Source organism: Dyadobacter chenwenxiniae, assembly GCF_022869785.1.
Taxonomy (GTDB): domain Bacteria; phylum Bacteroidota; class Bacteroidia; order Cytophagales; family Spirosomataceae; genus Dyadobacter; species Dyadobacter chenwenxiniae.
This window is the reverse complement of sequence record NZ_CP094997.1, coordinates 5,507,501-5,565,171: the sequence shown is the minus strand read 5'-3', so window position 1 is coordinate 5,565,171 and position 57,671 is coordinate 5,507,501. Positions and strand designations below refer to the sequence as shown.

General features: G+C 44.3%; 52 protein-coding genes (2 of these 52 running past the window's edge). 36 read left to right on the top strand and 16 right to left on the bottom strand.

What is annotated here, in order from left to right:
- A protein-coding gene (locus MUK70_RS23820) for a GDP-L-fucose synthase family protein (protein WP_256464057.1) crosses the window boundary here: on the bottom strand, nt 1–247 show its beginning. Its footprint begins 695 nt before the window's first position; the window shows 247 of its 942 coding nt (coding positions 1–247); it begins with the start codon at nt 245–247; the stop codon falls past the left edge of the window.
- A gap of 96 nt (nt 248–343) precedes the next feature.
- Here MUK70_RS23820 and MUK70_RS23815 point away from each other — a divergent pair, with 96 nt between their 5' ends.
- Entirely contained in the window at nt 344–1,384 is a 1,041-nt protein-coding gene (locus MUK70_RS23815) for a toxin-antitoxin system YwqK family antitoxin (RefSeq protein ID WP_234658718.1), read from the top strand.
- Nucleotides 1,385–1,458: 74 nt separating this feature from the next.
- Entirely contained in the window at nt 1,459–3,159 is a 1,701-nt protein-coding gene (locus MUK70_RS23810) for a hypothetical protein (RefSeq protein WP_234658720.1), read from the top strand.
- 2 nt (nt 3,160–3,161) lie between these two features.
- Here the strand turns inward: MUK70_RS23810 and dacB are convergent, their stop codons facing one another.
- Together dacB and MUK70_RS23800 are read right to left on the bottom strand one after the other, a co-directional pair.
- The gene (gene dacB, locus MUK70_RS23805; RefSeq protein ID WP_234658721.1) at nt 3,162–4,481 is read right to left on the bottom strand and encodes a D-alanyl-D-alanine carboxypeptidase/D-alanyl-D-alanine endopeptidase; all 1,320 of its coding nucleotides are present in this window, start codon (nt 4,479–4,481) and stop codon (nt 3,162–3,164) included.
- Between the two features lie 46 nt (nt 4,482–4,527).
- Entirely contained in the window at nt 4,528–6,030 is a 1,503-nt protein-coding gene (locus MUK70_RS23800) for an ArnT family glycosyltransferase (protein WP_234658722.1), read from the bottom strand.
- Nucleotides 6,031–6,152: 122 nt separating this feature from the next.
- Here MUK70_RS23800 and MUK70_RS23795 point away from each other — a divergent pair, with 122 nt between their 5' ends.
- From MUK70_RS23795 to MUK70_RS23785, 3 genes are read left to right on the top strand one after another with little or no spacing between them, the layout of a single operon-like run.
- A complete protein-coding gene (locus MUK70_RS23795) occupies nt 6,153–8,072 on the top strand; it encodes a RecQ family ATP-dependent DNA helicase (RefSeq protein WP_244784512.1) in 1,920 nt (639 codons plus the stop codon).
- Nucleotides 8,069–9,496, top strand: coding sequence for a DUF5723 family protein (locus MUK70_RS23790; protein ID WP_234608720.1), 1,428 nt, complete (start codon nt 8,069–8,071; stop codon nt 9,494–9,496). Before MUK70_RS23795 ends, MUK70_RS23790 begins: the two co-directional genes overlap by 4 nt.
- A 12-nt stretch (nt 9,497–9,508) precedes the next feature.
- Nucleotides 9,509–11,830 carry a CehA/McbA family metallohydrolase gene (locus MUK70_RS23785; protein ID WP_234658724.1) on the top strand — a complete coding sequence of 774 codons (2,322 nt, stop codon included), beginning with the start codon at nt 9,509–9,511 and terminating at the stop codon, nt 11,828–11,830.
- 426 nt (nt 11,831–12,256) lie between these two features.
- On the opposite strand, the gene MUK70_RS23780 is transcribed toward MUK70_RS23785, so the two are convergent.
- From MUK70_RS23780 to MUK70_RS23745, 8 genes are all read right to left on the bottom strand, one after another.
- A complete protein-coding gene (locus MUK70_RS23780; RefSeq protein ID WP_234658725.1) occupies nt 12,257–12,571 on the bottom strand; it encodes a DUF6787 family protein in 315 nt (104 codons plus the stop codon).
- Nucleotides 12,572–12,580: 9 nt separating this feature from the next.
- On the bottom strand, nt 12,581–13,312 hold the full coding sequence (locus tag MUK70_RS23775; RefSeq protein ID WP_234658726.1) for an RluA family pseudouridine synthase: 732 nt from the start codon (nt 13,310–13,312) through the stop codon (nt 12,581–12,583).
- 27 nt (nt 13,313–13,339) lie between these two features.
- Nucleotides 13,340–14,158 (bottom strand): 3-methyl-2-oxobutanoate hydroxymethyltransferase, encoded by an 819-nt coding sequence (gene panB, locus MUK70_RS23770; protein ID WP_234608725.1) that lies wholly within the window; start codon nt 14,156–14,158, stop codon nt 13,340–13,342.
- Nucleotides 14,159–14,203: 45 nt separating this feature from the next.
- A complete protein-coding gene (locus MUK70_RS23765) occupies nt 14,204–15,541 on the bottom strand; it encodes a murein hydrolase activator EnvC family protein (protein WP_234658727.1) in 1,338 nt (445 codons plus the stop codon).
- 98 nt (nt 15,542–15,639) lie between these two features.
- A complete protein-coding gene (gene lolB1, locus MUK70_RS23760) occupies nt 15,640–16,494 on the bottom strand; it encodes a lipoprotein insertase outer membrane protein LolB1 (RefSeq protein ID WP_234658728.1) in 855 nt (284 codons plus the stop codon).
- On the bottom strand, nt 16,484–18,235 hold the full coding sequence (locus tag MUK70_RS23755) for a tetratricopeptide repeat protein (protein WP_234658730.1): 1,752 nt from the start codon (nt 18,233–18,235) through the stop codon (nt 16,484–16,486). Before MUK70_RS23755 ends, lolB1 begins: the two co-directional genes overlap by 11 nt.
- Before the next feature lie 201 nt (nt 18,236–18,436).
- Nucleotides 18,437–20,869, bottom strand: coding sequence for a TonB-dependent receptor plug domain-containing protein (locus tag MUK70_RS23750; RefSeq protein ID WP_234658732.1), 2,433 nt, complete (start codon nt 20,867–20,869; stop codon nt 18,437–18,439).
- 25 nt (nt 20,870–20,894) lie between these two features.
- Nucleotides 20,895–22,229 (bottom strand): APC family permease, encoded by a 1,335-nt coding sequence (locus MUK70_RS23745; protein ID WP_234658734.1) that lies wholly within the window; start codon nt 22,227–22,229, stop codon nt 20,895–20,897.
- A gap of 269 nt (nt 22,230–22,498) precedes the next feature.
- On the opposite strand from MUK70_RS23745, the gene MUK70_RS23740 reads away from it, so the two are divergent.
- Complete coding sequence (locus MUK70_RS23740; protein WP_234658736.1) at nt 22,499–23,230, top strand: dioxygenase family protein; 732 nt, start codon at nt 22,499–22,501, stop codon at nt 23,228–23,230.
- Between the two features lie 14 nt (nt 23,231–23,244).
- Nucleotides 23,245–23,928, top strand: a complete 684-nt coding sequence (locus MUK70_RS23735) for a pirin family protein (RefSeq protein ID WP_234658737.1) — start codon at nt 23,245–23,247, stop codon at nt 23,926–23,928.
- Nucleotides 23,929–23,999: 71 nt separating this feature from the next.
- Here the strand turns inward: MUK70_RS23735 and atpC are convergent, their stop codons facing one another.
- Nucleotides 24,000–24,242 carry an ATP synthase F1 subunit epsilon gene (gene atpC / locus MUK70_RS23730; protein WP_234608733.1) on the bottom strand — a complete coding sequence of 81 codons (243 nt, stop codon included), beginning with the start codon at nt 24,240–24,242 and terminating at the stop codon, nt 24,000–24,002.
- A 100-nt stretch (nt 24,243–24,342) separates the two neighbouring features.
- Complete coding sequence (gene atpD / locus MUK70_RS23725) at nt 24,343–25,857, bottom strand: F0F1 ATP synthase subunit beta (protein WP_234608734.1); 1,515 nt, start codon at nt 25,855–25,857, stop codon at nt 24,343–24,345.
- 177 nt (nt 25,858–26,034) lie between these two features.
- Here atpD and MUK70_RS23720 point away from each other — a divergent pair, with 177 nt between their 5' ends.
- The 10 genes from MUK70_RS23720 (at nt 26,035) to MUK70_RS23675 (ending at nt 33,507) form a co-directional block, all read left to right on the top strand.
- Nucleotides 26,035–26,268 carry a DUF433 domain-containing protein gene (locus tag MUK70_RS23720; RefSeq protein WP_234658738.1) on the top strand — a complete coding sequence of 78 codons (234 nt, stop codon included), beginning with the start codon at nt 26,035–26,037 and terminating at the stop codon, nt 26,266–26,268.
- Nucleotides 26,268–26,579: a DUF5615 family PIN-like protein gene (locus MUK70_RS23715; protein ID WP_234658739.1), complete on the top strand. Its 312-nt coding sequence runs from the start codon at nt 26,268–26,270 to the stop codon at nt 26,577–26,579. Before MUK70_RS23720 ends, MUK70_RS23715 begins: the two co-directional genes overlap by 1 nt.
- A gap of 88 nt (nt 26,580–26,667) precedes the next feature.
- The gene (locus MUK70_RS23710; RefSeq protein WP_234658740.1) at nt 26,668–29,331 is read left to right on the top strand and encodes a tetratricopeptide repeat protein; all 2,664 of its coding nucleotides are present in this window, start codon (nt 26,668–26,670) and stop codon (nt 29,329–29,331) included.
- 36 nt (nt 29,332–29,367) lie between these two features.
- Complete coding sequence (locus tag MUK70_RS23705) at nt 29,368–29,820, top strand: hypothetical protein (RefSeq protein WP_234658741.1); 453 nt, start codon at nt 29,368–29,370, stop codon at nt 29,818–29,820.
- A gap of 37 nt (nt 29,821–29,857) precedes the next feature.
- Entirely contained in the window at nt 29,858–30,568 is a 711-nt protein-coding gene (locus tag MUK70_RS23700; protein WP_234608738.1) for an ABC transporter ATP-binding protein, read from the top strand.
- A gap of 33 nt (nt 30,569–30,601) precedes the next feature.
- Complete coding sequence (locus MUK70_RS23695; protein WP_234658742.1) at nt 30,602–30,799, top strand: hypothetical protein; 198 nt, start codon at nt 30,602–30,604, stop codon at nt 30,797–30,799.
- A 1-nt stretch (nt 30,800) separates the two neighbouring features.
- Complete coding sequence (locus tag MUK70_RS23690) at nt 30,801–31,058, top strand: type II toxin-antitoxin system RelE family toxin (RefSeq protein WP_234658744.1); 258 nt, start codon at nt 30,801–30,803, stop codon at nt 31,056–31,058.
- A gap of 79 nt (nt 31,059–31,137) precedes the next feature.
- Nucleotides 31,138–31,860, top strand: a complete 723-nt coding sequence (locus tag MUK70_RS23685) for an RluA family pseudouridine synthase (protein ID WP_234608740.1) — start codon at nt 31,138–31,140, stop codon at nt 31,858–31,860.
- A 74-nt stretch (nt 31,861–31,934) separates the two neighbouring features.
- On the top strand, nt 31,935–32,669 hold the full coding sequence (locus tag MUK70_RS23680) for a hypothetical protein (RefSeq protein WP_234658745.1): 735 nt from the start codon (nt 31,935–31,937) through the stop codon (nt 32,667–32,669).
- Nucleotides 32,670–32,727: 58 nt separating this feature from the next.
- Entirely contained in the window at nt 32,728–33,507 is a 780-nt protein-coding gene (locus tag MUK70_RS23675) for a hypothetical protein (protein ID WP_234658746.1), read from the top strand.
- 67 nt (nt 33,508–33,574) lie between these two features.
- Here MUK70_RS23675 and MUK70_RS23670 read toward each other — a convergent pair whose 3' ends face one another.
- Together MUK70_RS23670 and msrA are read right to left on the bottom strand one after the other, a co-directional pair.
- Nucleotides 33,575–34,099: a porin family protein gene (locus tag MUK70_RS23670; protein WP_234608743.1), complete on the bottom strand. Its 525-nt coding sequence runs from the start codon at nt 34,097–34,099 to the stop codon at nt 33,575–33,577.
- Between the two features lie 142 nt (nt 34,100–34,241).
- A complete protein-coding gene (gene msrA, locus MUK70_RS23665; protein WP_234658747.1) occupies nt 34,242–34,835 on the bottom strand; it encodes a peptide-methionine (S)-S-oxide reductase MsrA in 594 nt (197 codons plus the stop codon).
- A 238-nt stretch (nt 34,836–35,073) separates the two neighbouring features.
- On the opposite strand from msrA, the gene MUK70_RS23660 reads away from it, so the two are divergent.
- From MUK70_RS23660 to MUK70_RS23575, 18 genes are all read left to right on the top strand, one after another.
- Nucleotides 35,074–35,607, top strand: coding sequence for a CopD family protein (locus MUK70_RS23660; protein WP_234658767.1), 534 nt, complete (start codon nt 35,074–35,076; stop codon nt 35,605–35,607).
- A gap of 269 nt (nt 35,608–35,876) precedes the next feature.
- Nucleotides 35,877–37,292, top strand: a complete 1,416-nt coding sequence (locus MUK70_RS23655; protein ID WP_234658748.1) for an anthranilate synthase component I family protein — start codon at nt 35,877–35,879, stop codon at nt 37,290–37,292.
- A 5-nt stretch (nt 37,293–37,297) separates the two neighbouring features.
- A complete protein-coding gene (locus MUK70_RS23650; RefSeq protein ID WP_234658749.1) occupies nt 37,298–37,687 on the top strand; it encodes a tautomerase family protein in 390 nt (129 codons plus the stop codon).
- 24 nt (nt 37,688–37,711) lie between these two features.
- Nucleotides 37,712–38,278, top strand: a complete 567-nt coding sequence (locus MUK70_RS23645; RefSeq protein WP_234616433.1) for an anthranilate synthase component II — start codon at nt 37,712–37,714, stop codon at nt 38,276–38,278.
- Nucleotides 38,279–38,331: 53 nt separating this feature from the next.
- Nucleotides 38,332–39,321, top strand: a complete 990-nt coding sequence (gene trpD, locus MUK70_RS23640; protein WP_234658750.1) for an anthranilate phosphoribosyltransferase — start codon at nt 38,332–38,334, stop codon at nt 39,319–39,321.
- A gap of 6 nt (nt 39,322–39,327) precedes the next feature.
- A complete protein-coding gene (gene trpC, locus MUK70_RS23635) occupies nt 39,328–40,146 on the top strand; it encodes an indole-3-glycerol phosphate synthase TrpC (protein ID WP_234658751.1) in 819 nt (272 codons plus the stop codon).
- Nucleotides 40,143–40,796, top strand: a complete 654-nt coding sequence (locus MUK70_RS23630; protein ID WP_234658752.1) for a phosphoribosylanthranilate isomerase — start codon at nt 40,143–40,145, stop codon at nt 40,794–40,796. The genes trpC and MUK70_RS23630 overlap by 4 nt, the downstream gene beginning before the upstream one ends.
- Nucleotides 40,797–40,799: 3 nt before the next feature.
- The gene (trpB, locus tag MUK70_RS23625; protein WP_234658753.1) at nt 40,800–41,996 is read left to right on the top strand and encodes a tryptophan synthase subunit beta; all 1,197 of its coding nucleotides are present in this window, start codon (nt 40,800–40,802) and stop codon (nt 41,994–41,996) included.
- A 21-nt stretch (nt 41,997–42,017) separates the two neighbouring features.
- Nucleotides 42,018–42,218: a hypothetical protein gene (locus tag MUK70_RS23620; protein ID WP_234658754.1), complete on the top strand. Its 201-nt coding sequence runs from the start codon at nt 42,018–42,020 to the stop codon at nt 42,216–42,218.
- Nucleotides 42,219–42,282: 64 nt separating this feature from the next.
- Entirely contained in the window at nt 42,283–42,642 is a 360-nt protein-coding gene (locus MUK70_RS23615; RefSeq protein WP_234608763.1) for a Dabb family protein, read from the top strand.
- Entirely contained in the window at nt 42,639–43,445 is an 807-nt protein-coding gene (gene trpA / locus MUK70_RS23610; protein WP_234658755.1) for a tryptophan synthase subunit alpha, read from the top strand. The genes MUK70_RS23615 and trpA overlap by 4 nt, the downstream gene beginning before the upstream one ends.
- 95 nt (nt 43,446–43,540) lie before the next feature.
- On the top strand, nt 43,541–44,278 hold the full coding sequence (locus MUK70_RS23605; RefSeq protein ID WP_234658757.1) for a porin family protein: 738 nt from the start codon (nt 43,541–43,543) through the stop codon (nt 44,276–44,278).
- A 186-nt stretch (nt 44,279–44,464) separates the two neighbouring features.
- Entirely contained in the window at nt 44,465–47,785 is a 3,321-nt protein-coding gene (locus MUK70_RS23600) for a DUF4175 family protein (protein ID WP_234658768.1), read from the top strand.
- Between the two features lie 137 nt (nt 47,786–47,922).
- Complete coding sequence (gene ybeY / locus MUK70_RS23595) at nt 47,923–48,336, top strand: rRNA maturation RNase YbeY (protein ID WP_234658759.1); 414 nt, start codon at nt 47,923–47,925, stop codon at nt 48,334–48,336.
- A 54-nt stretch (nt 48,337–48,390) separates the two neighbouring features.
- Nucleotides 48,391–50,253 carry a tRNA uridine-5-carboxymethylaminomethyl(34) synthesis enzyme MnmG gene (gene mnmG / locus MUK70_RS23590; RefSeq protein WP_234658760.1) on the top strand — a complete coding sequence of 621 codons (1,863 nt, stop codon included), beginning with the start codon at nt 48,391–48,393 and terminating at the stop codon, nt 50,251–50,253.
- The gene (locus MUK70_RS23585; protein ID WP_234658761.1) at nt 50,253–51,158 is read left to right on the top strand and encodes a class I SAM-dependent methyltransferase; all 906 of its coding nucleotides are present in this window, start codon (nt 50,253–50,255) and stop codon (nt 51,156–51,158) included. The genes mnmG and MUK70_RS23585 overlap by 1 nt, the downstream gene beginning before the upstream one ends.
- A 77-nt stretch (nt 51,159–51,235) precedes the next feature.
- Nucleotides 51,236–52,843 carry an Ig-like domain-containing domain gene (locus tag MUK70_RS23580; protein ID WP_234658762.1) on the top strand — a complete coding sequence of 536 codons (1,608 nt, stop codon included), beginning with the start codon at nt 51,236–51,238 and terminating at the stop codon, nt 52,841–52,843.
- 438 nt (nt 52,844–53,281) lie between these two features.
- The gene (locus tag MUK70_RS23575; protein WP_234658763.1) at nt 53,282–55,090 is read left to right on the top strand and encodes a tetratricopeptide repeat protein; all 1,809 of its coding nucleotides are present in this window, start codon (nt 53,282–53,284) and stop codon (nt 55,088–55,090) included.
- Nucleotides 55,091–55,222: 132 nt separating this feature from the next.
- Here the strand turns inward: MUK70_RS23575 and thrC are convergent, their stop codons facing one another.
- The gene (gene thrC, locus MUK70_RS23570) at nt 55,223–56,530 is read right to left on the bottom strand and encodes a threonine synthase (RefSeq protein WP_234658764.1); all 1,308 of its coding nucleotides are present in this window, start codon (nt 56,528–56,530) and stop codon (nt 55,223–55,225) included.
- Nucleotides 56,531–56,682: 152 nt separating this feature from the next.
- Here thrC and pruA point away from each other — a divergent pair, with 152 nt between their 5' ends.
- Nucleotides 56,683–57,671, top strand: partial view of an L-glutamate gamma-semialdehyde dehydrogenase gene (pruA, locus tag MUK70_RS23565; RefSeq protein WP_234658765.1) — the 5' portion only. Its footprint extends 643 nt past the window's final position; 989 of the gene's 1,632 nt are visible here — the first part of the coding sequence; its start codon is at nt 56,683–56,685; its stop codon lies off the right edge, out of view.

Sequence of the window (57,671 nt, the reverse complement as noted above, 5' to 3'; positions counted from 1 at the left end):
CGTGCAAAAATTCGGCCCTGTAAATATTATTGGCCATAATGCCGCCCACTTTTGCCGCTGCTAGAAAAATATATTCAGGTCGTTCGGCTTCAAAAAAGTTTCTGACCGCACTTTGATCCCGCAAATCCAGCTCTGAGGAGGTCCTGAGCAGAAAATTATCAAAACCTTCTTTCACTAATTTACGATGAATGGCGGAGCCCACCATCCCTCGATGTCCGGCGATATAAATTTTTGCACTTTTTTCCACTGCGATTTTTTTAAATTTGTGCGTTGATAATCAATATAGAAATGATCAATTCGTTACAAAAGTAACAATCTTGCTCTGAAGAAAAATTCAATACACATGCAAAGAGTTATTCTTTTCTCGTGCCTTTTCGCACTTATTTACGCAGAAACGGCATTAGGGCAAACGGAACAAAGCAAAGAAACGCCTTCCTGGTTGCCAAAAGAAACCGTTAAGAAGGATACGGTCAATCGCTCCAAAGGACTTAAATCATTTGTATCCGGCCTGGATCCCGTCGTTGGCGCATCTTTTCCGGGCGTATCCACGCCGGGCGTATCCACGGGGGGGGCTGACGGTAAATCTACAAGCCTGTCTACATTGTTTGGCGAGACCATTCCGGACCTTGGTTTAAAAGTTAAAGAATTTAAAAGTCAAAAGAAGGAGCGCAAAAGCAAGAAGGAAAAGGCCAAGCTGGCAAAGGTGCAATATGAAGGCATTCCTATGCAAAGCATGTCCGTCAAATATGGAAGCGGCGACCGTGCTACGGTTGAATATTTCCATGTTTTGAAGGAATACAAGCCTTTGAACCAATACGTCCTGGGTGCAAATACGCGCTGGTACGATAGGAAAGGCAAAAAATTAAGCTCTGCACTCATCAAGGATAAGGAACAGGCATTGCCACTTCACGGCTCTTATAAAAAGTATAATGGAGAAAATCTGATCGAGGAAGGCTTCTACTATATGGGCGTAAAAGATGGCCGTTGGGTAAAATACGATACGAAATTCAACCTGATCGATAAATCTGTTTGGGATCATGGTTTCCCGGCTGAATCGCGCATAACTTATTATGATTCAGCGCATAGTCAAATCAAAGAGGTTTTGCCGGTCATGTTCGGGCAGGTTGAGGGCGAGTATATGCAGTTTTATAAAGAAGGCCAGCTTGCAGTAAGCGGTAAATATGACGGCGGTGCGAAAATCGGACGCTGGGTTGAATATTATCAATTCCGTCGCCAACGTAAAAAGGAAATTCAATATCCAAAATCAGGCTGGGACGAAGAATTTGAGCCATTTGTGCTGCGGGAATGGGATGAAAAAGGCAAACTTCTTTACGATTATACCAAAGATCCGCGTGCCTCAGCGGAAGAGGAAACCGAAAATTAAAGCCCCGAATGGTTGAAAATCCTCGATCACCTGCTTATTTGCGTGCTGGATTCCCGGCACGAATAAATTGAAATATGTTTTTGACCTTCTTAGGCTTCATCCGGAATAAGATCTGGCTGGCATTCTTGTTTTGTATCATTCCCATTATTCTCTATATCTGGGTTTTCAAGTCTATTGCACTGAATGTCAATTACGTAGCCTTCGACGACATCCTCGTCTTCGGCATCATCCCTGAGTTTGAAAACGCAACCTGGCCCGAGCGCTGGAAACTCCTTACCACATTGTTTCCCGAGCACCGCCTCGTTTTTTCCCGCTCTGTTATTCTGCTTTTCTACGATATTTTTGGCCGTGTTAACCTCGTCTGGTTAATGATCGTCGCCAACATTTGCTGGGGGTTGTGCGCATTTATTTTTTACAAAGTATTTCAAAAACTGCACCTTTCTATCTGGTATTTTGTGCCCGTTTTGTGGCTTTGGTTTAACATTCAATCTTACGAAAATATCTTTTGGGGCGTCAGCTCGCTTTGCAACTTCGGCGTTATCCTTTTTGTGCTTTCTGCTCTTTATTTTGCTGCCTACCATCCAAAACGGGTTTTTATCAGCTTGCTTTTCGCTGTGGCTGCCACATTTACATATGGAAATGGCTTAATGGTTTTGCCGGTGATTGCACTCATGTTCCTCATCACCGGCCGCCGGAACCAGTTTTTCACCACCGTACTTTTTACTGCATTCGTAGCACTCATTTATTTCCTCGATTTCACGCCCATCACGCAGAATCTCAGCTTTTCCAATCCGCTGCAAGTAAAAGAAGGCTTTTTCGGATTATTCGGCTTCATCGGTTCCATTGCCACATTAAGCGCTTACAGCGTTCCGCTTTCCACCATGTATATCGCCTCGGCGTTCGGGATGTTGCTGGTGATTGCGTTCGTTTTATTATATTCCAAACAAACAATGCCCCTTTGGAATGCTGCTTGGCTAAGGTCAAAATATGACAACCGGACGGCCATATTCGCGCTTTCTGTTATCATTTTCATTGGCATAACCACGCTTGCGCTGACCTATAAACGGATTCCGACGGACACATTTGCCGGCATGTTCAAAGGACGTTACCGGATGTATTCCACGATGTGCTGCATTGCTTTGTATTTTGCCTTTCTAAGTCTGAAAAACAAGCATTCCAGGGTCCGCCTGTCTCCTGTTTTGCTTGTGACGGTTGTGGTTTTGAACCTGGTTATTCTGCACAGCAATTTTGCAGAAGCTGTAAATTACCGCCGCTCCGCTATTTCCCAGGAATTTAATGCACGTTATAATGCAGATTGGCTTGGCATCAGAATGTTTTCCATGGACCAGAAACATTTTGAAAAAATAAGAGCTTATTACAACTCCGCTGATCCTCTGGCGGAAGGCTGGAATCCAAGGATGAATTCGAGCAAAGTAATCTGTGACAGTATATATAGCCCCGACCTGATTACTAAATCCGGTAATTTCCTTATAGTCAACTTTGAACAGGACTTTTTCAAGCCGGTGAAAGATTATTCGGACGGTGCATATGTGGTTTTGAAATCAAAAGATCACGTTTACACTTCTCCGCCCAATCAAGCCGCCGTGCCATTGAAGACGACGCTACGCCGGGGAATGTATTTCAATAAGGGAGCTTTCGCCAGTTTCCACCTCGCTACGATCGAGCCGGGAGCCTACTCCGTCTATCTACTAATCAGAAAAAATGGCAGGAATAGGATATTCTGCACCGGCACAACCTGGAATGAAACCAATTAGCCCTAAAATTTCTGGTGTAAGCCAGTTAGTATGCGCTCCACCTCTTTCCTGATTTCCCCGCTTGGCCGGATGAAGTTGTTATTCATAAAGCTAAAAACGAATGTTTTCCCTTTCTTCGTAATGATATAACCGCTCAGACAGTAATTATTGCTGAAACTTCCTGTTTTCGCAAAGACAAATGGCGATTCTGCTTTAAACTGGTTACTCAATGTGCCTGTTTTTCCGCCGGCAGGAAGAATTTGAAATAACTTTTCCTGCGGCACTTTCTGATAAATTTTTTGCAGTAACGCAGTAATCGTCCGGGGTGTAAACAGGTTATAACGACTCAGCCCGGAGCCATCTTTCCAAATCGGTTTATCGGGGAAATCACTCATATGATGCTCAATGGCGTGTGCTATGGCTTTCTCCGTGTTCAATGGCAGGCCGTTTGCGGAAGCGTAAAGCAACATTAACTGCTCTGCCAGCATGTTATCACTCACCTGCATCATGCGTTTGTAAAGGGAATCGGACGGAATGCTGTTGACTTTCCGGAGCTCAATTTCCAGTGGAATGTTGATCAGCTTGATCTCCTTTTTCAATGTGTCGCTCAGCAATTGAATGGTAACTGCATTCGTCATATGCACGGGAACGTCCTGCATAAGTCCTTGCGGCACACCGAGTTTGGAATGATGGAACAAGTTCTGCGATTCCTCCCGCTCAATGCCCGACGCCGTTGTATCTAAAACCATCGCCTTGCTCCAAAATGCAGGAGACACCTGGAACGGCTGAGCGGCTTTTCCGGGAGAAGCCTCTTCCGCAGCACTCTCAACTGGAGACTCGTTTCCCGAAAAGCGGGCAATGTTGCCGTAAACAGGCAACGGCGAAACTTCCGTCTGATAGTAATCATTATAGTCGTCCCACGCCCAACCCGGACCGAATCGCTTATTTTCAAAATTATGGGGAGTGAAAAAGATCGGCTCTTTTCTGTTTTTCAGGAATTCAAAAACCTTGCTGTCAGGCAAATCGGGATGTAAAAGTGATGGGTCACCGGTGCCGCGTATGATCAGCAATTCGCCCCATTCCAAATATTCCAAACCGGGAATTGAATCGCCCAGCGCACATAAGCCTGCATAATAACTGAATAACTTGGTGTTGGATGCAGGGTTGTAATATTTGTCGCTTTGATAAGCCGCCAGCTCTTTTTTCCCACTAAGGTTCTGAATGGAAACGCCCGAATGCTGCTGGCCAAGGACTGTGGAATTTTTTAATTCTCGTTTTAAATAATGGGATACCGAGCAACCTGAAAGCATTATAACACTAACAAAGAAGATAAGCGTGCGCATAGAGAATAGTTAGAATATAGTGGCAAAGGTAACATTTTTACCACATTCAATGATACACCGCATGGTGGTCACGGGCTCTTTGGTTCTTGATCACCAAAAAATAATGGTGTTCCAGTGGCACAACCTTATCTTTTGTCAAGTCAAAGGAAGACAGGCAGTTGGCATCGGCAAAAACATATTTCGCATTTTCTGTTTTTGTCGTTAATGATAAAGAATGGTAGCGTTGCAAATAAGTGTGAATGTCGGCATCATGATAAAGATTCTGGCAGATCCCGATCGTCGACGCGCGGGCCACATAGTGCTTGATTTCTTTGGCATTGGCGGCCATTTCATTATGCTCCAAGTTCCTCAATTTTATCACCGTAAAAGTCCAGCAACATACGGTTGCTATGGCGAAGCCAGCGACTGCCAATTTCGTTTTGATTAATGTTAGTGCATGTACTTTTTCCACAAAAAGCGCGGCAAAGAAGATCGCCACAAACGGCAGCGAAGGCAACAAGTAATGCGGATACTGTTTAATACTTACCAGCATGGGCAGGATCGCCGAGCCGGCAACAAGCAAGGTAAGCTGGCAAATCCTTGCAGTTTCCTTACTGATCGAAGTTTTAATGTTATAGGAAGCGCTTATAAAATACAACCCTGTCAGCATTGCAAGATGCGGGTAGACATTCCGGAGCAGCTCTTTGACCAAATAGAAATGTCCCATCAGTCCTTCCCCCGCTTTTTCTCTTTTTTGTAACAAAGCCTGCACAACCTGACCTTGAAAATAGGTTTTAAGAAAGACATAAGCGGGCTGATAAAGCAAAACCAAGCCGAAAACGGCTGCAAATGTGCCTAAGACAATGGCTGTGACTTTCACGCCCGCCTTAGCTATCGAGTGATCATAAACCACCACATAAATGATTGAAAATGCTAACGGATATAACCCTACGGGACCTTTGGTCAGGCAAGCCAGCACAATGCATATGCCCGCGAGAACAGGAAAAATGAAGCTTTTGGTTAGATCAAAGGTTTTACTTTTAAAGAAACTCAGCTGAAAATAGCACGATAACAAGCAAAAAATTGCCATGGTGCTATCCAGGAAATTGTTTGGAATACTATAATAAACCGTCACAATCGCATACCAGCAAAGAACGGGTAACCACGCATATTTCGCACGATCAGGCGTTTCCTGAAACAACTTCCGCCATATTTTCACGATCAGAAAAACGGAGATGATGAGCACAATGAGGTTATAAATGTTCTCCACGGCGATGGAATCGCCCATTATCCTAAAAAGGATGGACTGTAAACCAAATTGAAGCGGCGGATGGCCGAAGAAAAACGGCCCATTATCATAAGGCAACCAAAATGAATTTGCAAAGAATGGCTGCCAGAACGAGCCAATGCCCAGGGCCATATTTCGTGCAATGGATGCATAAGCCAGCCCATCCATAAACATTGTATCGTCGAGCGATCTGGGGAGAAAGGTGATCAGGATGAAGCTGATCGTAAAAAGCCACGGCAAATACCGAACATATCGCTCATGTGTTGAGTTACCTGAATTCATGGATGTTGCGGGAATTTTGGCGGAATTTACAATATTATCCAACGCAAATGCGCAATTCTTTACTTAACGAACATAATGGCCTTACTTTGTATCGCAATTTGCTACGCACTAGAATTTAACGAATGACCAACCTTCACGCTGTCCTGAAACAATATTGGGGTTACGACACCTTCCGCCCTTTTCAGGAGGATGCGATTAAAACAGTTCTTAATGGCATTGATACGCTGGTTTTGCTTCCCACCGGCGGCGGTAAGTCTGTGTGCTTCCAGGTGCCTGTACTGGCCATGGAGGGCGTTTGCATTGTGGTTACGCCGTTGATCGCATTGATGAAAGACCAGGTGGAACAGCTCAAACGCCGGTCCGTTTCCGCAGCTGCAATTCATTCCGGCATGAGCAAAAACGAGATTGATATTACGCTTGACAATTGCATACACGGCCACACAAAATTTTTGTACGTCTCTCCCGAAAGGTTAAGGACCGACATAATGATCGCCCGGGTTAAGCAAATGAATGTTTGCCTGCTCGCCATTGACGAGGCGCATTGTATTTCCGCCTGGGGCTATGACTTTCGTCCGGCTTATCTCCTGATTTCGGATTTTCGGAAGCTACTTCCAAAAGTTCCTGTCATGGCGCTTACCGCAACTGCCACTGAAGAAGTAAGGGCCGACATTCTCGAAAAATTGGAAATGCGCAACGCACGTGTTTTCAAACAATCTTTCGCGCGTGCCAACCTTTCCTACTCAGCATTTTCGGAGGAAAATAAAGAACGCAAATTGCTGCAAATCTTAAAGAATGTTTCCGGAACAGCCATCGTGTATGTGCGGACCCGAAAGCGCACAAAGGAGTTGGCCGACTGGCTTAGCAGGCAAGGCATCAGCGCACAAAATTATCATGCAGGACTGCCTTTCCGCGAGCGAAGCGACAGACAGACAGCGTGGATCAAAAACCAGGTCAGAGTTGTGGTTGCTACCAATGCTTTTGGAATGGGCATTGATAAACCGGATGTGCGCGCTGTAATCCATTTCGATCTCCCGGACAATCTGGAAGCTTACTATCAGGAAGCAGGCCGTGCCGGACGGGACGAACAAAAAGCTTACGCCGTCGCACTTTTTACCAATATAGATCTGGAAGAACTTTCTGCCAGCGTGGAGAGGAAATATCCGCCGATAGAAGTTTTAAAAAGGGTCTATCAAGCGCTCGCAAATTATTACAAACTGGCCGTAGGAGGCGGGGAATTCGTGAGTTTTGATTTTGATATACAAGAGTTTACAGGAATATTTGGTCTGGCAGTGAATGAAACCCATTATGCTTTGAAATTGCTCGAAGAAGAAGGATTTCTGCAACTGAGCGAAAGTTTCAATGATGCTTCCAAAATCCACTTTCTGGTTGATAATCGCCAATTATACGATTTTCAGATACGTTACCAGGAAATGGATTCGTTTATCAAGGTAATTCTGAGGATGTATGGCGGCGAGTTGTTTACGGAATACGTTCGGATTTCCGAAAATGAGCTGGGTCAAGTCTATTTCGCGCCGGAAAATGAAGTTGTGAAGAAACTGAAATTCATGCATGAGCGGGAAATCATCGATTACGAACCCAGAAAAAACAAACCGCAACTCACCTTCCTGACACCGCGATATGAGGCAGCATTGTTACCGTTAAACATTTTTGAAATAGAGAGAAAAAAGGACCGGGACATTAAAAAGGCGCGCGCTGTTGCACATTATGCTGCTCACACCCGCATTTGCCGGACCTTGCTTTTACTTGAATATTTCAATGAATTTGACGCAGAAGCTTGTGGAGTTTGGGACATTTGCATTCAAAACAAGAAGACTGAGCTAGCTCAAAACCCGGATCTGGAAACGGCCTTGGTCACATTTTTAGTTCAAAATGACCCGATAACACCCAACGATCTGGGAAAAGCTTTTGAGACAATTCCGGAAAAAGATTTTTTACAAACATTACAACATTTGATCAAAGAGGAAACGATCCGGTACGATACAACCGGGAAGTTATCCCTGACTAACAAAACTCAACATTGAAAAAAACAGTCCTTACTTTCGCACTATTCCTTGGCATTTTATCACAAGCTGCTTACGCTCAGCAGATTCCGGGGCTCGAACTAAGTAATTATGGAGGCCTTTACCGTGCCACGCGCAACCCGTCGGTCCTTGGCGGTCCGAAACATAAGTGGCAGATCAATATTGGAACATTGGGCGGAAGCATCAATTACAGGTATTTTAATTTTGTGGGTGAAAACTCCCTGCTATATCCCCTGCTGATCCCGCATTCCACCAAAGAACTATACGGCCGCTCCCGGACAACCGGCTCCTTGCTAAATGACGATCCGATTTACACCGTCAGTGAAATCCGCTGGCCGTCGGCAATGATCGCTATTGGCAAATATCAGGGGCTCGCTTTACAGTTCAGGACGAGGGGATTTGTGCAAGGTAAAAACCTCCCAGACCCTATTCAGACATTATATTTCCATAGACTGGACACAGGCAGCACGCCTCCGACTGACCAGCCATGGGGTAACTTCAACCTTGTGCAACAAAGCTTTTCGGATGTAAGTGTCTCTTATGGTGTGCAGTTACTGGATCTGGAAGCGCATAAATTACGGCTTGGAGTAACGGGTAAACGCGTTTTTGGAGCAAGAATTGGTTATTTGAATGGCTCAGCCGAGCGCTATAATATTCGTCCACTGGCTGGCGCCGATGAGACCAGCGAATTGGTGATCCGCAATTTCGCTTACGAAAGTGGTTACAGCAATCCCAACAAGAAAATGCGCATTTCGAATCTTTTTAACTCAGATCAATATGGCTCCGGCTGGGGTTACGACCTGGGTTTTTCTTATGAGCTCGGTGCTTATTGGGGTAAATCAAAAGAAGTTTTCGACGAAAGTCCTGAATATCTTGTGCGACTCTCAGGTTCATTAACCGACGTTGGTTCGATACGCTACAAAACGAAACGCAGTAAAGTAATTTCGGGGAGGGAAGCTGAGGCTGTTGTGGGGCAAAAAGAACTGGAAAATGTCAGTGATAAAGGTCCGGAAGGTTTCATGACGCTCTTTCCGTCCGAACGCGACACAACATTCCAAAAAAACGTCCAACTCCCGCAGGCGCTTCACTTGGAAGCTGATATCCAGTTGGTAAAAGGCTTTTTCCTCAATTTGTCTCAAACAAAACGCTACAAACCCAGAAACAGCGAATATCTGGACCTGAATCAGCTCGATGCTTTCACCATTACGCCAAGATTTGAGGACGAAGATTCTGATTTTTCATTTCCAATATCATTCATTAAGGGCAATAATCGCCCATCGATTGGTGCTGTGGGCCATTTCGGGCCGGTTTTCTTAGGTTTTAGTAATGTAAATGGTCTGTTGAAAAAAGGCGGCGCAAGAGGAAGCCTGGTTTATTTAGGCTTCACTGCCTGGAAATTAAACAGGAAAAAAGACGCGGATTGATCTTTCATATATATGAAAAAATCCACGCTCTTCATCATTCAACTTTTTTTCCCGTTTGTGCTGCTTGCACAGCATCACGAGCACACTGCGCAGACGCGGGCAACAGCCGTGGAGGCACAGCCTCTGCTGGCGCAGGCATTGCGGATACAGGAAGCGCTCACATTTTCCGGCAATGCGCTGGCACCGGACGATGCAAAGAAGCTGAATGCGTTGCGCAACAAGCCGCTGACACAGGAAACGGTTGTTGAAATACAAAAAATATTCGATCCCTATTGCCTTAATGTGGTGGATATCAACCCAGAAGGGCGTGTTAAGGTGTTGCGTGGGGCTGCCAAGCCAACATTAATACAAGGTGGCTGGACAAGTTATCTGGTCAAAATTCACAATGATGCAGGCATTACGGCTAAGATGCAAGCCGAAAGTCCGAATGCTGCAAAACCCTATCATTCTCCTTCTTTCGAGCCAAAGGTCAAGAAAGAACACGAACTGACACAGGGACAAACAGCGAACCGGTTTGCCGACATTCAAATGTATACCAGGCCGCCTTTGCAGGAAAATCTGACGGGCCTTAAACTGGAATATGCCATTGTGCAGCTCTATTCCAAAGACGCCGGCCAACGGGACATTGAGGTTGCTTATAATGTTGGCCAGGGCTCACAGGATCTTGGTTTCAGGAATTCTACCCACATTCTTTTTAATGTAAAACCCGCTGTAAAAGTGAAGTTTGATGTCAAAGATGTGGACGGTAAACCTGCTATGGCATCCTTCCTCATCACCGACGGACAGGCGCATGCTTCGGGAAAATTTTCCGGCATCTATCCGCTCCCATCGCGTCGCGTAGCGGCATTCGACACTTATCCTGACTTCTTCTTTCAGCCTCAGATTTACCGCGCCGACGGCGAGCATGTCATGCTTCCCGCTGGCAAATATCAGGTGACTTACACCCGCGGACCTGAGTATATTAAGCAAACCAAAGAAATTGTTGTCCCTGAAAATAAGGATTCCGTAACCGTTTCTTTTGAGCTGAAACGCTGGATACAAATGACCAAGCTCGGCTGGCACAGTGCCGACCATCACATTCACGCCGCCGGTTGCAGCCATTACGACAGCCCGACCGAGGGTGTTGACCCAAAAGATATGTGGCGCCAGGCATTGGGTGAAGACCTGAACCTGGCCGCTAACCTCGCCTGGGGGCCAAGCTGGTATCATCAAAAAACATTTTTTACTGGAAAAGACCATCCGCTGTCAGATAAAAAGAACATTATGCGCAATGATGTGGAGGTTTCCGGCTTTCCTTCGTCGCATTCAGGTCACATTGTGCTTTTGCGCATCAAAGAGGACGATTATCCGGGCACTACGCTTATTGAGCAATGGCCCAGCTGGACTGCGCCCGTGCTTTCCTGGGCCAAATCGCAAGGCGGCGTTGTAGGTTATGCGCATTCTGGCTGGGGTTTGCAGCCCTTGGAGCCAACCGATAAGTTGCCAAATTACATTGTCCCGAAAATGGACGGGATCGGTGCTAACGAGTACATTGTCACGGTTACGAACGACTTGGTAGACTTTTTCAGCGCCGGTGACACGCCTGCTCCGTGGGAACTGAACATGTATTACCACACGTTAAACTGCGGTTTCCGGCCCCGGCTAAGCGGCGAGACCGATTTTCCATGCATTACAGATGCGCGCGTTGGCCAGGCAAGGAGTTATTTCAAACCTGGCGGCCCTTATAATTATGACAATTATGTGGCTGCCATCAAATCGGGCAGAAGTTATGTTTCGGATGGAAAATCGCACATTATGGATTTTTCGGTCAATGGAAAAGAAGCTGGTGTGGGTGACAGCGAGGTTGGTGTGAAATCCAACGAAACGATCAGCATTTCGGCGAATGTTGCAGCCTATCTTCCTGAGAAACAAGATGCCACCGGTGAAACCATCGCAAAAACGTCTATTATTTTAATGCCTTACTGGGACATTGAACGTGCCAGGATCGAAAAATCCAGAACAGTCAGGGTTGAGTTGATTGTGAATGGAGAAGCTGTTGACACGACAGAAATTAATGCGGATGGCGCGGTGAATAATGTGAAATTCAGCTATAAGCCTGTTAAATCAGGCTGGGCGGCTATACGGGTTTATCCCAGCTCACATTCCAATCCGGTTTTTATAAAAGTCGATAATAAGCCGGTTATCGAGAAAAAAAGCGCGGAATGGTGTCTTGCGACATTGAATCAATGCTGGAAAATGAAAGAGCCAAACATCCGTGCAGCGGAAAAAAAGGCTGCGGAAGCGGCCTATGAAGAGGCCCGGAAGAAATATCAGGCGATTATTGCTCATCCGTAATTTCTGCGGAGCGCATTTACAAATGTCGTTACATGCCTGCGGCATTTCGCATTTTCCAATCCATTGACATTGCTACCAATATTACTCGCCTCTGGCATTGTGCGTTTTCCGATTTATTGACATTGCTACCAATATTGTATGCCTCCGGCATTAGCGCGGCAAAAAATATCACGTGCCTCCCGCAGCAACACAAGTCGCAGAGCGACGTAATATCGGTAGCAAAAAAAGGTAGGGCGATTTTTTGAATCCCGGCAGGGATGAAACAACATGAAAAATGCAGGTGACGCGAGCAAATGTTGTTACATGCCACCGGCATTTAGCATTCGCCGGCAGCGACGTAATACTGGTAGCACAAAAAGTTGGTGTGAATTATTAATCCCAGCAGGGATGAAAAAACTACATGAAAGATGCACGTGGCGTGAACAACTACTTCGCTGTATTCTTTCTTTTAAAAATGCTTCCAATCCTGGCAAACATTCGTTTTTCGAATTCCCAGAAGAAATCAAATTTTCCCCAAATCCAGCCCCATGCCAGCAAAATGACTTGGTATAATGGTAATATAATGAGGATATTAATCGTCCAGCGAAGCCAGGCTGGCGACTCTGGTGTTAAGCCAATCAAATAAAATAATCCGCGTTTTGCATATAAAACCGAAAACCCCGTACATGCGAAAACGATCAGAATGACTAACACATCCCAACCGTTTCGTACATTCCAGCGTTCTTTCAGTTTCTCGATCATCGGGCGGTTTTATTCATAAAGAAAATCCAGATGCTCGGGTTTGATTTCGTCATTATCCAATGATAAGAATTCTTCCCAGAATGGATCATTAGGGACTCCTGCCTTGCAAATGATCGGCTCTGTTTTCACAGGATGCTCAAAATACAGTCTGCGTGCATGCAGGTTAATGTTGTTATCACGATTTCCAACCGGGTAACCATATTTCACATCACCGCGGATCGGGCAATTCATCGATGCAAGCTGTACGCGGATCTGATGCGGACGGCCTGTAACCGGCGTTACTTCCAGCAAATGAAATTTATTGATCTCTCCCAGCCAGCGGTAAGACAGCTCCGCACGCTGTGTTCCGGGTTTTTCGAAGTCGTAAGCTGTGGTAACATTGCGCGACTCGTCTTTGGAAAGATAATGAACCAACTTCCCTTTTTTCTCCGCCGGACGGTTCTTAACAATCGCCCAATATGTTTTCTGAACATCGCGCTTACGGAAAATTTCGTTCATCCGCTCCAACGCCTTTGATGTTTTTGCAAATACAACGAGTCCGCTAACCGGCCTGTCCAGCCTGTGCACGGTGCCCAGGAACACCGCACCCGGTTTGTTGTATTCTTCCTTAATATATTCTTTCACCATATCGAGCAGACATTTGTCTCTGGTCACGTCTCCCTGCACCAGGATACCCGGCTCTTTGTTGACAATAATCAGGTGATTGTCTTCGTATATGATCTGAAATGGTCGATTTGACATATAATTAGTTCTTTACTTTTTAAAAGGTTAGTATGATTCCTGTTCATTTGGAAATGATTTACCTTTTACATCTTTTATATAATTTGATATTGCGTCCGTCATGACGCCGTTCAGATCGGCGTAGCGGCGTAAGAATCTGGGTTTAAACTCTTTATTTATTCCCAAAAGATCATGCAAAACCAAAATCTGACCGTCTGCATGCGGTCCTGCTCCTATTCCGATCGTTGGAATGGTAACTGTTTCTGAAACTTGTTTCGTTAATGAGGAAGGAATTTTTTCCAAAACAACCGAAAAACACCCTACTTCTTCTAGCATCCGCGCATCTTCAATTAACTTCTGCGCCTCCGCCTCCTGCTTAGCCCGCACGGTGTAAGTGCCAAACTTATAAATAGACTGCGGCGTAAGCCCCAAATGCCCCATTACCGGCACGCCTGCGCTCAATATGCGGGTGATGGAATCTTTTATTTCCAATCCGCCTTCCAGCTTCACTGCGTGCGCCCCCGACTCCTTCATAATACGGATCGCCGAATTCAATGCTTCACGTGAATTTCCCTGATATGATCCAAAAGGCAAATCCACAACGACCAATGCTCTTTTTACAGCCCTTACCACCGATGTAGCGTGGTATATCATCTGGTCAATCGTAATTGGCAAAGTCGTTTCATGGCCGGCCATTACATTCGACGCCGAATCTCCTACCAGGATCAATTCCACGCCTGCAGCGTCCACAATGCCAGCCATGGAATAGTCATAGGCGGTAAGGCAGGATATTTTCTCCCCACGGGTTTTCATTTCCTGAATAATGTGGGTAGTAACGCGCTTTATATCAGGAGTATGGATAGACATAATCTTGGATCAAAATGAGTAAATAATAAATTCCTGCCACTTGGCTTACCTGTGAATCAGCCAGCTTTCAGGATTGAGACGCGACGTATTTTTCCAGATCTGGAATTGCAGTTCGGAAGTGCCATCACTGTCGGTGGCCACTCTGCCGATATTTTCACGGGCTTTTACCTTTTGTCCGGCTCGTACCGTAACCCCGTTCATCTTTGCATAAATCGTCATGTAATTGCCATGCTGGATCGCTACAACATTGCCCATTCCAGGCATTTCCGTCACATCCAGCACTACGCCGTCATAAACTGAGCGAACCGGCTCACCAGCCGTCGTCTGAATGTCAACACCCAGGTTATCAACCATTACACCCTTCAAAACGGCATGCGGCCTCTGACCAAAGTGACCTGATACGAATCCTTTCACCGGCCAGGGTAATCTGTTTTGCGATGCTGTGAACGATGATGCAAGCGTCGTTTCTTCCTCGCTCATTCCACCCGAGCTGACTGGCGCTTCTTCCTCAGGTTCAGCGACGACAGCCACCTCGCCTTTTTTCTCTCGTTCTGCATTTTCACGCGCCAGTCTTTCCCGTTCAGCCTTTCTCCTGGCCTCTCTTTCTTCCCTTTCCTTGCGCTCACGCTCTATACGCTCGCGCCGCTCGCGTTCCGCAATACGACGAATATTGGCTTCCAGAAAATCCGTAGCCCGTTTATTTTCAGCAATTTGCTTCCTGAGCTCAACTTCCTTCTGGGAAAGCTCCTGAATCACTTCGTTTTGTTTCGTTTTCAGGCCTTCCAGTTTTGTACTTTCGGTCACACGCGTGTTTAAAACCGTTTTTTGCTGATCTTGCTTCACAGTAATGCGCCTGCGTTCGGCCATCAGTCGTTCCTGGACGATCTCCATTTCCTTCACTTGCCCCTGCCGCGCTTCTGTATATTGCTTGAGATATTTGTAGCGAAGCACAAGCTGATTGAATGTTCCGGAGGAAAACAGGAAAACCAATTGATTGAAATAAACATTCCTTTTTGAAGCCTCATAGATCATATGACCGTACTCGGTTTTCAGTTTGGCCAAGCTACTATCCAGCGACTGCCTTTTTGTCTCGAGAACCCTTAACTCCTTGTTAAGCAGGTCCAGATCATCCGAAAGCAGGTCAATTTGTTTTTTATATGTATTGATTTGCTGGTTAAGCGCTTTCAATTGGCCGAGGTTGACATTCTTTTGGGAAGACGTCTGGCGCAAAATACTTTGAATTTCCTTGATCTTGTTCTGGTTTTCGCTCTTTTCACGTTCGAGCTGCTCGCGCGTTTTTTGCGCGTAGGCACCTAGGGACGTACAAAAGATGAACGTTAGCAGTAATAGTAAACGACGAAAATACGGTTTTTGAAAGGGCATACAGTTTATTCTTGCGGCCAAAATTCCTGGAAAAGGCAGGCAAAGTTAAGCAGACTTGGGGTTTTTGACCCTATGATCTCCCACAGACCTGCTGATTTTTACCTTTTTCGCTTATAGGAAGCCGGTACGCTAAACGGAAATCCTGGATTCTGTGTAACCAGATCGACCTTACTATGCTTAATGTGCATAGTGGTATGATTTACTTGCTGGTCTTTCTGTGACTTGACATTCAAGTCAATGTGGCTTGTGAAAGGGAAAAGAAAGCTCTTTACATCCTTAAAATCAGAATAATCCAGTGTAAAAGTGTTCTGCGTTGGCACTTCTGTTGCTTTGAGCCGCGCAAGCTTCTGGTTGCTTTCGCCGATGTAATTATCTACTTGCAAACGCTCTACGATCTGTTTCAGCACAAAGAACTCATTTTCCTTCGCAAAGCGGGAATCCGGTTGCTGCGGAAAGGGCAAATTGCCGATTATTACAGATTGTAAAAGCGCAAAATTCAAATCGAAATTATACTGTTTGCTGAGTTGCTCGTAATTGAAGACGAAGTAATCTTTGTGAATTTTGTCCATAAAGACGATGGAATCGCGGGTTATAAGTCCACGGGCCACTTCAAAACCTACACCCGTTACCGAAAGCCAGATAATGCTGTCTTTCTTCATCCTGATGTTGATATTGGTGTTATCAAAATCCTGCGATTTACTCTTGAAATCAACTTTCGACTTGGCAACCAGATAGTCAAAAGAAATGGAATTGACCTTAACAGCCTCCAATCCATTCGCAGCTGAGGAATCTGCGGGTGCAGCTTTCGCAAGTGAATCTACTAAATTGGGGGCAGCATTAACCAGCGAATCAGAAGGAATAGCATTATTATTTTTGGAGGAACGGGGCTTGTGGCAGGCAGCCAGGGAAATCATAAAGATGGCGACCATCCAAACCGTAATTTTATTGCTCATGTAATGCACCTGTTGCTATTTTTTTGTCAAGAAGTTCGGTCGTCTCTCCCATGCTTTTGGCCTTTTTCCATTGCGCAACGGCATTGTCACGCTCACCAAGTTTGAAAAGTACGTCTCCATAATGCTCAACAATCGTGCCACTTACGCTGCTGGTGTCCGCCATTGCCCTTTCCAGGAACTCCTTCGCTTTTTTATAGTCTTTCCGCACATACAGCACCCAGGCATGCGTGTCCAGGTAAGTTGGATTATCCTTATGTTCCTGAACCAGTTTGGCCGACATCTTTAACGCCAGATCAAGCTTTTCACCACGCAAGGACAAGTAATAGCTATAATTATTCAAAACATAATCATTGTTGGGATTGTCTTTTAACGAGAGCTCGTAGGCAGCATCAGACTTTTCATGATCACCCAGACCATTATAAGCATCGCCCATTTGCGCATGAATGACCGGGATCAGTTCAGGCTTATCGCCAATCAGTTTCAGGCTTTCTTCAAAAGACGAAAGTGCTTCTTTAAAGTTTTTCTTGGCCAGTTGTGCAGTGCCATTGGAATACCAGAAAATACCCTGGTTAGGAAAAATTTCAAGTGCCTTTTCCGAATGAACAAGCATGCTATCCACTTGATTCAGATCACTATCCAATTGTAAAATAGCTCCCCAAACCTGGAAAACCGAACCATCGATCCGTGCGGCTTTTGCATACAAATCACGCGCCTCAGCCTTTTTATTCTGCCGTATAAGCAGATCGGCATAGATCACATTCGTGCGGGACTCGTTCGGATGCGTTTCGGAAAGCTGTTTGGCTAATGATATCGCTTCCACAATTTCAGCATCGGTTTTGAGCATGGTCAGATAACCAGTCAAAACTCGTATTTTGGGGTCTGAGTCAAGATTAGGATTGGCAAAAACCAGTTTTAATTCCTGATTGCACTTCTGCACATCACCATTTCGTCGATATATGTCGGCCAGCAAAACGTGCGCCTGCGCCTCATCGGGATTCACTTTAAGGGCTTCTTCCAGCGGGGCCACTGCCTCAACGATCCGTTCATTTGCAATGAGCATTTCGGCCAGTTCCACAAGGTAACTCACTTCACCTGGTTCGGCGGCAATCAATTTTTTTGCCTCCGCAAGCGCTTTTTCCAGGTTATTTTGTCTCAAATAAAGCTGCTCCTTCTGGTGCGTAATCTCTTCCGTTACACCCAATGATTTTTCCAGAACATTATACGTTTCAATGGCCTTATCAAACTGATCATTAAACACATACACGGCGGCCAGCTCAACACCGTACTGAATGTTTCCCGGATTTTTTTGTAAGAGTTTTTCGTAAATCTGCGCTGCATCGGAATATTTCCGGCGCTTCGCGTACAATTCGGCAAGTTGCTGTGAATAGTAAGTATTTTCTTTGTCAAGATCGAAGGCCTTTTTTGCGGAAACAATGGCATCATCGTATTTTTCCAGCTTAATAAGCGCCGTGGCAAGTAAATAATGGCTGGCCGGATCGTTTCCGCTGCTCTGCGCCAGCTTTTGAAAGATCGGAAGTGCTCGCTCCGGCTCATCTTTCATCATGAACTTCATTCCTTCTGCCGCCAGTGACTCCTCTTCCAGCCGCAGGCTTGTCGTTCCCGATTTTTCGGGTTCTTTTTCCCGATCCTTACCGCGACGCTGTGCTTGCACATTTTCTGTGACAAACAACCTCGCAATGAGGCAGATAAGCAGGGTCCATTTTATATATTCAGTCCTCATAATTCTATCTAAACAAAGTCAGATCCGAAGACGTGACAAGCCATTTTAACTTAAAGATCAAAGTTATCAATTTTTGTCTGTATGATTTGTCCGGTCGACAGGCCGAATAAGATTAGTAACGTTCAAAATACGGTATTCTTATCTGGAAATCAGCAGACTTGCAAAGTTTTGAAGACTTTCTAAGTCCTGAGGATGCGTCTATTAATCAACTGAATAGCTCGTTTTCCCGAATCCCGGAATGCCGGTTGTGCTTAATGCTTCCGCACGGATGTCAATATTTGTAACCGCATCTGTATTAAAATACGTAAATCTGGCCTTTCCCTGCTTATTAGTCTTCAAAACAGGAGCCCAGAAAAGTGTAGAGCGATAGTCGGGATTCACATTCTGCGGCTTGCTAATCTCATAAGTTGGTGCGTAAAATTCTTTTGGAACATTAAAACCCGCTATTTTCGAAACCAGCACACCCGGAACAACATCCTGCGAATAATCATAATTCTCATTGCCCCTTTTCGTCAGAATCGAAATGACACCGTTACCTCCGCGACTTCCAAAAATGGCCGCTGACGGACCTTTTAAAACGTCGATGGACTCCACATCAAAAGTGTTCAGGTTCGAGATCATATCCTTGTCGACAGGCATGCCATCCAACACAAACAACGGTTCCCCGCGATTTCCGCGGATATAAACCGAAGCATTCATCCCGGAGCCAACCACTTGAACACCAGCCACTCTGCCAGCAAGGATGTCGAGAATACTTCTTCCTCCGGACGCCATTTGCGTCGTCACTTTGATCGAAGCGTCTGCTGAGCCGTATATTTTCCTCGAATCGCGCTGCACCTCTTTTTTTCCTTTAATGGTCACCTCCTGCAATAACCGTTCCCGGCTTTGCCTGATTTTCCGCGCTATTTCCTGGTCTTGCTCAGCCCTTTTCAGGTATTCCAAAAGTTGCTTGGCATCCACCGTTACGGGATAAAATGGCACTTTTAGGAAGGTGGCCCGCGGCGCGGCAAACGGGTCGAGCCGAAAATTAAGATTCGCATTTCCTTTCTTGTTCATTCCTTGCAGCCTAATCTTCAAAGAATCCGCGAAAACAAGGTTATATATTCCAAATCGGCCGTTTTCATCCGTTTCCGAGGTCATGAATGTATTGAGGCTGTCATTGCTCAAATACATGGAAAGCATTACTTTTTCATTAAGCTTCTTGTTGTTACGCTTGACTTCACCTTCCAATGTAACACCTTGTTCAATAAAGCGTTGCGGTGCGGCAAGGGAGTCGGCAAGCACGTCTTCCCATTTAAACCTCGTCCAGCCTTGGGTGGTCATCAGATAATCCAGATGTATTTTACGCTCCGATTTCGCTGGGTCAAAATAATAGGCGGGCTGCTCTACAAAGCCTCTCAAATCGGATGAAAGCAACAGGTAGGACACGATATTTTCATCATTCGGCTGTTGCAGTATCTGGCCGCCATCCGTAACAGCAACGGAAACGTCGGCTTCAACCGGATTCCCCGCAGAATCGGAAACAGCAATCTCGATCTCTGCTTTTTCACGCGGCTTGTAAGTGGTTTTAGTGGAAATAATTTTAATGTTAAGGCTCCTGTTATGATTGATAAATACCAGCCTTTCACTGACCGGCTTACTCTGCTCATCAAAAAGAGTCAGATGTGTAATTCCATCAGGCAGTCCTGTGGTAGGCAAATTCAGCATCAAGCCTTTCGCTGTAACTTTACCCTTGGCAACGAAGGCCACAATGCCTCTGGAATGCCCTACAATGTGTATCCCCGACTCCTGTTTTCCCGGCATTTTACAGTAAACTATTACGCGCATTTTCAGCGGGTTGGAAAGGTTGTCCACGATCATTGTATAGCCGCTCTCCATCACTTTGGGAAAATCGAATCGGGAAATCTGCCCGTCCTTGCCTTTTGCAAACGCATCGTAAACATCTCCTGATTTTGGCTCAAACTGGAACCGGCCCATTCCCAGGTGATCGCTTTTGTAAAAAGCCACCGTGTCCTTGTTTTGGTTGAGAATAAAACCATTTACATCTTCTCCGAGACCATTCCCGGCAACCGCTTTAAATGCAACGCGGGTGTTAATGCCTGCAATAAGCTGGCCGCCTTCGGGAAAGAATTTCAGGTCAATTGCTGCGGAGGCAGCTGGTTCGGCAATGTTTTCAGGATCAAAGAGATAGATATCCTTTTGGAAAAAATAATCTTCTGAAAAATTGCGCATCCAATTGGTGTAAGCCCGGATCGTGTAAGCGCCTTTTACAATGGAGTCGGCAAGCACAATTTCCCCATGCCCAATCCCGCCAGATAGCTGCACCCGCCGTAAGGCTACATTTTTTCCTGTCCGCTGCTCGATCAGGTCCACATACAGTAAATTACTGGCACTGTCGGCAAGGTGAAGCGAGCCTTCTACCAGATAACTTTTAAACCACAGCGTGTCGCCGGTTGTAAAATAGGGCTTATCCAGATGCAGATAAGCTTTTTCTTGGGGAAAAACCCTGCGATAATCCAGCAATTTGGCGGCAATGTGCTGGGTAAAGTCATCATTAACCGACTGAAAACCAGCCAGCAATAGTAGGAGGGACGGAGCGAGAAATTTTTTTAGGGCGTTGTTGATCCATGGCATATTTCTAATGTTAAATGGCTAAATATTAACGGTTCAGCCGGCTCACAAGCAGGTAAGCTGGATAACTGATAACGAGAAAAAGTAGTGCATACTGGCTGCTCTCAATATCCTGAATGACCGCACCAACCAAAAATGCTATGGATAAAAACAGCATGATAATGGGCAAAACAGGATAGGCGGGCACTTTCCAGGGACGCGGCAGCTCAGGTTCCTTCTTCCGTAATGCTAATAAGGACGCAAACCCCGAAGTATAACCTAAGACGAAAAAGAATGTTGCAATGTCCGAGAGCTTCTCCGTAGCATTTTTGCCAATGAGGATTAATGTAATGGCGACCGCGGAAGTTATCAGCATGGCAACCGCTGGCGTTCCTCCCTTGTTAACCGCCGTTCCGCCACGAAAAAACAACCCATCGCGGCTCATAGAATATAAAACACGCGGATTAAAAAGCAATTGCGCATTCACGATTCCCAAGATAGAAATCATCAGGAAAAGGGTCACAATCTTGCCTGAACCTTCGCCAAAAATCAGCCTGATCGAATCCGCAGCGGCCAGCTTCGACTGGGATAATTCATTCATCGGCAACACATGCAAAATGGCGAGATTACAGAGCAGATAAATGACAATGATCAGCAAAACCCCTCCAATCATCGAACGCGGCAGGTTTTTGGTCGGATCACGGTCTTCTTCTGAAAAATATGCTGCTGTGTGCCAGCCGTCGTAAGTGTAAAAAATCGCTTGTAACGAAAAAATCACGGGCGCGATCCAGCTGCCTGTTTCTACAATTTTGCTGGTCGTCAGCTGCGCTTGTTCTGCGGTAACTTCGTCTCCATAAATGAAGCAAACGGCCACAAAAATGAACAATCCCAAACCTTTGAGCACACTCATTACGTTTTGAAAACTGCTCGCCAGCGCTAGTCCGATCCAATGGATGCCGGTCAGAATTAACAGCATGCCAGCCGCTACATAAGGCTCGTAACCGACGAATGCGGGCATAAGCAGCGCTAGATATTCACTCATTGTGTAAACGCCGAAGCCCAATGCAGAACAGGTTCCTAACCAGCTGTTTATCCCTACCACAAACCCCGCGTAATTGCCAAAAGCGCGTTGTGCATAAATGTACCAGGCGCCGGCTTTCGGCATAGACGTGCCCAATTCAATGGTGCACAATGTTCCCAGAAAAGCGTACAAGCTCACAGCGGCCCAAAGTCCCATGATAAGCCAGTAATCCCCCAGCTGCGCTGCAATAGGGCCTGGTTTTCTGAGAATGCCGGTTCCGATTGTGCCACCAACCGTAACAGCGACGCCAAATCCGACACCAAGGATTTTGAAAAGTTCGTTTTTAGCTGCTGGTTGCTGCATAGGGAGAGTGAAGTTGTGCTTTCCGAAAATAGGAAAACTTTTTCTTTTTGTAACCCGCTACATTGTTAATGCTTAATATTGCAAACAAACCGTTGACTTTCAGCCTTAATATTGAGGCCAAATCTTTGGATCATTCACCTCGCAGGCTGGCTTCTATTTCTAGGCCTTCCCATAACAGGCGGCTAATCACCGACACTTCAACCACCCACTGCAACATTCGCACCATTTAATGCGATTATGTATTCAGAATCATGAACTGTCTGAAAAAAATGGAACGTAAAGAATTTTTAAAAAGAGGATTTTCCGCACTGGGCTTTGCTGCGATTATGCCGATGATCAGCTGCTCAGGCAATACGGTTGACACCATGGAAACGGGAACTGAAACAACAAGCGGAACCACAACCGGTTCTGCATCAGGAACCTGCACCGTAACCGCATCTGAGACCGCCGGACCATTCCCTACAAAAACGCCGGGCAGCCTGGTAACAAATGACATTACTTCTGACAGGGAAGGAACGAAGTTATCAATCAAAATAACGATCCAGAATCTGAACAAAAGCTGTGAAGGATTGCCCGATGCGCTTGTCGACATATGGCATTGCGACGCAGGTGGAAACTATTCCGAATATGGGGGATCAGGGATGCAATCGACGAACTATACCCATGTACATTTCCTGAGAGGCCGACAAACCACTGACGCCAATGGATTGGTCACATTTACAAGCATTTACCCCGGTTGGTATTCTGGCCGTGCGCCGCACATTCACGTGCACGTGTATAATGCGAGCGGAAAATCGTTGCTGGTAACGCAAATTGCATTTCCGGAAGCGATCAGCAAAGTAGTTTATGCACAGGGCGTTTACGCAAGTCACGGACAAGCGGATACTAGCAATGCAAGGGACAATGTGTTCAGCGATGGCACTTCCACGGAAATGCCAACTGTAACAGGCAGCGTATCAGCTGGATACGAACTTACCCATGCAATCATTGTGAGCGCATAACAATCGTTGCATAAATGGATACAGAAGCACAGATTTATCTTCAAAGCCGGCGAGGGCATTTCCAGACGGAAGGTTACCGTGCATTTTATACCTTCAACTTTGAACATTACGAAGCTGAAAATCGGGAGCCGTCAGGAACTTTGCTGGCTTTGAATGATGAAACGCTTTTGCCTCAATTTTCGCGGAAAGTTAATGTTAATGAGCCTGTTCAAATTGTTTTATTACCACTCGTGGGTGCTATTGAAATTGACGAAGGGAAAGGAGATGTGCTATATGTTGATTCCGGAGAATCACTTTGTGTTACGGTGATGCCGGGTGATAATTTTGTAATGACGAACCCGTATCCGTACCAATCCGTTAATTATCTACAAATCAGGCTTTTGGCAGATAATCCGCCGATCCAAAAAAAAGCTGTAAATGCCTTTGACCTAAACAATAAAAATACGCTTATTCCAATATTGGATTTCGTCGGCAGCTCCGGAAAGCAGGTAATAGGAAAGTATGAAGGACGCCAGGATGGCCTCTACATTTGCAAAAATCCAGCAAATAGCATCTTCATTTTCATCATCGAAGGCGCATTCGAAGTCCAAAACAGGCTGCTCGAGAAGCGCGATGGCCTTTCTCTGAGGAATGTTTCAGAAGTTGAGTTTGAAGCATTATCCAACGATGCGATTATTTTGATCCTGGAATCTGCTTAACTTACTGAGCCGTTTAAACACAAAAAAGCAGATGTCGCTGACGCAACACCTGCTTTTCTATTTAGTATATCTTACAGAACAGATTCTGCCAGAACGAGAACTTTGTTGTTAAGCACTTCTACAACGCCGCCATCGATCAGGTAAGTTTGTTTTGCGGCTCCTGTATCCACAACCACATCACCTTTGCCCAGTGTGCTAACCAGCGGTGCGTGACGGTTTAGAACCTGAAACTGTCCTTCAGTACCCGGCAATGTAACGGCATTTGCCTCTCCGGCAAACACTTTCTTATCTGGGGTGATGATTTCTAAATGCATGAGTTTTTAAGTTTATAAGTTCAAGAGTTTAGAGTTAATGAGTCTAGTGCACCCAAAGAGCAGTCTACGAGAATAACTCATAAACTCTAAACTTTTAACTCTATCTCGTTGCTTCTGCAAGCATTTTTTCTCCTTTTGCCTGCGCATCTTCGATTGTTCCAACCAGGTTGAAAGCCATTTCAGGAAGGTGGTCATAGCTTCCGTCCATGATCAGGTTGAAACCTTTGATTGTATCATTAATATCAACCAATGTTCCTTTCAAACCTGTGAATTGCTCTGCAACAAAGAATGGCTGAGACAAGAAACGCTCAACACGACGGGCGCGTGAAACGACCAGCTTATCTTCGTCAGAAAGTTCTTCCATACCAAGGATTGCAATGATATCCTGCAATTCCTTATAACGCTGAAGAATGTTCTTGACACGCTGTGCGCAATCATAATGTGCTGCACCCAATGTTTCCGCATTCAAAATCCTTGAAGCTGAATCGAGTGGATCCACGGCAGGGTAAATTCCTTTTTCAGAAACTTTACGGCTTAATACTGTCGTTGCGTCCAAGTGAGCAAATGTTGTCGCAGGAGCGGGGTCAGTCAAGTCATCCGCAGGCACGTAAACGGCTTGTACAGATGTAATTGAACCGCGTTTTGTAGATGTAATGCGTTCCTGCATCTGTCCCATTTCCGTTGCCAATGTTGGCTGATAACCCACCGCAGAAGGCATACGTCCCAAAAGGGCCGAAACCTCAGAACCTGCTTGTGTAAAGCGGAAAATGTTGTCGATAAAGAAAAGAATATCGCGACCCTGACCTTCGCCATCTCCGTCACGGAAATACTCAGCCATTGTCAATCCTGAAAGTGCAACACGGGCACGTGCGCCAGGAGGTTCGTTCATTTGTCCGAAAACGAAAGTTGCTTGCGAGTCTTTCAAAGTATTATAATCCACTTTTGAAATGTCCCAGCCGCCTTCTTCCATGCTGTGTTTGAATTCGTCGCCGTATTTAATGATACCAGCTTCGATCATTTCACGCATCAGGTCATTGCCTTCGCGGGTACGCTCTCCAACACCAGCAAATACAGAAAGACCTGCGTAAGCTTTTGCAATGTTGTTGATCAATTCCTGGATCAAAACGGTTTTACCAACACCGGCACCACCGAAAAGACCAATTTTACCTCCTTTTACATAAGGCGCAAGCAGGTCAATTACTTTAATCCCTGTGAAAAGGATTTCAGTTGATGTTGCAAGATCTTCAAACTTAGGAGCTGAACGGTGAATTGAAATACCATTCGAATTGTCAAGCGGTGTAAGTCCGTCGATTGCTTCGCCGATCACGTTGAACAAACGTCCTTTGATCCCTTCGCCAACCGGCATTCTGATCGGTGATCCAAGGGGAGTAACCGCCATTCCGCGCTGCATCCCTTCGGTGCTGTCCATTGCAATGGTGCGGATACGATCTTCGCCCAAGTGTTGTTGACACTCAAGAACTACTCTCTGACCGTTTGATTTGATGACTTCTAACGCATCAAGGATCGACGGAATAAGTCCGCTATCCTCAAATGATACGTCTACAACCGGACCAATTACCTGCGTAATTTTTCCTATGTTTGTCGCGTTTGCCATTATATAATTTTGATTATCTCCAATGAGGTTTTTTTCAGACCGCAAAAGTAGGAGATAATTTGGTCAGTACCAAGAGTGCAAATGTTGAATTATTGGATATTTTTTAGATAGTCGGTTTGTTTTGTTGATAGTGTTGGCGGAAACGGTTAAATTTGACATAGAACATATTTGTTACAAATGAATAAGCAACTCCTGGAACGAATCACATTCAATCCGAACCTATGCGGCGGCAAACCTTGTATTCGCAACATGCGTATTCGGGTAACTGATGTTATTGAGTTGTTGGCAAACGGGCTGACCGCTGAACAGATCGTAACAGAGGAACTTCCTGATCTTGAACCGGAGGATATCACCGCCTGCCTGCTATACGCTGCGATTAAATTGAACCATCCCGTTTTGCAAGCTGCTTAATGATCATACTGGATGCCCACATTCCGCCAAGCCTTGCATTGTGGATTGCCTCTCATTACAACATTGAATGTTATTCTGCCCGATTTCTAAACTTGTGTGCAGCAGAAGACTGGGAGATATTTACGCTCGCCAAAGAACGAAATGCCATCGTTATTACCAAAGACGATGATTTTGTCTCACTCCTGAATATACATGGATGCCCGCCAAAGGTTATCTGGCTCACTTGCGGTAACACTTCAAAAGAAAGACTAAGAGAATTTTGTCTGAAAAACTGCTGCAAGCGCTGGCATTGTTGGAACAAACCGACTTAGTGGAAATTACAGGATATTAATGTTTTTCACGGTGCTGTATAGAAAAACCCTGTATTCTTACGTTTCCGAATTGTTTTAAATAAAATCTATGAAGGAATTTTTTTTCTGGAAAGTTTGGTCGCCGTCGGAGCGGAGGATGACGGCTGCGGCTTTCCTTGTTTTGCTTTTGGCGCTGATTTTTTTCGCTGTCAAAAGCATTGATCCATTAGGAAACGTTATTCGCTGGAATGTGATCAGCGAGCTGTCGGAAACGACTGCTGTAGTGGATGTCTTGCAACTCGGCGAATGGCAATATGGCGTTTCGACACCTTCACATTTGGTGACGGAAAGTTTTATGGCTTCGGTTATGGAGACTGACTTTGTATCTGTTACGCTGTTTTTAGTTTTTTCTTTGATAGGGCTGACAATCGTTCTGGCTGCATTAACCACATTGTCCAGATTTTGGTATTTAGCCGGAACAATCGTTTTTATTGTCTTCCTGGCATTCTCAAGGCTGGAAATGCTGGGTGCATTTGGAGACGCTAACCGGGCGCTTTTTCTGATAACGGTTATCCTTTACGGGGGCGTCACTTATTATTTTCATGCATTCAGGCCGGATTTCGGCATTGCAAGGCGTATTTTGGGTGTAGGCGGCGTCACTGCCTTTCTGGCTATCTTAATTGCTCTTGTTGCAAAAACCCCACTTCCAGGACTAACGGCTGCTTCCTATTCCTTTCCATTTTGGCTGCTTATAACGGTTCTGTTTCTTATCGTTGTTTCAACTGAAATTATGGCTGCGCTGGTTTGGCTTAGCACCAGTGGTTCTGTTTCGAAAGGCAAGTCAGGATTAGTTAATTTTCTTGTAATCAGCATTTTGTATTTAGTTTTACTTATTTTATTATATCTAAGAAATACAAAGCAAATCGATTGGGAATTAACACTAGTTAGCCCTGTTTTTCTAGCATTGACCGCTGCTATTCTAGGAATATGGGGTTTCAGACGCCGAGCGGACTCCACGGATGGCATTATCCCTTTCCGAAGCACTGGATTCTGGCTCTATATCGGGATGTTCATCATTGCTGTTTCCTTCACAACATATATGTCGGCGACGGCTAATGATCCGGTTTTGGAGACACTGGAAGATGTTGTGGTGCAGGGTCAACTTGCGATGAGCGTGCTGTTTTTGTTTTATGTTCTGATCAATTTCTATCCGCTTTTTCAGCAAAAACTGGCGGTATATAAGGTGCTTTACAAGCCGCTCCGGTTTGGACTCACTCAGACGCGCTTGTTTGGTTTTACAATCTTGATTGTTCTGTTTTCTATCCAAAGATTGCTGCCGGTGAACCAAGCCATTGCAGGATATTTCAATGGGTTGGGCGATTTGCATGCGAATACAGAGGAATTTTCGCTTTCGGAGCAATATTACAAGCTCGCCGTTCAGCAGGAATTTCAAAATCATAAATCCAACTACGCACTGGCTTCGCTTGCATTGCGGCAGGGCGACCGGAATGCGGCGGCTTTTTATTTCAGACAATCATTGCTTAAAAACCCCTCGCCACAAGCTTACTCCGGATTGAGCGGCATTTTGGTACAGGAAAATCTCTTTTTTGATGCCGTTTACAGCTTGCAGGAAGGCGTCAGGACATTTCCGAAAAGCGGCGAATTGCTCAACAATTTGGGCATGCTGTATTTCAAAACAAATGTGGCGGACTCGGCTTACTATTATCTCGCTAGGGCCGAAGAAACGACCAAACGCGCCGAAATTCCTGCAACAAATCTACTCGCCATTTTGGCTAAGAACACGGATTCGGGATTATTGGACTCTTTGGCGACTGCGAGTGAAAAGCGTGATTATCTTTCCTGGCAGGCAAACTGGCTTGCCGTGCAGAATTTGAGACAAAATTTTTCGGAGGAAAAATTTAATAAGAACGCTGTTCCCGCAGATTCGCTGCTAAGTGCTTCTGCGTTTGCTTACTTATTGAATTATAGTGTTAATCAAGCCAAAACTGACAGTTTTCCAGCGAAACTTTTGCCAGCATTGGCAGCAAAAAACCCGGTTCTGTCGCAGGATTTGAGCCTTGCAGCCTTATATTCTGAATTTTACAGCGGCAACAAATTAAAAGCCTTGGAAACGCTTTCCGGCTGGGCAGATGAGGATGGTGAAAAAAGCGATTTGTACCATAAAATATTGGGGCACTGGCTCTTACAGCTTGGCCTTTACGATCAGGCCATTGAAGCATTGTCGGTGGTGGAAGGCGTTGAAGGAACGATAGGAATGGCAGTGGCAAATGCTTTATCTGATAAAAAAGAAGTCGCGGTTGTGCTTTTGGATAAAATTCAGGAAAAAGAGCAAAATGCTGCCATTGAAAAATTGAAACAAACATTATTCTCCGGCGCAAAGCCAAAATCCCTCACTGATTCGTTGCTGCAACTTGCCCGGAAATCACCCTCAGACCGAAATTTTGACGATGCTGTACGCATAAATCCATTTGACGAAAAGGTCATTTCCGAAGCTTCTATGTATTTTAGACAGAAAAAATCAACTGCGAAGGCTTATAAACTGGTGCTGGATGCATTGCGGTATAATGAATACGCGCCACAACTCTGGGAACAATATGCGTATCTGAGTTTAGAACAAGGTTTAATCGTGCAGGGAAATGAAGGGGAGGAAAAGGTGAGACAATACGCATTGCCTGCCGATTATCAGCAATTTATGACTCGCTATCAGCCTATGCGGGCTCTTATCGAAAAACAAAGGGCGGAATTTCAGTGATTTAATATTTTAGGGAAATCATTACACTTCATCAACATGTCTTTATCCTGGAAATCTAACATCAGCGGAACCGAGTGCCGCATTTTCCGGGGAAAGCTGATCGTCGGGATATTGAAAACAAACTTTTGGAAAAGTACGGGATACGGTGAGCTGAATGGTTATTTGCTTCGATTTAAAAACAAAGGCCTTTTCAACACAATCACCAAAATTCTGGATATAGACGGCACAAAAGTGCTTGGCGAAATCAAGTACAATGTTTGGAGTGATTCTGCCACTATAACCTACGAAGACGGGCTATATGAATGGAAATATGAGTCCTGGACCAGAAAAAAATGGATTGTAAAAACCGCTGAGGACGCTGCTGAATTTACATTAACCAGCTTTTGGAAAGACGAAGGCAATGTTGATAATGAGTCCGTTTCTCCCCCGATAATTCTTGCCGCTTTGTATGTAAGCAGCCATTTGCGCACTATTATGTCTGCCGCATAACGTAAAATATTTATCCCAATTTCTGAAAAAACATCCCATGAAAATCATAGAAACCACTGAAATTTCGAAACGTTATGTGATGGGGAGCGAGATCATCCAGGCGTTGAAATCAGTCACAATTTCAGTTAATAAAGGTGAATATGTGGCCTTTATGGGTCCGTCGGGTTCTGGGAAATCTACGTTAATGAACATTATTGGCTGTCTGGATACGCCTACGACGGGTCGTTACATCCTCAACAGTAAGGATGTGAGTGATATGACAGAAAGCGAATTAGCTGAAATCAGGAATAAAGAAATCGGTTTTGTGTTTCAGACATTTAACCTTTTACCAAGAATGTCTTCGCTCGATAATGTTGCTTTACCGCTTATTTACGCTGGTTTGAACAAATCGGACCGGACAGAAAAAGCCATGTTATCACTTAAAAATGTTGGACTTGAAAATCGGGCCGGACACAAACCTAATGAGCTTTCAGGTGGGCAACGCCAGCGTGTGGCCATTGCCCGGGCGCTCGTTAACGACCCAAGCATCCTGCTGGCCGATGAGCCTACGGGAAACCTGGACTCTAAAACGTCCTACGAAATCATGGATCTCTTCGACCAGTTGTACAGCAAAGGCAACACGATCGTCATGGTAACCCACGAAGAAGACATCGCTCATTACGCCCACAGGATCGTCCGCCTGCGCGATGGTCTCGTCGAATCCGACACCACCAATCCAAACCCCACGAAGGTTAGCGCATTGGTTTAGAATTTATTAACTTTCCTTAAATTTTGACGGATTATGAAAGGGATCAGCTATTTAACGGATGAGGAAGGCCAAAAAAAGGCGGTTGTCATTGATTTTGATTTATTAAAAGATCGGGACAATCTCTTGGATATTCTGGATGATATTGAGGATGAAGTAGCAATTAATTTGAGAAAAAATGAGCCTTCACTCGATTGGGAAGAAATAAAAAGCTCGCTGATTTCGAAAGATTGATATGTACAAGATCATAATCAAAAAATCTGCTTTAAAAGAGTTAGAAAACATTCCAAAACCATTCAGATTAAAAATCATTACGCACATTGATGCGCTCATGAACAATCCAAGGCCGCAGGGCGTCAGGAAACTAGAAAATTTTACAAACAGTTATAGAATCAGGATTGGTAATTATCGTGTGATCTATTCGATTGAAGACGACAAGCTTTTGATAGAAGTGGTTAAGGTTGCAGATCGAAAAGAGGCATACAAAAAGTAGTTATCTTTGCCTTAACATGCCAATCCGGCGGAATAACCACAATGGGTCGTTCTTCCGGATTATTTTTATTTAAATACTCATGAAGATCAATTTTAAGGACCTGATATTATTTGAAGACGAGGATTTTTTGCTCGTTAATAAACCGCCGCATCTGGCCACATTGGACGAAAGGACAGCGGATAGGGGAGGAAGTGTGTTGAGATTAGCGAAAGAATATAATTCTGAACTCCAAGCGGCACACAGGTTGGATAAGGAAACTTCCGGCGTTCTTGCTTTTGCAAAAAACCCTGCCGCTTACCGGCATTTGGCGATGCAATTCGAGCACCGCGAAGTGACCAAGCGTTATCACGCTGTTGCAAACGGCATTCATAACCTGGACAGCATTTCTGTTTACCTGCCCATTTTGCAGTTGAAAAACGGCACTGCCGTTAAGATTGACCGGGCAGAGGGCAAGACAGCGGAAACCATTTTCAATACGCTGAAAGTTTATCGCGGATACACGTTAGTGGAATGTATCCCCATTACCGGGCGTATGCACCAGATACGCATTCACCTTTCTTGCCTGAAAGCGCCGATTGTTTGTGACCCGCAATATGGCGGTGAGCCAATTTTCCTTTCCAGTTTGAAAAGAAAATTCAATTTAAAAAAGGAAACGGAGGAACAACCTCTTATTCAGCGTGTTGCGCTACATGCTTTTGCGTTGTCGTTTGCTCTGATGAATGGAGATCCAATCCGGGTTGAAGCGCCGTATCCCAAAGATTTTGAGGTACTTGTGAAACAGCTCAATAAATTTGGTGTGTAGTTAGCATGGTTTTTTACAAGTTGTGTAGAAAAGATTGTGTAGTTTACACCTTGTTTCAACCTAACCGCAAAAACATGCAATTACACACATTTATTAAGTCTGGGCTCCTGTTCGGCATTGTTTTAGCTTTCGCCGCTTTCAATCAGTCTAGCGCGCAGGCACCGGCAAAAAATGACGTCATCATCAAACGGGATAGTTCCAGGATACAGGCGCTGATCACGCAAATGAGTTATGAAAAGATCAATTACCGCGATCTTGGCACGGCAGACAGCACTAAGAGCTACATTTACTTGGACAAAGTTGCCCGGGTTATTCTCAAAACCGGTAAAATTATCAATGTCAGGGATTCTGTCCTTGCAGGCCACGTTCCGCCAGACAGCGTAGGACAATATGCTGATATGGCCAATCTGCCGACGGATAAGTTTGAAAGAAGCGTCGTCATGGCAAATTCTGATCAGCTCAGGGACAAATATCGTTACCACCACGACCGATCCCTGGACGGAAAAACGGGCGCGATTGTCTTCACTTCATTTGCTGCCGCTTCACTGGTCTCAGGCATTATCATTGCAGGATCAGGAACGAGCCCAGATAACAAAACCATTGGCAATTCACTCGCTATTGCGGGGCCAGCCGTGGGTGTAGGACTGGGCCTTATTGGCTTCCGGAATTACAAGTTTCACAGTAAAAAGGCCGGGAAAGTGAAGAATGAGTTGGTTCGCAGGAATCAGTCACTGAGCAACTTAACCATCAGCCCCAACCTGGACCCGTTTAATAAGTCGGGCCTGCTAACATTGAGGATGTCGTTTTAATAGCAGTTATTTAGTAACATTATTGGTACTAAATGTCTTATTATAACATCCTTCCCGAATGAAAATCACAATGTCCTGGAAGAAAATCGGTTCGGTTTTCTTCCTTTTTTTGCTGCTAGCCGTCCATTTTGCACAATCTCAAACGCCTCGTAAACCCGACCTCATTACGCTTCGTGATGCAACAAAACTGGAAGTCCTGATCCAGGAAGTCGACGACAATGTTGTTAAATACAAGAAGCTAAACGACCCGGACGGACCGCTTTTCTCCGTTAGAAAAACGGAAATTGCTTCCATCCAATATGGTAACGGGGATGTTGAAACATTTGAAGCTGTGCTGGAAGTGCCAGGTTATTATTCTCCTGCCACTCCAAAAGCTTCCACCCCAATAGCGTCTTCATCCAAGACCATATCACCAAAAGCACGTTTTCAGGAAGAATTGCGAGCAGCCACACCGGACAGGCTTCGGGCTATATACAAATATTATAAAGCCAAGTCGAAGGGCGGAATGATTATGGGTATTGCGGGAACTTCTGCGGGCGTGATTATAGCGGCAATAGGAACTGGGATTGTGGTGAGCGCAACAGATGCAAATGGAAATTACAAAAGCTATCAGGATGAAAAGAGGGCGATGAGAGGCGGTTGGATGATGATTGGCGGCTTTGCTGGCGGTGTTACATTCGGTACAGTTGGTTTTGTAAAAGGCGGCAAAAACGGCTCCAAGGCAACCAGGGTAAGAAGAGAACTTACAAGGAGAAATGAGCCTATTACACTTAGCCTTAGCCCAAGATTTGATCCTTCAAACAGATCAGGACATCTAGCATTACGTATGCAATTTTGATCTGATGCAATTGCACAAAAAAAGGCTTCGGAGTGATCCGAAGCCTTTTTGATATATTTTGTTTTGATTAGAACTTGAATGTAATACCAGCTTTTAAAGGAGATGCATTGTAACCAACTTCTGCAAAAACACCCATTGTTGGTTTGAAATAGTAACGTGCTCCTGCAAATGCTCCGAAGAAAACACCGCTTCCGTAAGCATCATAGCCTATGCCATCATAAGAAGAACTAGCAATACGGTAACCTAATGCAGGACCAGCATAAAGATCAAGATTATCCATGGTTAGAAAGTGTTTTCCGAAATGGTATGAACCTCTCGCACCAATGCTAATGAAATTGTAGTTCCAGCCGTAACCATAAATTCCGCCGCCGTAACCCCAGTGTACAAAGTCAAATTGCCCTCCGACACTAATAAAGTCGTGTACACCACCTTCGAAGGAGGCACCAGCACCGATTCCGCCGCCGCCGTAAGTTCCACCAAGGTTGATACCCGCATTCAATAATTTATCTCCTTTTTCAAATTGGGCGAAAGCCTTTTCTGAAGTTACGCCCAGAACGGCCGCAATCAAAAACGAAAATAGAATCTTTTTCATCGTAATAGATTAGTTTTTGTGTAAAAAATAATGGCACAAATTAAAGCCTTTATTTTAATGCTTCAAAACTTGTGCCATTGTAGTTATTATTCGGGTGGTGCTCGTAGACAAAAGGAAAGGGGACAAACTTTCCCCCTTTTTATCAAATGTTTTTTCTCAATTTTTCCTTAAAAACCTTCTTAAATTTGTCAAGCTTCGGCGCAATTACAAATGCGCAATAACCTTGATCGGGATTGTTTGCAAAATAGTTTTGGTGGTAATCCTCAGCTACATAGAACTTTGGAGCCTTCGATATTTCAGTCACGATCGGCTTGGAATAGGCGCCTGATTTGTCCAACTCGGCCTTTGCTTGCTCAGCCAACTTTTGCTGCGCTTCGTTGTGATAAAAAATCACGGAGCGATATTGTGTGCCCACGTCATTTCCTTGCTTATTCAGCGATGTTGGGTCATGGCTGCGGAAAAATGCCTCTAAAAGTTCCGCATAGGATATCACTTTTGGATCATAGACAACCTCTACACATTCCGCATGGCCAGTGTTCCCGGTACAAACCTCCTTATAACTCGGATTAGCCACACTACCGCCGGCATAACCTGAAACGACTTTTTTAACGCCGTCCAAAGACTCTAAAACGGCTTCTGTGCACCAAAAACATCCGGTCCCGAAAGTAGCGATTTCTGTGTTCGCCATATCAACATTATTTTCGTCTAATGTCGCCGAAGACGCTTCATTATTCATCTGCTTTTTTTGTTTTTTGTCCGACTGCGCGCATGATATCACAACCATGCAACACAGGAATAGGAACGTGAAAATGGGGATGGTGGTTTTCATCTTAATTGAATCGTGTTATTGCTTTCTAATAACGAATCGCATTCCAAGAAAGTTTATCCGGCGGATTCGCACATTATTTACGAAATTTGATTCGGAAAAGATCGCATTCGTTTGCACCCTGACATCCCGTGACTACAACGCAACCATGACTTATCTTCATTTCAAGGCACTTCATATCATTTTTGTCGTCAGCTGGTTTGCCGGGCTATTTTACATGCCGAGGCTTTTTGTGTATCATACCGAGGCAAGAGACAAATCCGAAGCAGAACGCCAGATCCTGTTTGCACAGTTTACCAAAATGGAAAAACTGCTTTGGAACGCCATTATGACGCCGGCTTGCTGGCTTACGATCATTTTCGGCTCCATTATGCTGTATATCACACCGGCCTGGCTTGATCAGGATTGGATGCGTTTGAAGCTGCTTTTTGTAGTCGGGCTTTTGGCTTACCATTCTTTTACGCGGAAAATTCTGTTGGAGCTGCGTCGCGGAATATTCCGGTTTTCGTCCTTTCAATTGCGACTGTTTAATGAGATTGCAACCATATTTCTGTTTTCGATTGTTTTCCTGGTCGTTTTAAAAAACACGGTTGACTGGCTTTGGGGCGTATTGGGGCTTGTTATTTTTGCGGTATTAATGATGACGGCAGTCAGGATCGTGAAACGGATCAGAGAGAAGTAAGTCGCTGGTACATTGCAATATTTTTTTTTCAAATAAATAAAATCACATTTATTTTATTTTATATTTGTCACCGACAATGTCGCAGGACATTACAAAACGAGATATGAAAACTTTGAATACTATTTGGTGGTGGCGTGCACGTCTTAACAAGATGGACGAGTAGTCATTGCTTTGGTATAATCAAAAATATACTTTACATACGGCTCGCTGTTCATCTGACAGCGAGCCGTTTTTTTGTGCCATAATTATAAAATTTTACGATTATAGAAATGTCAAATCCTACCTTTCAGATATCAACCCGCCACAAGAAGCTTCTGGCCGACACATTAACGCCGGTTTCCATTTATCTCAAATTACGAGATAGATTTATCAACACCATTTTGCTGGAAAGCTCTGATTATCATGGCAATGAGAATTCATTCACTTATATCTGCTGCGATCCGGTTGCATCTTTTAAACTCAATCAGAATGTCGTCACGCAGCAATTTCCTGATGGACAGCAGGTTAATTTGACCCTGGAAAAGCCGAAAGACGCGGTGCAGACATTATATGCTTTTGCACAAAGCTTCCAATCGGAAAAGAGCAGTTTTCCTTTCATTTCCAATGGGCTTTTTGGTCACATGACTTACGATGCCGTAAGTTATTTTGAAGACATTACCATTCAGCCTGCAAGCCCGGAAACGGATATTGACCAGATTTTTTATCAGGTTTACCGATATGTGATCGCCATTAATCACTTTAAAAATGAGCTTTACATTTTTGAGCATCAATATGGAGATGGCGAGCACGAGAGTGGCATTGAGCAGATTGAGATTTTGATCAAAAACCGCAATTTTCCTAAATATGATTTTCAAATCGCCTCCGATGAAACGTCCAATGTGACGGACGATGAAATGCGGGCGGTGATTCAGAAAGGCATTGACCATTGCCTCCGCGGTGATGTGTTCCAGATTGTTCCTTCGCGCCGGTTCAGCCGCAATTTCCAGGGTGATGAATTTAATGTTTACCGCGCTTTGCGCTCCATTAATCCTTCGCCGTATTTGTTCTATTTTGATTATGGCAGTTATAAGATCTTTGGATCTTCGCCTGAGAAACAGATTTTTATCAAAAACGGACAAGCAGAAATTCACCCCATAGCAGGCACATTCCGCAGAACGGGCGATGATCAGGCGGATGCAGAGGCTGCGCAGGCGTTGTTAAATGATCCGAAGGAAACTGCGGAGCACGTTATGCTTGTTGATTTGGCAAGAAACGATTTGAGCAGAAGTTGTGACGCGGTGAAAGTGACGAATTATAAGGAAGTCCAATATTACTCGCACGTGATTCACTTGGTTTCCAAAGTCGTTGGGAAAATGAATGAAGGCGTAAATCCACTGCAACTGGTGGCGGACACATTCCCGGCGGGAACGCTTTCAGGCGCGCCCAAACACAATGCGATGAAGCTCATTGACCAGATGGAAACGAGCAACAGAAGCATTTACGGCGGCGCGATTGGTTTCATGGATTTCAATGGAGATTTCAACCATGCCATTGCCATCAGAACATTCCTGAGCAAGAATAACACATTGTTTTTCAGGGCCGGAATGGGCGTTGTGGCCAAATCAAATGTGGAAAGTGAATTGCAGGAGATTAACAGCAAACTGGCCGCTTTGAGAAAGGCGATCGACTTTGCGGAAGAAATCTAACAACCATGTCGCAAATTAAAATCTACGGCAACAGAACGGCTCTTTTCCCAATCCGGCAGAAACTTTCGGACGTTTTGCATGCTTGTATTGTTGAAGCATTTAAGTATCCTGAAAACAAAAGGGCGCACCGGTTTTTCTATCTGGATGAAGGTGATTTTTACTATCCTGAGGGAAGAACAGCCCAATACACGATCATTGAAATTTCGCTTTTCGAAGGACGTTCAATTGAAGCCAAGAAAGCATTGTATCAACTCGTTTTCAGTCGCTTTGAACTGGAATTAGGCATTGCGCCTAATGATGTTGAGATAACGCTTACGGAAACGCCTACTCACAATTGGGGCATTCGTGGCAAAGCCGCTGATGAACTCATGTTGGATTACAAAATTACCGTATAAGATAACCCTCAAAAACTGGAAATAATGAAAATCTTAGTGCTCGATAATTACGATTCTTTCACTTACAACCTTGTCTACATTCTCCGCGAGTTGAATGATCAGGTGGACATTGTCCGCAATGATAAAATTGCGCTGGAAGAGGTTGGGAAATACGATAAAATCCTCCTTTCTCCCGGCCCGGGCATTCCGTCGGAAGCAGGCATTATGCACGAGCTGATCCGCGAATACGGCCCTAGCAAGAGCATTTTAGGGATTTGTCTCGGGCATCAGGGCATCGGCGAGGTTTATGGCGCAACGCTCGAAAACATGACCGATGTGCTGCACGGAATTAGTGACACCGCGATTGTCACGGACCAGTCGGAGCGCATTTTCAAAGGGTTACCGACTGAAATCAAAGTTGGACGTTATCATTCCTGGACTGTTATTCCGGAAACATTTACGGAAGATCTGACAATAACAGCGTTAGATGAAAAAGGCCGGGTTATGGGGCTTTCTCACAAAAAATATGATGTAAAAGGCCTTCAATTTCACCCGGAATCTGTGCTGACGGAGCATGGAAAAGAAATGCTGGAAAACTGGTTGGCAATTTAAGATTTCTTCCTCCTCAATAGTAAAAACTTTCTTTTAGTACGCGTAGCATGAACATGAAACAAATTCTTAGCCATCTTTTTGAATATAAGGTTTTAAGTAAAGAGTTAGCCAAAGACGTCCTGATCGGCATTAGCACAGGCAAATATTCGAATTCAGAAATCGCCTCATTCTTAACCATTTATGCCATGCGCAGCATTACGGTTGAGGAATTGGAAGGCTTCCGGGATGCAATGTTAGAGTTGTGTTTAGCCGTTGACTTATCAGCTTACGATCCCATTGATGTCTGCGGAACGGGCGGGGATGGAAAGGACACATTTAACATTTCCACACTATCGTGTTTTGTGGTTGCGGGCGCGGGGCAGCATGTGGCCAAGCATGGGAATCATGGCGTTTCGTCTATGTGCGGTTCGTCGACGGTTCTGGAATTTCTCGGCGCGAAATTTACTAATGAGAAAGATTATCTGGAGCGCAAGATCAATGAGGCGAATGTGTGCTTCCTGCATGCGCCGCTTTTCCATCCTTCGATGAAGAATGTGGCGCCGATCCGCCGGGAGCTGGGCGTGAAAACTTTCTTCAACATGCTGGGTCCAATGGTGAATCCGGTTTCGCCCAGAAAACAGCTTGTAGGCGTTTTCAGTCTTGAATTAGCGCGTCTTTTTGCTTATCTTTACCAACAGACTGACAAGCAATTTCTGGTTCTTCACGCATTAGACGGCTACGACGAAGTGTCATTAACAGGTGCTTTTAAAATCATCACCGCTCAAACGGAGCAAGTTCTGACTCCCTCGCATTTAGGGTTACAAACTTTGCGCGCGCAAGACCTGTCGGGAGGAGAAACGGTCGAAGAATCTGCCCAAATTTTCATGAATGTATTGAACGATACAGCAACATTCTCCCAAAAAGAGGCTGTGCTGGCGAATGCTGCATTGGCATTGCATTGCGCAAATCCTGCATTATCGCTTTTGGATGCAGTGGAAACGGCACGGGAATCGTTGGAAAGTAAAAAGGCTTTGGCCAGCTTTAAAAAATTGATAGAAGACTGATCACAGATGAACATATTAGATAAAATTGTCGCAAGAAAGCGGGAGGAAGTCATTGAAGCCAAGCAAAACAAGTCGGTTTCCGAGTTGGAAAAAGAAGAATTGTTTGCGCGTAAGACAGTTTCCTTGTCGGCGGCTTTGAGAAATGCTTCATCTCCTAAAATCATTTCGGAATTCAAGCGCAAATCGCCGTCAAAAGGCATCATTAATGCCAACGTTTCGCCGGAGGTTGTGACTTTTGATTATGCAAATGCTGGCGCGATTGCCTTGTCGGTTTTGACTGACATTGATTTCTTCGGCGGCTCATTCTCGGACTTCCTGAAAGCGCGAAATGCCAATCCAATGATCCCGATGCTGCGCAAGGATTTTATCATCGATGAATATCAGCTTTATGAGGCAAAAGCGATAGGGGCGGACGTGATTTTGCTCATTGCTGCGTGCCTTACGCCAGCCGAAGTGATTTCATTGAGCCAAAAAGCGCATGAGTTGGGATTGGAAGTTTTGTTGGAAGTGCATAATGCCGAAGAGCTTGCCGCAACCATTGGTGAAGACATTGATATAGTGGGGGTTAACAATCGCAATCTTAAAACGTTTGAAACCTCCATTGAAACTTCAATTGCACTGAGTGAACAGATTCCCGATTCTTTTGTTAAAATATCAGAAAGCGGCCTGAAAGATGCCGAGACCATTCACCGATTGTATGGTTACGGATATAAAGGGTTTTTAATAGGTGAAACATTTATGAAGACTGTAAATCCCGGAACCGCACTGGCGGATTTACAAATTGACTTAACTCAACAAAGCAATTTAAATCCTTTGGTTCTATGAAAATAAAAGTTTGCGGACTGCGCCAGCAAGACAACATTGAAAAAGTGGTGGCCTTACAGCCTAACTTCACCGGGTTTATTTTCTACGAAAAATCACCCCGTTATGTTGGCGAAGATTTGGATGAAGAATTTGTAAAAAGTATCCCTAAAAACATTAAAAAAGTTGGTGTGTTTGTGAATGCAAGCCCTAGCCATATTCTTGCTACGGTCAAAAAATACGACTTGCAATATGCGCAGCTTCACGGTAACGAAATGCCGGACACTTGCCGCAGCATCCGCCAGAAAGGGGTTAATGTGATCAAAGCATTCAGCATCGACGCATCATTCAATTTCGCAATGCTAAACAACTATAAGTCGTTTTGTGATTTGTTTTTGTTTGATACAAAAGGCGATAATCCAGGCGGAAACGGCGTGCCGTTTGACTGGAACCTTTTGAAAAAATATGATAATGAAAAGCCGTTTCTGCTCAGCGGAGGCATCAGCGTCGACAATGTGGACGACATTATCGCTTTGTCCAAAACACTTCCTATCTATGGAATTGATGTTAATAGTCAGTTTGAAACGGAGCCGGGCGTGAAAGACATTGCCAAGCTTGAAGAATTGTTCAGTTTAGTTCGTGTAAAAGAGAAAGAAGAGGCGGAAGCGCAGTGAAATATGGAAACATTAGAAAAGAAGTCATATCAGGTTGACAGCCGCGGTTATTACGGCAATTTTGGAGGCGCATTTATTCCCGAAATGCTGTATCCGAATGTCGAAGAACTGCGCGAAAATTATCTCAGCATCATTGCAGAGCCTTCTTTTCAAAAAGAATACAATGATCTCCTGCGCAATTACGTAGGACGTCCCACGCCGCTTTACCGGGCAAACAGGCTTTCGGAAAAATACAAAACCAACATCTTCCTCAAACGCGAAGATCTTTGCCACACAGGCGCGCACAAGGTGAACAACACCATTGGGCAAATCCTGATGGCTAAAAGACTTGGTAAGCAGCGGGTGGTGGCTGAAACGGGTGCAGGACAACATGGCGTGGCAACGGCCACTGTTTGCGCGCTCATGAACATTGAATGCATTGTTTACATGGGCGAGCTGGACATTGAGCGTCAGGCTCCTAATGTGGCGCGTATGAAAATGCTCGGCGCGGAAGTGAGGCCAGCGACTTGCGGATCACGCACATTGAAAGACGCTACGAATGAGGCCATGCGCCATTGGATCAATAACCCTGTGGACACGCATTATATCATTGGTTCTGTGGTGGGCCCGCATCCTTATCCTGATATGGTGGCGCGGTTTCAGTCTATTATTTCGGAAGAAATGAGATGGCAGCTGAAAGAGCAAACCGGCAAGGAAACACCTGATTATGTGGTCGCTTGCGTGGGTGGAGGAAGCAATGCGGCGGGTGCATTTTATCATTTTCTGGATGATGAAGATGTGAAGCTCGTGGCTGTGGAAGCTGCCGGAAAAGGCATTAATTCGGGACATTCTGCTGCGACAACAGCTTTGGGAAAACCAGGCGTTTTGCACGGAAGCCGCACGATTTTGATGCAAACTGAAGACGGCCAGGTTGTGGAGCCATTCTCTATTTCAGCCGGTTTGGATTATCCTGGAATTGGTCCTCAGCACGCATATTTGTACGACAGCGGAAGAGGAATTTTTATGTCGGCAACGGATGAAGAATCTGTGCAGGCCGCATTTGAACTGACTCGATATGAAGGCATTATCCCGGCATTGGAATCAGCGCATGCATTGGCTATTTTAGGTCAATTGGGTGCGACGGAAAGGGAAAATGTGATCGTAAACCTCTCTGGCCGTGGTGATAAGGACATGGCTACTTACATGAAATACATCGTTTAATTTACTCATAAACACATTACAATGGCAACACTGACCTTACCTGAGGTTTTTGACGTAAGGCTCAAACTACAAGAGCTGGAAGGAAAAGTAAACTCGGGCGAGCTTTCGCTTTTTGAAAGATGCGACCTGGAAGACGAAATCCTTGAACTCAAAGAAAAACTCGGCGAATTTGACCGCCTAAAATTCAGCGACGAAGGCGAGTGCCTGAACTGTTCCGCATAGTAACCATCATTCAACCTTATCTTTTTTTCCAATTATGAATTTCAAATTACTATTAATGGCCGGAATGCTCCTTTTTGGCGCTGTGGCATCTGCTTCACCTGAAAATCCTGTTACCAAAAAAATGCTTCGTCACGTCGTTTTATTTAAATTCAAAGATTCGGCAACGCCGGCGCAGATTAAGGAAGTGGAAGAGGCTTTTAAAGCATTGCCATCCAAAATAAAGGAGATTAAGGGCCTTGAATGGGGAACAAACAACAGCCCGGAAGGACTTTCACAAGGTTTTACGCACGCATTCTTTGTAACATTTGATGATGAAGCGGGCCGCGAAGTTTATCTTCCGCATCCTGATCACAAAGCGTTCGGAAAAGTGTTAGGACCGCATTTGGACAAAGTTTTGGTTATTGATTACTGGACACAAGAATGAACCGCATTACAAATCTTTTTAGCGGCGTAAATGCGCATCATGAAGCCGGATTGCTGAATGTGTATTTCACAGCAGGCTTTCCGGAATTGAATGACACCATGCGCGTTTTACAGGCTTTGCAGGACGGCGGCGCTGACCTGGTTGAGATTGGCATGCCTTACTCGGACCCTGTTGCCGACGGCGAAACCATTCAGAAAAGCAATGACCGGGCGCTGGAAAATGGCATGTCTGTGAAGATCCTTTTCGAGCAACTGGCGGATATGCGTGAGACCATTTCTGTTCCTGTGCTGCTAATGGGTTATGTCAATCCGGTTTTGCAATTTGGCATTGAAGCTTTTTGTAAAAAATGCGCTGAGGTTGGCGTTGACGGGCTGATCCTACCGGATATGCCAATGGATGTATATTTGAATGAATACAAAGCCATTTTCGACGCTTACGGCATTCTGAATATTTTCCTGGTAACGCCTCAAACTTCTGAAAAACGCATTCGCCAGATTGACGAAATAAGTGAAGGTTTTATTTACACGGTTTCTTCTGCAAGCGTAACAGGCTCTAATACAGGTGTAAGCGATGATATGGAAGCTTATTTTAACCGATTGAATGCCATGCAGCTGCGCAATCCGCGACTGATTGGTTTTGGGATTAAAGACCATGCAACATTTAAAAAAGCTTCTGATTATGCAGCCGGCGCCATTATCGGCAGCGCATTCATCCGCGTTTTGCAGGAAAGCAATGATCTTGAACAGGACATTAAGTCTTTTGTTAGAAATGTAAAAGATTATCCTGAAACGATCGAAGCATAACACATTCAAATACTCAGGAAACAATTCGCTTCAGGCATCACTTTTGTACAAACAACTCATCATCGGGTTGTTTGTTTTTTTAGATAGGTGCGGATATGGGATCTCGAAAAATTATTTTCTTCATTTTAATGCTTTGTTCATCACCGCTTTACGCGCAGTTCCGGCTCGATCTGGAAAGCGGGGTGGTGTTTGGGACAAATTATAACAAGGTCCGCATTCCAAATGTGGGCGGCACGCAAGTGAATCTGGCGAACGATCTAAGCATTGATCCAAAGATTTTTTATAGAATCAGAGGCACTTACACCATTGCTAAACGGCATAATATCAGTGCATTATATGCCCCACTTTCTGTAAAATATCACGGAACATTCGATAAAAACGTCAATTTCAATGGCATTAGTTATGCTGCCGGACAACCCTTGGAAGTTTTTTATAAATTCAATTCCTACCGACTGACTTATCGCTACGATTTTGTCGCCAAAACGCGCTGGCGCGTTGGTTTAGGTCTTACTGCCAAGATCCGGGATGCAGATGTGCGCTTCAAAAACGAATCCAATGACACGCATTTTGATAATGTTGGCTTCGTTCCGCTAGTCAACTTTTACGCTTCTTACAAGCCCTCTTATCGCTGGTCTGTGATTTTGGAAGGCGATGCATTGGCTGCAAAGCAAGGACGTGCGGAGGATATTTTTGTAGGAGCGGCTTATCAGGTTAATCCTAAGTTTGGCATTAAGGCTGGTTACCGGGTTGTGGAAGGTGGTGCGGATAGTGACGAAGTTTACAATTTCAACTGGATCAATTACGCTTCCGTAGGTGTTTTGCTTACGCTTTAAGTTTCCTCTAAAATAAACTTTTCCGGGCCGGAAAAATCCATTTTTAACGATGGAATTCCATATAAATCGCTATCTTAGTTTGTTTTATGCGTGGTGAGGCGGATCGTAATTTTTGCCAGCCGGATACGTTATAAAAATCCATCAGAGATTTAACGACATTCATATATGGCTGCTTTTACGCCGGCAATGGAAGGCCTGTTGCTCCGCATTCAGGAATACCGTCAAAAATACTATCAGAATCAGCTCCTCAAAGGCATTATCCTTTCTGCGGCGCTGCTGTTGAGCGTGTTTTTGTTTTTCAATACAATCGAATATTTCGGGCGTTTCAGTTCTGGTGTCCGGGGAACATTGTTCTTCGGATTTTTGGCTGTGCTCGTTTTTTCATTTTTTCAGTGGGTTGTCCAGCCGCTAATCCACCTTTCCGGCCTTAGAAAGCCTATTTCGGATGAGCAGGCCGCATTGCAAATCGGCGAATATTTTCCGGAAATAGGGGATAAGCTCGTTAATACATTGCAGTTAAGGGGATTAACCGGCACGCAATCCGACCTGATCGAAGCCAGCATTCGCCAGAAATCAGGCCAGCTGCTCATTGTCAAATTTTCTGATGCCATTCGTTTTAATGAGAATAAAAAGCGCATTAAGTATGCTATTTATCCGCTCGCAGCTATTGCGGCAATCTTGCTTTTCAATCCATCATTTTTCTCGTCCAGCTCAGACAGGATCATTCATTTCCAGAAGAATTACACTTACGCGCCGTTTTCATTTATCCTTGAAAACAAATCTCTGAAAGCATTTAGAAATGAGGATTTTACATTAAAACTCAAACTAAAAGGCGAAGCATTGCCTACTGCGGCCTATCTGGTTCAGAACGGTTCAAGATTTAAGTTGAACAATGATGGCAATCAGACATATTCCTATACATTCAAAAACCTGCAAAGAGATGTTGCATTCTCGTTTGACGCAGCTGGATTCACTTCGGAGGAATACAGGATCAATGTCGCAGAACGGCCTTCGCTGCTTTCTTTTGACGTAAACCTGCATTATCCAGCGTATCTCAACAAACCCGCGGAAGGGCTTAATAATGTTGGAAACCTTTCTGTGCCCGAAGGAACAACCGTCGAATGGAATTTTAACACTTCTTCCACGAAAGCGCTGGCGATTAAGTTTGATGATGATTCGGCATTATACCGTGCAAAAGGCAGCGATGGGGAGCATTTTGAAATCAAAAAAACAGTAAAGCGCTCATCGCAATATCAGGTGAATTTGCAAAATGATGAGACTACGAATTCAGATAAAATTGGTTATTTCATCAATGTGGTTCCCGACAAGTTTCCCGTCATGAGTCTCGAAAATTTCCAGGATACGACACTTTACAATTATCTCGTGCTCGGCGGCTCGATTAGTGATGATTATGGTTTCTCCCAGTTGAAAATGTTTTATTCTGTGAAGCGGGCGGATCAAAAAGAACCTTCACCAGCCAAAGGAATCCCAGTGCCATTTAACAAAACGGTTAACACACAGAGTTTTTATTTCCAATGGTATGTAGACAGCCTTAAACTGGCTCCGGGCGACAAGATCGAATACTATGCCCAGGTTTGGGATAATGATGGCGTGAATGGGCCAAAAAGTGCCAAATCTCGGTCGATTCAGTTTACTGTTCCTTCCAAAGATCAGTTAGAGGCGGAGATTAAGAAGTCGGAAAAGGAAACGGAGGACCAAATGCAGTCGGCCATGAAGAAGGCTCAGAGCCTGCAAAAGGATCTGACGAATCTTGACAATAAATTAAAGAGCAATAAAGAACTCGATTTTAAGGAGCAAAAACAGATTGAAGAGGTGCTGAAAAAGCGCGATGAGCTGATGAAAGAATTGCAGGCGTTGCAGGAAAAAAATCAGAATGCAAACGAAAAATCAAAACAGTTCAATCAGCAGAGCCCGGAGCTGCAAAGCAAATTAGATCAGCTTCAAAAGCTCATGAATGAGCTCATGGACAAGGATACCGAAAAGCTTTATCAGGAATTGAAAAAACTCCTTGAACAAAAGCAAAGCGACCGCATGTCGAGCATGATGGAAAAGCTCAAAAACAAGGAAAATAACCTTGAAAAAGAGCTGGAACGCACCATGAAGCTTTTCAAGCAAATGCAACTTGAACAGAAAATGGAAAATCTGACCGAAAAGCTGGACGAGTTAGCAGATAAGGAAGATCAGCTTGCAGATAAAAGTCAGGAAAATGACAAGAATAAAAATTCCGACGACAAAAAAGGCAAAAACGAGGATTTGAAAAAAGAGCAGGAAAAAATCCAGGACGAGTTTAAAAAAGCCCAGGAAGATTCCAAGGAGGTCGAAAAAATGAGCGAAGAGCTTGAACAGCCTTTGGATACACAAAAAGAAGAGCAAAAAAACGCTTCTGAGCAGATGGAAGAAAGTAGGGAGCAACTAGACAAGCAACAGAATAAAAAAGCTTCTGAATCGCAGAAAAAGGCGGCACAATCCATGAAGAAAATGTCGAAGTCTATGCAGGAAGCGATGGAGGCTGCGGAGATGGAGCAAATGCAAGAAAACCTGGACGCTTTACGGGATATTCTTGAAAACTTGATCACACTTTCATTTGATCAGGAAACATTGATGAAAGATTTTAGAGGCGTCAGTCTGCAAGATCCAAGATTTATCAAACTTGGTCAGCAGCAACTGAAATTGAAAGACGATGCAAAAATCGTTGAGGACAGTCTTTACGCGCTTGCGAACCGCGTTATTCAAATCCAGTCGTTTATCACGCGTGAGCTTAATGATATGAAGTCCTACATGGACGAGAGTGTGAAGAGCATTAAGGATCGACAAATTAATCAGGCGACTTCGAAGCAACAATTTGCGATGACTTCGATGAATAACCTGGCATTAATGTTAAGCGACGTTTTCAACCAGATGCAACAGCAAATGGCGATGGCCATGCCGGGAAGTGGTAAGGGCAAGAAAGGAAAGCAAAAAGGCGAACAGAAGGGGATGGGCGAAATGCAGGAGAAGCTCAATGGTGAAATGAAAAAGCTTGGGGAAGGCAAAGAGGGGCAAGGAAATAATTCCGAGAAGCTGGCCAGAATGGCGGCTGAACAGGCGATGATCCGGAAGATGATCCAGGACCTGATGGAATCGCAGAAAGGAACAGAAGTTGGAAAACAGATGGGTAAAGAGTTGCAGGAAATTGCTGAGAAAATGGACGAGACCGAAACGGATCTTGTAAACAAACGCATCACACCCGAGCTTATCAAACGCAACCAGGAAATCACAACACGACTGCTGGAATCCGAAAAAGCGATGAAGGAGCAAGACGAAGACGAGCAACGCAAAGCCCAAAGTGCAAAACAATTGCCAAGACAACCACCTGCGGCATTTGAAAAATACATCCGCGATAAAGAAAAGCAGACAGAACTGCTACGGACTATTCCGCCAACATTCTCTCCGTTCTACAAAAGAGAGGTGGACACCTACTTCCGCAAGTATCAGGCTAAGAACTGATTATAGCCTCCCTTTGTTGTAAACATTCTGGTGACTGCGTTTTAACACTTTTTAAGCAAGTTGTTAAGCGAGCTGTCGCCGGCTAAACTGATCTTAACGGGATAGTTTAGTATGTTTGTAATATTTTATCACCCAGTATGCTTAATTTCTTCACCGAAAACGTCGATTTCGACTTATTACGCCCTGTTAAGACAAAGAAATGGATCAAAAATACCTCGTTGTCAGAAGGTTATGAGATCGCTGATTTGAATTATATTTTTTGTGACGACGAATATCTTCTGGAAATCAATAAACAATATCTTGATCACGACTATTTTACGGACATCATTACGTTTGACAATAGTGAGGAAGACAATGTGATCGAAGGAGACATTTATATCAGCGTTGATAGGGTGAAGGAGAATGCGGCAACTTTTGAAGCTGATTTTGAAACCGAAATGCGGCGCGTCTTAATACACGGTTTGCTGCATTTGATGGGTTATGATGATACGGATGAAAAGCTAAAAGCTGCAATGCGAGCCAAAGAGGATCAGTATCTTTCGCTGTTCTAGTTAAATTTCCACGTGGAACACTTTAATTAAAGTGGTTTAATAAGTAATAGAAATATGTTTCAAGAATATGATGTAATCGTGGTAGGAGCAGGCCATGCGGGTTGTGAAGCAGCTGCGGCTGCGGCAACGATGGGCTCCTCCGTTCTGCTGATTACAATGAATATGCACACCATTGCCCAGATGTCTTGCAACCCCGCAATGGGCGGTGTGGCGAAGGGGCAGATTGTTCGTGAGATCGATGCACTCGGCGGACAGTCGGGGATCATCAGCGACAAAACAATGATCCAGTTCCGGATGCTCAATCTGTCAAAAGGCCCTGCGATGTGGAGCCCAAGATGCCAGAGCGACCGGGCAATGTTTGCCACCGAATGGCGGAATGTTTTGGAAAATAATCCGAATGTTGATTTCTGGCAAGATACTGCGAAGGAGATTTTGATCGAGGATGGAAAGGCTTGTGGAGTTAAAACGAGCCTGGGAATTGAGATCAAATCCAAGTCCGTAGTTCTTACGAATGGAACATTCTTGAATGGCCTAATCCATATTGGCGAGAAAAATTTTGGAGGCGGAAGGACGGGTGAAAAAGCAGCAACCGGAATCACCGAGCAACTGTTAACATTGGGTTTCGAAGCCGGCAGAATGAAAACCGGAACGCCGCCGCGTGTGGATGGTCGCTCGCTGGATTACTCCAAAATGGAAGAGCAGCCCGGAGATGAAAATCCATCCAAATTTTCTTACACGGATACAAAGCCTCTTGCTAAGCAACGTAGCTGCTGGATTACTTATACGAATTCTGAGGTGCACGAAATCCTGAGAACGGGTTTTGAAAAGTCACCGATGTTCTCGGGACGCATTAAAGGAATTGGACCTCGTTATTGTCCATCGGTTGAGGATAAAATTAACCGCTTTGCTGATAAAGATCGTCACCAGATTTTTGTAGAGCCGGAAGGGTGGGATACAGTTGAAGTTTATGTAAATGGATTCTCAACTTCGTTACCCGAAGACGTGCAATACGCAGCGCTCCGGAAAATTCCTGGATTTGAGAACGCAAAAATGTTCCGTCCGGGTTACGCGATCGAATACGATTACTTCCCGCCAACGCAATTAAAGTCGACGCTCGAAACGCATTTGATTAAAAACCTCTTTTTCGCCGGGCAGATCAATGGGACCACGGGCTACGAAGAAGCAGCTTGTCAGGGGCTAATGGCCGGCATTAATGCGCACCAAAATGTGTATGAGTTGGATCCATTCGTGCTGAAAAGATCGGAGGCCTACATCGGCGTTTTGATCGACGACTTGATTAATAAAGGCACAGAAGAACCATATAGAATGTTCACCTCCCGCGCAGAATATCGCACGCTGCTGAGACAAGATAATGCAGACATTCGCCTTACCGAAAAAGGATATGATCTCGGCTTAGCAAGCCAGGAGAGGCTGGATAATGTAAACAAAAAGAAAGCTGAAGTCGCTCAGATCATTGCTGCATTCTCAGGAACGAAATTGACGCCCGAAGAGATCAACCCGACACTCGAGGCAATCGGCACCGCAGCATTGCGTGAGAAAATTGCCTTGGCGCAACTTCTAAAAAGACCACAAATCTCTATTGACCAACTGACCGAGGCAAGCCCGATCGTTGCTGATTTGCTTGAAAAATACGGAACAGATTCAATTCATCAGGCAGAAATTAATCTCAAATACGACAGCTATATCGAGAAGGAAATGCTTTTGGTGGAGAAGATGAACAAGCTGGAAAACCTCAACATTATTGAGAACTTCAATTATGATGTTGTTACATCGTTGTCATTTGAAGGCCGTGAGAAACTTAAAAGAACACGTCCGCAAACAATCGGGCAAGCTTCCAGAATCAGCGGCGTGAGCCCTTCCGACATTTCAGTATTAATGCTTTTTATAGGACGATAATGCCGTTAGAAAATCTTCAGAATTGCCCGATTTGCGATAAGTCCAGCTTCAATAACTATTTGAATGTTGAAGATTACACCGTTTCTCATAAGGAATTTACCATTCAGCAATGCAACAATTGTTATTTCCTTTTTACCAATCCGCGTCCTTCCGAAGCCGATATTGGAGCCTACTACCAGTCGGAAGATTACATTTCGCATCACGATGAAGAGAAGTCAAATTTGATTTCCAAAGCTTACACAGCCGTCAGAAATCATACGATCAAGCAGAAAGTGAACTTGATCAATAGCTTGTCACCTTCAAAAGGAAGCATGCTGGATGTAGGGTGCGGAACCGGTGTTTTCCTTACTGCAACGGAGAAAGACGGCTGGAAAATTTCAGGAACAGAACCGGATCCGGGAGCAAGAGTAATAGCGCAAAAGAGGGCAGGCGCTGCGATTCATGAATCGATTAACGCGGTTGAATTGACTGATCAAACATTTGACATAATAACCATGTGGCATGTGCTCGAACATGTCCATTTATTGAATGAAACGATTGAGTGGCTTTACCAGCATCTTAATCCAAATGGTAAAATTCTGATCGCCGTTCCGAATCCACAGTCTTTTGATGCCACTAAATATGGCCGTTTCTGGGCCGCTTACGATGTCCCAAGGCATCTCTATCACTTCACCAAAGGAACAATGAAAACACTGCTGAAAAAGCATAATTTGGAGGTGCAGAACATTCTTCCGATGTGGTTTGATTCTTTCTATGTGGGGATGCTCAGCACCAAATACAGCGGGGGAAGCATTAATTATCTGGATAGCGTAAAAACCGGGCTTTTGTCAAATTTAAAAGGCAGATCGAGTGATAAGGAGCACCTTAATACATCGAGTCTTATATACATTGTTTCAAAAAAATAATCAGAAATCCTGACAACAATCTGACTGGGCCCTCAATACGCGTTATCTGTATTGCGGGCCTTTAACTTTATAAATCAATGATCAGAACCATTGCCATTGCTATAATTTGCCTTCTCATTTTCGGTCGCTGTGCACAACAAGTTTCTCCTACGGGAGGCAAGAAAGATTCTATTCCACCCAATCTTCTGGAAAGTAATCCGCTCAATAAAACGCTCAATTTTAAGGGCAAGAAAATTGAAATGTTCTTCGATGAATATGTTGTCGTAGATAATATTAACCAGAAACTGATCATTACCCCAGAGACGGATAATCCGTATTCATACAAACAAAACGGAATGTCTGTTTCCCTTAATTTTAAAAATCAATTCAAAGACAGCACCACTTACACCCTGAGTTTTGGGGATGCAATCCGAGATTTTGCAGAAAAAAATCCCGCTAAAAACCTCAAACTTGTGTTTAGCACGGGCACTACGCTCGACTCCGGACGTGTGTACGGGAGCCTGAAAGACATTCGGACCAACAAGCCAATTTTCGATGCATTGGTAGGGCTATATAATGTAAGCGACACACTGAATATCGCTAAGCAGAAACCTTACTACTTTTCAAGAACGGACAGTAGCGGCGTATTCTCCATTGAAAACATTCAGACAAGAAACTATAAGCTCATCGCGATAGACGACAAGAATCGGAATATGCTTTATAATGCAAAAGACGAGCGGATGGGCTTTTTGGGGAAACCCATTTCGGCTGGTTCGGACTCGGCCTCGTACAGCCTTAACATGTTTTTTTCGGATAATACAGCACTCAAAATCCAGCGAACAATTCCGAGGGTCAATAACTATGCAGTGGTGTTCAGCAAATCCATTGAAAAGGTTGACGTGAAGTTCATGAACAATGATACCCTTCCTTATATGCTCGAGAACGGGGCTGCTTTGAAATTCTTCAACGTTCAACCGCATCCGGATTCGACTCTGGTGAAGCTTACTGTTACCGATTCACTTGGGACCATTACGGATTTTGAACAAAAAATAGCATTTCAAGTCCAAAGAGGGAAGGAGCGGCAACGAGATCCTTTCAATATGACCACCAAGCCGGAGGGAAATAAGGCGCTCACCAATACATTTACCTACACACTGAACCTAAACAAACCGGTCCGGTTCCTGGACGACAAAAACATTACATTAATTACGGACAGCCTTACGCACGAGCCGCTCAGCGCGTTCAAATATCGCTGGAATCCTACGCATACGGAATTGACGATCGAGGCGAAATCATTTGCGAAAGACACCATTAAATGGGATTTTCCAAAAGGCAGCATGCTTAGTGTAGAAGGCGATACATTGCCAAAAACACTCATCAGACATCCCGTATTGAAAGACGAAGATTATGGGCAGATTAAAGGCGCAATTGTCAATGCTGACACTTCCATGCGCTATATTATTGAGCTGGTCGACGAGCAATATAGGCTGATGGAAACTCAATACACGAGCCCATATACATTCATTCACATTCCCCAGGGCAAATACTATCTCCGCGTTACGCTCGACGCGAACCGCAACCGACGTTGGGATGCGGGAGAGATGGATAAAGATAAACAGCCCGAAATGATCCTATACATGCCTGATAAAATTCTTTTGAAGGCCAATTTTGAGTTAAACGACATCAATATCACGCTCCCAAAGTAAAAAATTTCAGATTTCTTATACACTTACTGTGGATAACTATGTTAATAAGTCGAATATTTTGTTGGTAAGCCGGGCGAAAATGTTAACAAATGTGTGGACAAGTGCCAATATCTGTGGATAAAAAATCAAGTGGCTCACTTTTGTTGGTAAATACAATCTAAACCTGAGTTAACACTACGTTGATGCACTTTAGTAAATGTGGATAAGACAAAGCGAATAGAAAGCAACGTTACCAACACTGGAGTGTGAACAGATAAATCGCTAACTTGTATTTCAGCAAGTTAAACGTTGATAAATCTAAAAGCTTAAGTGGATAAACTCACATAGTTATTCACAATGTGTGGATAACTATGTTAATCTACAGTGGATAAACTAATTATCCCCTTATCCACAGACATAGTAAGTGATAATAACTAAAGAAAATTTTTTTTATCTATTATGAAAAAGGTTTCGAGTTGGGTGTTGATATACATGCTTCTTTCCGGGGCGGCGGCGATGGGGCAGACTGAGAAGGAAATGGCGGAGGAGTATTTCAAGAACAATGACTGCCCGAAGGCCCTGACTTACTACACAAGCTTTTTGAAAACTTCATTTGAAAAGAATGCCCTGAAGAACTACACAAGCTGTATCATTAAAAGCAAGGCGTGGGGCGATGGTGAGCAGTTTTTCAAAAAGCAGATCAAGAACGATGCGCCGAACGCAAGCTGGTACAACTTATACTGGGGCGTGCTCCTGGAAGGCCAGGGAAAGGCGCAGGAGGCGACCAAAAAGATAGAGCAGAGCATTGCTGCATCGGGAGCGCGCATTGAGCTTAAACGTGATTTAGCGGATGAGTTCAGAGCGCTTAATAAACCGGAATGGGCAAAGCAAATATTGATAGAGGCGCGGGAAGCTGCCAAGCGGACAGACATTTTCCAGCTCGAACTGGCGAGCGTTTACCGTGATTTGAATGCGCCTGAGCAAATGATCGATGAGTTGCTTTCCTACGGCATGCGCTATCAGAATATAGAGGTGGTTCAGAACATGCTGCAGGACTTCACAAAGGATGAAAAGGAACAGGCTTTATTGGAAAAAGTGCTTTACGACAAAATCCAGAAGTTTCCTTCCGAAGGCTTTTATAATGAATTACTGATCTGGTACCAGATTCAAAAGAAGGATTTTTATAAAGCATTTATCCAGGAACGATCGCTTGACAAGCGTTTTAAACACAACGGTTCGAGACTGTACAATCTTGGCATGCTTGCACTTCAAAATCTGGATTATAGTAACGCCGGCACGATCTTCGATCATTTGGTGAAGGAATATCCCAAAGGTCAGCTTTATCCGGTTGCGAGGAGAATGGCGATTTTTGCACGAGAAGAACAAGTTAAAAACACCTTTCCGATCAGGCGAAGCGAAGTGCAGAAGCTTCTTGGCCAATATCAGCAACTCGTGGATGAGCTCGGCGTCAACGTGCGGACCGTGGAGGCATTAAGGAATATGGCGATTTTGAATGCATTCTATATGGATGATTTTAAAAAGGCCATTGAAATATTGAATACTGCAATTGAAGCTGGCAAGCAGGAGAAAAATTTTGTAGACAAATGTAAGCTCGATCTGGGCGACATTTACCTGTTGCAGGGAGAGCCTTGGGAAGCTACACTGGTTTATTCTCAGGTTGAAAAATCACAGAAGGATGACCTGTTGGGTTACGAAGCAAAACTTAGAAATGCTAAGCTGCATTATTTCAAAGGAGAGTTTGAGTTGGCAAAAGCGGTGCTGGATATTTTGAAAAAAGCAACTTCGCGGGAGATTGCTAATGATGCGAACGAGCTTTCGCTGCTCATTATGGACAACACCGGACTCGATAGTACGGAAGCCGCAATGAAGCAATATTCCTCTGTGGAGCTGATGCTCTTCCAAAATAAAAAGTTTGAAGCGATCGATACATTAAAAGGACTTTTTAACAAATATCAAAATCACAGTCTGGCCGACGAGATTCTCTGGCTGACTGCAAAGACTTACATTAAGCTCGATAGTAACCAGCAGGCGATGGAGTATCTGAAAGTATTGACTACGAAATATGGCCACGACATTTACGGGGATGACGCCTTGTTTGCATCAGCAAAACTTTACCAGGAAAAATTGAAGGATAAGGATCTTGCGATGAAGCTCTATCAGGAGTTGATGGAAAAATATCCGGGAAGCATTTTTGTCGCCGAGTCAAGAAAACGTTTTCGACTTTTGCGCGGAGACGTCATCAACTAGCATTTCTTGTTTGGAAAAAAGAAAGAGGCAGGAATCGTGAAGATTTCTGCCTCTTTTGGTTTCAATATTTGTGGACTCAGATGCGATTGTAATGCTATAACAAAATCTCACGCGGTGCTTATCGGTCAAATTCTATTTTAATGTGTTCATTAATAGCAATTTAAGATCCCGAAACGATGCATCCATTTTAGTAGACACTTTTTCAATAGAAAGCAAGGATTTGAGCCTTTCCGGTATTTCTATTTCTTTTTCCAAAGTTTCTTCAACAAGATCAATAAATTTCGCCGGATGAGCCGTGGAAAGGAAGACGCCGGTAAAATCCGATGTGTCTTTTTTTCTATATGCTTCAAGACCTTTGTAGGCGACGGCTGTATGCGGGCACATTACGTATCCGGCCTGTTCCGAAACTTCTCGCATCGCACTTTTTGTCTGTTCGTCGTCAAAATAATATCCGGAGATTTTTTCCGCTACTAATTTCCAGTCATCCTCGAAAAATCTTTGAAGTCTCACAAAGTTGCTAGGGTTACCGACATCCATAGCATTGGACACCGTTTCAATGGAAGTGCGGGGTTCGTAGTTCCCGCTTTCCAGATATCTTGGCACGGCATTGTTTAAATTGGTGGCTGCCACAAAATGTGCAACAGGCAAGCCCATTTTATAAGCCAGGAGCCCTGCACTAAGATTTCCAAAGTTTCCGCTTGGAACCGCAAAAACAATAGGCTTACCCAACTTCTTTAATTGGGCATAGGCAGAGAAATAATAAAATGACTGTGGAATGAGCCGTGCAATATTAATAGAATTGGCAGAGGCGAGATTGAACCTGGCATTCAGCTCGGCATCCAGAAATGCTTCTTTGACCAATTTTTGACAATCATCAAATGTGCCGTCCACCTCAACAGCCGTGACATTATGTCCAAGCGTAGTCAGCTGCTTTTCCTGAATGTCACTCACCTTGCCACTTGGATAAAGTATCGTGATGGAAATGCCAGGAATTTGGAAAAATCCCTGCGCCACTGCGCCGCCCGTGTCCCCGGACGTGGCAACCAATATGTTAATTTCTTTTTTTGAACGCAGCAAATAGTGCGACATAATTGCGGCCATAAATCGCGCGCCAAAGTCTTTAAAGGCCATTGAAGGGCCATGGAAAAGCTCTAAAACATAGTCTTGCTCGTTAATTTGCCGGATCGGCGCATCAAAATCATAAGCCTTGTTAATGATAATTTCAATTTCGCTTCTCGTAATTTCGCCTCCGAATAGCGTATGCGTTATCTCGATCGCAATTTCGTTGAAAGTCCTATTTTCAATATTTGCAATAAAATCCGGGGAAAGAGTCGGAATATTTTCAGGCATATAAAGCCCATTATCGGCAGGCAAGCTGTTGAAAATAGCTTCTTCTGCTGAGGCCTTGATACTGGCCGTTTTTGTACTATAGAATATCATTTCAGTAACTATTGTGCAAACTTGAGAATTCAAATTTAAATAAAAAGCAGGCAGCACGGCCACAAATTTTGCATTAGTAAAGATCAGCTGTGAATTTGTCTGATAAAGGCTGTGTTTTGTAATTGATCATTAATAATTAACAAACTATAAATATGTCGCAAGGTATTTTTAATGTTCCCGCTGTGCGGAATGAGCCTGTAAAAAATTATGCACCAGGCAGCCCCGAAAGGGATTTGCTTAAAAAAGCGCTGGAAGAAGCAAGATCAAAGACAATTGAAATTCCGCAATATATAGGCAGTCAGGAAATCTATTCCCAAAATAAACGTCCGATATCGCCGCCACATGATCACCAGCATTTGCTGGGTTACTTTCATGAAGGGAGTGCAGATGATGTACAGACAGCCGTGGATGCTGCGTTGGAGGCTAGAAAGAGCTGGGCAATTTTGCACTGGGAACAACGTGCAGCAATTTTTTTAAAAGCGGCAGACTTGATAGCTGGGCCTTACCGTGCAGAAATCAACGCAGCAACCATGCTGGGACAGTCTAAAAATGCTTATCAGGCAGAAATTGATTCGGCTTGTGAAATCATTGACTTTCTGAGGCTTAATGTCAATTTCATGAGAGACATTTACAGCCAGCAGCCTATCTCTTCTGACGGCGTTTGGAACAGGATGGAATATCGTCCATTGGAAGGATTTGTATTTGCTATAACGCCTTTCAACTTTACGGCTATTGCCGGAAATTTACCAGCTGCTCCTGCATTGATGGGTAATGTGGTGCTCTGGAAACCTGCTTTCACACAGGTTTATTCCGCCAATGTGATCATGAAAGTGTTCAAGGAAGCTGGCCTGCCAGACGGAGTAATTAATATGATTTTAGCTGACGGTCCCGTTGCAGGGAATGTTGTTTTTAAACATCCCGATTTCGCAGGCATTCACTTCACTGGAAGCACGAAGGTATTTCAGACGATATGGAAGACGATTGGTGAAAATATAGGTGCTTATAAGACATTTCCAAGGATCGTAGGTGAAACGGGTGGAAAGGATTTCGTTTTGGCTCATAAGTCTGCGGATCCAAAGGCTTTGGCAACAGGTCTTATAAGAGGAGCATTTGAATATCAAGGGCAAAAATGCTCGGCAGC

Excerpts from the sequence above, each read along its gene's own strand:
- MUK70_RS23815 (WP_234658718.1), top strand. The coding sequence starts at position 344 with ATGCAAAGAGTTATTCTTTTCTCGTGCCTTTTCGCACTTATTTACGCA.
- MUK70_RS23810 (WP_234658720.1), top strand. The coding sequence starts at position 1,459 with ATGTTTTTGACCTTCTTAGGCTTCATCCGGAATAAGATCTGGCTGGCA.
- dacB (WP_234658721.1), bottom strand. The coding sequence starts at position 4,481 with ATGCGCACGCTTATCTTCTTTGTTAGTGTTATAATGCTTTCAGGTTGC.
- MUK70_RS23800 (WP_234658722.1), bottom strand. The coding sequence starts at position 6,030 with ATGAATTCAGGTAACTCAACACATGAGCGATATGTTCGGTATTTGCCG.
- MUK70_RS23795 (WP_244784512.1), top strand. The coding sequence starts at position 6,153 with ATGACCAACCTTCACGCTGTCCTGAAACAATATTGGGGTTACGACACC.
- MUK70_RS23785 (WP_234658724.1), top strand. The coding sequence starts at position 9,509 with ATGAAAAAATCCACGCTCTTCATCATTCAACTTTTTTTCCCGTTTGTG.
- MUK70_RS23780 (WP_234658725.1), bottom strand. The coding sequence starts at position 12,571 with ATGATCGAGAAACTGAAAGAACGCTGGAATGTACGAAACGGTTGGGAT.
- MUK70_RS23775 (WP_234658726.1), bottom strand. The coding sequence starts at position 13,312 with ATGTCAAATCGACCATTTCAGATCATATACGAAGACAATCACCTGATT.
- panB (WP_234608725.1), bottom strand. The coding sequence starts at position 14,158 with ATGTCTATCCATACTCCTGATATAAAGCGCGTTACTACCCACATTATT.
- MUK70_RS23765 (WP_234658727.1), bottom strand. The coding sequence starts at position 15,541 with ATGCCCTTTCAAAAACCGTATTTTCGTCGTTTACTATTACTGCTAACG.
- lolB1 (WP_234658728.1), bottom strand. The coding sequence starts at position 16,494 with ATGAGCAATAAAATTACGGTTTGGATGGTCGCCATCTTTATGATTTCC.
- MUK70_RS23755 (WP_234658730.1), bottom strand. The coding sequence starts at position 18,235 with ATGAGGACTGAATATATAAAATGGACCCTGCTTATCTGCCTCATTGCG.
- MUK70_RS23750 (WP_234658732.1), bottom strand. The coding sequence starts at position 20,869 with ATGCCATGGATCAACAACGCCCTAAAAAAATTTCTCGCTCCGTCCCTC.
- MUK70_RS23745 (WP_234658734.1), bottom strand. The coding sequence starts at position 22,229 with ATGCAGCAACCAGCAGCTAAAAACGAACTTTTCAAAATCCTTGGTGTC.
- MUK70_RS23740 (WP_234658736.1), top strand. The coding sequence starts at position 22,499 with ATGGAACGTAAAGAATTTTTAAAAAGAGGATTTTCCGCACTGGGCTTT.
- MUK70_RS23735 (WP_234658737.1), top strand. The coding sequence starts at position 23,245 with ATGGATACAGAAGCACAGATTTATCTTCAAAGCCGGCGAGGGCATTTC.
- atpC (WP_234608733.1), bottom strand. The coding sequence starts at position 24,242 with ATGCATTTAGAAATCATCACCCCAGATAAGAAAGTGTTTGCCGGAGAG.
- atpD (WP_234608734.1), bottom strand. The coding sequence starts at position 25,857 with ATGGCAAACGCGACAAACATAGGAAAAATTACGCAGGTAATTGGTCCG.
- MUK70_RS23720 (WP_234658738.1), top strand. The coding sequence starts at position 26,035 with ATGAATAAGCAACTCCTGGAACGAATCACATTCAATCCGAACCTATGC.
- MUK70_RS23715 (WP_234658739.1), top strand. The coding sequence starts at position 26,268 with ATGATCATACTGGATGCCCACATTCCGCCAAGCCTTGCATTGTGGATT.
- MUK70_RS23710 (WP_234658740.1), top strand. The coding sequence starts at position 26,668 with ATGAAGGAATTTTTTTTCTGGAAAGTTTGGTCGCCGTCGGAGCGGAGG.
- MUK70_RS23705 (WP_234658741.1), top strand. The coding sequence starts at position 29,368 with ATGTCTTTATCCTGGAAATCTAACATCAGCGGAACCGAGTGCCGCATT.
- MUK70_RS23700 (WP_234608738.1), top strand. The coding sequence starts at position 29,858 with ATGAAAATCATAGAAACCACTGAAATTTCGAAACGTTATGTGATGGGG.
- MUK70_RS23695 (WP_234658742.1), top strand. The coding sequence starts at position 30,602 with ATGAAAGGGATCAGCTATTTAACGGATGAGGAAGGCCAAAAAAAGGCG.
- MUK70_RS23690 (WP_234658744.1), top strand. The coding sequence starts at position 30,801 with ATGTACAAGATCATAATCAAAAAATCTGCTTTAAAAGAGTTAGAAAAC.
- MUK70_RS23685 (WP_234608740.1), top strand. The coding sequence starts at position 31,138 with ATGAAGATCAATTTTAAGGACCTGATATTATTTGAAGACGAGGATTTT.
- MUK70_RS23680 (WP_234658745.1), top strand. The coding sequence starts at position 31,935 with ATGCAATTACACACATTTATTAAGTCTGGGCTCCTGTTCGGCATTGTT.
- MUK70_RS23675 (WP_234658746.1), top strand. The coding sequence starts at position 32,728 with ATGAAAATCACAATGTCCTGGAAGAAAATCGGTTCGGTTTTCTTCCTT.
- MUK70_RS23670 (WP_234608743.1), bottom strand. The coding sequence starts at position 34,099 with ATGAAAAAGATTCTATTTTCGTTTTTGATTGCGGCCGTTCTGGGCGTA.
- msrA (WP_234658747.1), bottom strand. The coding sequence starts at position 34,835 with ATGAATAATGAAGCGTCTTCGGCGACATTAGACGAAAATAATGTTGAT.
- MUK70_RS23660 (WP_234658767.1), top strand. The coding sequence starts at position 35,074 with ATGACTTATCTTCATTTCAAGGCACTTCATATCATTTTTGTCGTCAGC.
- MUK70_RS23655 (WP_234658748.1), top strand. The coding sequence starts at position 35,877 with ATGTCAAATCCTACCTTTCAGATATCAACCCGCCACAAGAAGCTTCTG.
- MUK70_RS23650 (WP_234658749.1), top strand. The coding sequence starts at position 37,298 with ATGTCGCAAATTAAAATCTACGGCAACAGAACGGCTCTTTTCCCAATC.
- MUK70_RS23645 (WP_234616433.1), top strand. The coding sequence starts at position 37,712 with ATGAAAATCTTAGTGCTCGATAATTACGATTCTTTCACTTACAACCTT.
- trpD (WP_234658750.1), top strand. The coding sequence starts at position 38,332 with ATGAAACAAATTCTTAGCCATCTTTTTGAATATAAGGTTTTAAGTAAA.
- trpC (WP_234658751.1), top strand. The coding sequence starts at position 39,328 with ATGAACATATTAGATAAAATTGTCGCAAGAAAGCGGGAGGAAGTCATT.
- MUK70_RS23630 (WP_234658752.1), top strand. The coding sequence starts at position 40,143 with ATGAAAATAAAAGTTTGCGGACTGCGCCAGCAAGACAACATTGAAAAA.
- trpB (WP_234658753.1), top strand. The coding sequence starts at position 40,800 with ATGGAAACATTAGAAAAGAAGTCATATCAGGTTGACAGCCGCGGTTAT.
- MUK70_RS23620 (WP_234658754.1), top strand. The coding sequence starts at position 42,018 with ATGGCAACACTGACCTTACCTGAGGTTTTTGACGTAAGGCTCAAACTA.
- MUK70_RS23615 (WP_234608763.1), top strand. The coding sequence starts at position 42,283 with ATGCTCCTTTTTGGCGCTGTGGCATCTGCTTCACCTGAAAATCCTGTT.
- trpA (WP_234658755.1), top strand. The coding sequence starts at position 42,639 with ATGAACCGCATTACAAATCTTTTTAGCGGCGTAAATGCGCATCATGAA.
- MUK70_RS23605 (WP_234658757.1), top strand. The coding sequence starts at position 43,541 with ATGGGATCTCGAAAAATTATTTTCTTCATTTTAATGCTTTGTTCATCA.
- MUK70_RS23600 (WP_234658768.1), top strand. The coding sequence starts at position 44,465 with ATGGAAGGCCTGTTGCTCCGCATTCAGGAATACCGTCAAAAATACTAT.
- ybeY (WP_234658759.1), top strand. The coding sequence starts at position 47,923 with ATGCTTAATTTCTTCACCGAAAACGTCGATTTCGACTTATTACGCCCT.
- mnmG (WP_234658760.1), top strand. The coding sequence starts at position 48,391 with ATGTTTCAAGAATATGATGTAATCGTGGTAGGAGCAGGCCATGCGGGT.
- MUK70_RS23585 (WP_234658761.1), top strand. The coding sequence starts at position 50,253 with ATGCCGTTAGAAAATCTTCAGAATTGCCCGATTTGCGATAAGTCCAGC.
- MUK70_RS23580 (WP_234658762.1), top strand. The coding sequence starts at position 51,236 with ATGATCAGAACCATTGCCATTGCTATAATTTGCCTTCTCATTTTCGGT.
- MUK70_RS23575 (WP_234658763.1), top strand. The coding sequence starts at position 53,282 with ATGAAAAAGGTTTCGAGTTGGGTGTTGATATACATGCTTCTTTCCGGG.
- thrC (WP_234658764.1), bottom strand. The coding sequence starts at position 56,530 with ATGATATTCTATAGTACAAAAACGGCCAGTATCAAGGCCTCAGCAGAA.